Consider the following 56,339-nt stretch of genomic DNA (forward strand, 5'->3'; position numbering starts at 1 on the left):
TGGCGGGCGACAAGGTCAACCGCATCCTGGGCATCGTCAACGGCACCACCAACTTCGTGCTGACGCGCATGGACGAGACCGGTGCCGGCTTCGCCGAGGCGCTCGACGAGGCGACCGCGCTGGGCTACGCCGAGGCCGACCCGACCGCCGACGTCGAGGGCTTCGACGCCGCCGCCAAGGCCGCCATCCTGGCCGGGATCGCCTTCCACACCCGCGTCCGCCTGGACGACGTGCACCGCGAGGGGCTGACCGAGGTCACCGCCGCGGACATAGCCTCCGCGCGGCGCATGGGCTGCACGGTCAAACTGCTGGCCATCTGCGAGCGTTCCGCCGACGGGCGGTCCGTCACCGCTCGCGTCCACCCGGCGATGATCCCGCTCAGCCACCCGCTGGCCTCCGTCCGCGAGGCGTACAACGCGGTCTTCGTCGAGGCCGAGGCCGCCGGGCGGCTGATGTTCTACGGTCCCGGCGCGGGGGGCGCGCCGACCGCGTCCGCGGTCCTGGGCGACCTGGTCGCCGCCTGCCGCAACAAGCTCAGCGGCTCGCGGGGACCGGGGGAGTCCGCCTACGCCCAGCTCCCCGTGAGCCCGATGGGCGAAGTGATCACCCGCTACCACATCAGCCTGGACGTCGCGGACAAACCGGGTGTCCTCGCCCAGTGCGCCACCGTCTTCGCCGAGCACGGAGTCTCCATCGACACCGTGCGCCAGCAGGGCAAGGGCGGCCCCGACGGCGACGCGTCGCTGGTCGTGGTCACCCACCGGGCGCCGGACGCCGCCCTGTCGGCGACCGTCGAGGCGCTGCGCAGACTGGACACCGTACGCGGCGTCGCGAGCATCATGCGGGTCGAAGGGGAATGAGAGAGATGACCACCGCCACCACCAGCCCTCGAATGTCCGGCACCCGCCAGTGGCGGGGCATCATCGAGGAGTACCGCGACCGGCTCCCGGTCACCGACGACACCCCGGTCGTGACCCTCCGCGAGGGCGGTACGCCGCTCGTGCCCGCACAGGTGCTCTCCGAGCGCACCGGCTGCGAGGTCCACCTGAAGGTCGAGGGCGCCAACCCCACCGGCTCCTTCAAGGACCGCGGGATGACGATGGCCATCAGCCGCGCGAAGCAGGAGGGCGCACAGGCGGTCATCTGCGCCTCCACCGGCAACACCTCCGCCTCGGCCGCCGCCTACGCGGTGCGGGCCGGGATGGTGTGCGCCGTCCTGGTGCCGCAGGGGAAGATCGCGCTGGGCAAGATGGGGCAGGCGCTGGTGCACGGTGCCCGCATCCTCCAGGTCGACGGCAACTTCGACGACTGCCTCACGCTGGCGCGCGGGCTGTCGGACAACTACCCGGTGGCGCTGGTCAATTCGGTCAACCCGGTGCGGATCGAGGGCCAGAAGACCGCGGCGTTCGAGGTCGTCGACATGCTCGGCGACGCCCCCGACATCCATGTCCTGCCGGTCGGCAACGCCGGGAACATCACCGCCTACTGGAAGGGCTACCGGGAGTACGCCGACGCGTCCGCCGGCGACGGCGCCCACGCCTCCCGCACGCCGCGGATGTGGGGCTTCCAGGCGTCCGGTTCGGCGCCCATCGTCCGGGGCGAGCCGGTCAAGGACCCGCGCACCATCGCCACCGCCATCCGCATCGGCAACCCGGCCTCCTGGGAGGCCGCCGAGCGGGCCCGCGACGAGTCCGGCGGGCTCATCGACGAGGTGACGGACCGCCAGATCCTGGCCGCCTACCGGCTCCTGGCCGCGCAGGAGGGCGTCTTCGTCGAGCCGGCCTCGGCCGCCTCCGTCGCCGGTCTGCTCAAGGCGGCCGAGGAGGGGAAGGTCGATCCGGGCCAGAGGATCGTCTGCACCGTCACGGGCAACGGCCTGAAGGACCCGAACTGGGCCGTGGAGGGCGCGCCGCAGCCCGTCGTCGTCCCGGTCGACGCGGCGGCCGCGGCCGAGCGCCTGGGACTGGCGTGAGGGACGGGGCGCACGCGGCCCCGGGAATGCGGGCGTGTCCGGTACGGGTACCGGTATAGGGGGGCGCACAGCGGCGCGCGACACGCATCGTGCGCCTCCTGTACGCCCTATGTCGCCACCGAACCGTCCTTCGATAGGCTGGGTACACGTCCCGACCTGGCGTACGGCATGTGCCAGAGGTCAGTGGACCGGTCCGGCTCTCGGCCGCGGTTCCCGCACGGCGCGTGACGCCGTGCGCCTTCGACCCGCACCAGGCAGCATCCGACCAGATTCGATCAAATCTGACCAAATCTGACTGATCCCGACCAACTCCGACCAGCACAGTCACACAAGGAGAGTCATCGAGCGATGGCCGGTCCCGCGTTCCGCGCCGCCGCCGTCCGGGTGCGCACCCCCGCCACCAGCGCCAACCTCGGCCCCGGCTACGACGCCCTCGGCCTGGCCCTGGGCCTGTACGACGACGTCGTGGTCCGCGTCGCCGACTCCGGACTGCACATCGACATCGCCGGCGAGGGCGCCGACACCCTGCCCCGCGACGAGAGCCACCTGCTCGTGCGCTCCATGCGGGCGGCCTTCGACCTGCTGGGCGGCCAGCCGCGGGGCCTGGAGGTCGTCTGCGCCAACCGCATCCCGCACGGCCGCGGCCTGGGCTCCTCCTCGGCCGCCATCTGCGCGGGCATCATGGCCGCCCGCGCGGTGACCACCGGCGGCGCCGAGAAGCTGGACGACATCGCCATGCTGGAGCTGGCGACGGAGATCGAGGGACACCCCGACAACGTCGCGGCCTGCCTGCTGGGCGGCTTCACCCTCGCCTGGACGGACGGCGGGGCCACCCGGGCGATCAGGATGGAGCCGCACCCGTCCGTCGTCCCGGTGGTCTTCGTACCCGACCGGCCGGTGCTCACCGAGACCGCCCGCGGACTGCTGCCCCGCACCGTTCCGCACGTGGACGCCGCCGTGAACGCCGGCCGGGCGGCCCTGCTCGTCGAGGCGCTCACCCGCCGCCCCGACCTGCTGCTCCCGGCCACCGAGGACCGGCTCCACCAGGAGTACCGCGCCCCGGCGATGGAGGAGAGCGTGGACCTGGTGCACCGACTGCGCGCCGACGGGGTGCCCGCGGTCATCTCCGGCGCGGGCCCCACGGTGCTCGCGCTGGTCGAGGACGGCGCGGCCGACAAGGTCGCGCGGCTCGCGGGCGACGGATGGGCGGCCAACCGGCTGACCCTCGACGCCGCGGGCGCCAGCGTGCTGCCGCTGGCCACCACGGGCCAGTGACACGAATGCCGGTCTCGGAGAGGGGGAATGTTTGTTGGGTCCGGTAGTGTTAACCTCAAGTCTGCACTCGCAGCCTCCAGGGACGTCCCGAAGGTGGCGCGGTGCTCTCCGTGATCCCGTGGGTACATTCCCATAAGGGAACACCCCTTCTTCCGGGAGCCTCCTGAACTGCCTGAGCAGCCTGCCGAGCAGTACGAGCTCGCTCCGGAACGGCGTGATTGACGCACGTCATCCCCTCACGCCACCCCCGTATTGATTCCTCCGCCGTACATCCAGGCGGAAACCACCGCCCCGGCCCGGTCGGAAAAAGGACCGCCGCCGGACAGCACAACCGGTCGCCGAGCCAGACAGGCCGACGCCCGCTCCAGGGAAGGACCCTTCGTGAGCGATACCACCGATCTGATGGGCGTGGACACCGCCGAAGCCGCCGCGCCCGCCACGGACGCTCCTGCCGCGCCCGCATCCGGTACCGCCCCCAGGCGTCGCCGCTCCGGCACGGGCCTTGAGGGCATGGTTCTAGCCGAACTGCAGCAGGTCGCCTCCGGCCTCGGCATCAGGGGCACGGCGCGGATGCGCAAGAGCCAGCTCATCGAGACCATCCGGGCCAAGCAGGCCGAGAACGCCGCGAACGCCGGCGGTTCCGGGAACGCGGGCACCGAGGCCCAGGCCGCCCCCGCCGCCGAGACCAAGCCGCGGCGCCGCGCGACCTCCAAGGCGCGCACGGGCGAGAGCACCGAGCCCGCCGGCGACGCCGCGCAGCAGCAGATCGACATCCCCGGCCAGCCGGGCAGCGACGAGCCCGCCGGTGAGCGCCGTCGCCGCGGCAAGGGCGACGCCCGGCCCGCCGAGACCCCGGCCGCCGCGGACGGCGAGGACAGGCCCGCCGAGCAGCGCGGCGACGGCGGCAAGGGCGCCGACGGCAAGCAGGACAAGCAGGAGAACAAGCAGGACAAGGGCGACCGCCAGGCCCAGGGCCAGGCCAAGGGACGCCAGCGCGACCGCCGCAACAAGAACGACGGCGGCGGTGGCGGCCAGCAGAACAACCAGGACGGCGGCAACCGCCAGAACCGCGACAGCCGTGACGGCCGCGACAGCCGTGACAGCCGCGACAGCCGTGACGGCCGCGACGACGACTTCGAGGGCGGGCGCCGCGGACGCCGGGGCCGCTACCGCGACCGCCGCGGACGCCGCGGCCGCGACGACTACGCCGCCGAGCCGCAGATCTCCGAGGACGACGTCCTGATCCCGGTCGCCGGAATCCTGGACATCCTCGACAACTACGCGTTCGTCCGCACCTCCGGCTACCTGCCGGGCCCGAACGACGTGTACGTCTCCCTCGCCCAGGTGCGCAAGAACGGCCTGCGCAAGGGCGACCACATCACCGGTGCGGTCCGCCAGCCGCGCGAGGGCGAGCGGCGCGAGAAGTTCAACGCGCTGGTCCGCCTGGACTCGGTCAACGGCATGTCGCCCGAGAGCGGCAGGAACCGCCCCGAGTTCAACAAGCTGACCCCGCTGTACCCGCAGGAGCGGCTGCGGCTGGAGACCGAGCCGGGGCACCTCACCTCGCGGATCATCGACCTGGTCGCGCCCATCGGCAAGGGCCAGCGCGGTCTGATCGTGGCCCCGCCGAAGGCGGGCAAGACCACGGTCCTGCAGTCGATCGCCAACTCCATCACCCGCAACAACCCCGAGTGCCACCTGATGGTCGTGCTCGTGGACGAGCGGCCGGAGGAGGTCACCGACATGCAGCGGTCGGTCAAGGGCGAGGTCATCTCCTCGACCTTCGACCGCCCCGCCGAGGACCACACCACCATCGCCGAGCTGGCCATCGAGCGGGCCAAGCGGCTGGTGGAGCTCGGCCACGACGTGGTGGTGCTGCTGGACAACATCACCCGCCTGGGCCGCGCGTACAACCTGGCAGCCCCGGCGTCGGGCCGCATCCTGTCCGGTGGTGTCGACTCCACCGCGCTCTACCCGCCGAAGAAGTTCTTCGGCGCCGCGCGGAACATCGAGGACGGCGGCTCCCTGACGATCCTCGCCGCCGCGCTGGTCGAGACCGGCTCGCGGATGGACGAGGTGATCTTCGAGGAGTTCAAGGGCACCGGCAACATGGAGCTCAAGCTCGACCGGAAGCTCGCCGAGAAGCGCATCTTCCCGGCGGTGGACGTCGACGCGTCCGGCACCCGCAAGGAGGAGATCCTGCTGGGCGCCGAGGAGCTGGGCATCGTCTGGAAGCTGCGGCGCGTCCTGCACGCGCTGGACCAGCAGCAGGCCATCGAGCTGCTGCTGGACAAGATGAAGCAGACGAAGTCCAACGCCGAGTTCCTGATGCAGATCCAGAAGACGACCCCGGCGCCGGGCAACGGCGACTGAGCCCGTCCGGGCCCGTCCGGAGGCAATGCGGCGAGGGCCGCCCCACCACGCACGGTGGGGCGGCCCTCGCCGCGCGTACGGGGGCGCGGTCCACCGGAGCCCGGAGGACGCGGACGCGGACGCGGAGTGATCCGGGCCGATGCGGGTACGCCGTCGCGGTGGAGAGGGAGCGCAGATGGCGGACGACGACACCACCGGAGGAGAGGCGCCGGGGGAGGGCCCGGCCCCCCGCGCGCGGCGCCGCACGGCGCTGCACGCCGCCGTCTGGGGCACGGTCGGCGCGCTCGTGCTGGCCGGGGCCGGGCTCGGGCTCGTCTACCTGAGGATCGACGGCAACGTCGCGGGCGTCGACATCGACTCCGCCCTGGGGCCCGACCGGCCCGCGGACGTCCCCGACGGCTCGCTGGACATCCTCCTCCTCGGCTCCGACAGCCGCTCCGGCGACAACCGCCGGTACGGCCGCGACGACGGCACCGCGCGCTCCGACACCGCGATGATCGTGCACGTCAACAAGGCGCACGACCGGGTCAGCGTCGTCTCCATCCCCCGCGACACCCTCGTCGAGCGGCCCGAGTGCGACAAGCCCGGGGGCGGCACGGCGCCCGCCGCGCGGCGCGCGATGTTCAACGAGGCGTACGAGACCGGCGGCCCCGCCTGCGCGGTGAAGACGGTCGAGTCGATGACCGGCATCCGCATGGACCACTACGTCGAGATCGACTTCACCGGCTTCAAGGAGGTGGTCGACCGGCTCGGCGGCGTGCCGGTCACCACCACCGAGCCGATCGACGACGAGGACAGCCACCTGCACCTCCCCGCCGGGCGGCACACCCTGGACGGGGAGCGGGCCCTGGCCCTGGTCCGCACCCGCAAGAGCGTCGGCAACGGCAGCGACCTGGGGCGCATAAGGCTCCAGCACGCGTTCGTGCGGGCGTTCGCCGAGCGGGTGCGGAACGTGGGGGTGTTCTCCGACCCCAAGCGGTTCTACGGCCTCCTCGACACCGCCAGCTCCGCCCTCACCACCGACTCCGCCCTCGCCTCGGCCCCCCGCCTGGCCGGCCTGGCCAAGGCCCTGCGGGACGTCGACCCCCGGGACGTCCGGACGGTCACCCTGCCGGTGCGCTACTCCTCCGCCGACCCCAACCGGGTGGTGCCGGTCAGGAGCCGGGCCGAGCGGATCTGGCGGGCGCTCAGGGCGGACGAGCCCGTTCCGGCGTCCGCGGCGGAGGGGACGGCCGCCGCGGAATAACCTCCGCCGCCCCCTGGTTTGGGGAGGCGCGCCCGGTGATGGCAAACTGGTGCGTCGGTCCCGGTTCACGCGCAGGCAGCGATCCTTCCCGCCCGCCATCGGGCGCGAGGAGCCGGTGCGACCCGGTGCCCTCCCGAAACCTAGGAGATACCTTGAAGCGCGACATCCACCCGGAGTACGTGGAGACCCAGGTGAGCTGCACCTGCGGCAACTCCTTCACCACCCGTAGCACCGTCACCAACGGCACCATCCGCGCGGACGTGTGCTCCGAGTGCCACCCGTTCTACACGGGCAAGCAGAAGATCCTCGACACCGGTGGCCGCGTGGCCCGCTTCGAGGCCCGCTTCGGCAAGAACGCCGGGTCGAGGAACAAGAAGTAGCGACCTCCAACGCCGGTCCTCGGCCGTCCCCCCGGGCGGCCGGGCCGGCGTTTTGCCGTCCCGGCAGGCCACCACCCCACACATAAGGACTTCAACGATGTTCGAGGCGGTCGAGGAACTGATCGGCGAGCACGCCGACCTCGAAAAACAGCTCGCCGACCCCGCCATCCACACGGACCAGGCCCACGCGCGCCGGCTCAACAAGCGGTACGCCGAGCTGACCCCCATCGTGGACACCTACCGGGCCTGGAAGCGCACCGGGGACGACATCGCCACGGCCCGCGAGCTGGCCGCCGACGACCCGGACTTCGCGGCCGAGGTCAGGGAGCTGGAGGCCCAGCGCGAGGAACTGACCGAGCGGCTGCGGCTGCTGCTCGTCCCGCGCGACCCCAGCGACGACAAGGACGTCATCCTGGAGATCAAGGCGGGTGAGGGCGGCGAGGAGTCCGCGCTCTTCGCCGGCGACCTGCTGCGCATGTACCTGCGCTACGCCGAGCGGCGGAACTGGAAGACCGAGATCCTGGAGGCCAACGAGTCCGACCTCGGCGGCTACAAGGACGTCCAGGTCGCCGTGAAGAGCAGGGGCGGCGCCGCGGAGCCCGGCCAGGGCGTCTGGGCCCGGCTGAAGTACGAGGGCGGCGTCCACCGCGTCCAGCGGGTGCCCGCCACCGAGTCCCAGGGCCGCATCCACACCTCCGCGGCCGGCGTCCTCGTCCTCCCCGAGGCCGAGGAGGTCGAGGTCGAGATCAACCCGAACGACCTGCGGATCGACGTCTACCGCTCCTCCGGGCCCGGCGGCCAGTCCGTGAACACCACCGACTCCGCGGTCCGCATCACCCACCTGCCCACCGGCATCGTGGTCTCCTGCCAGAACGAGAAGAGCCAGCTCCAGAACAAGGAGCAGGCGCTGCGCATCCTGCGCGCCCGGCTGCTCGCGGCGGCCCAGGAGGAGGCGGAGCGGGAGGCCTCGGACGCGCGGCGCAGCCAGGTGCGTACCGTGGACAGGTCGGAGCGCATCCGCACCTACAACTACCCGGAGAACCGGATCTCGGACCACCGGGTGGGCTTCAAGGCGTACAACTTGGACCAGGTGCTGGACGGCGACCTGGACGCGGTGATCCAGGCCTGCGTGGACGCCGACGCCGCGGCCAAGCTCGCCGCCGCACAGTAACCGCGCCGCGGGCCGGCAGGCCCGCACAGGCTCGTACGGGACGGGTGGAGGACGAGGAAACGTGAACGTACTGCTCGCCGAGGTGGCCCAGGCCACCCAGCGGCTCGCCGACGCCGGAGTGCCCTCCCCGCGCTTCGACGCGGAGGAGCTGGCGGCGTACGTCCACGGGGTCAGGCGCGGGGAGCTGCACCTGGTCGCGGACGCCGACTTCGACGCCCGCTACTGGGAGGCGGTCGCCCGGCGCGAGGCCCGTGAGCCGCTCCAGCACATCACCGGCCGCGCCTTCTTCCGCTACCTGGAGCTCCAGGTGGGCCCCGGGGTGTTCGTGCCCCGTCCCGAGACCGAGTCCGTCGTCGGCTGGGCGATAGACGCCGTGCGCGCCATGGACGTCGCCGAACCGCTGATCGTCGACCTGTGCACCGGCTCCGGCGCCATCGCCCTGGCGATGGCCCAGGAGGTGCCGCGCTCGCGCGTGCACGCCGTGGAGCTGGACGAGGGGGCGCTGGAGTGGGCCCGCAAGAACGTCGAGGGCTCCCGGGTCGTCCTCCACCACGGCGACGCGCTGACCGCCCTGCCCGAGCTGGACGGCCAGGTCGACCTCGTCATCTCCAACCCCCCCTACATCCCGCTCACCGAGTGGGAGCACGTCGCCCCCGAGGCCCGCGACCACGATCCGCAGGTCGCGCTGTTCTCCGGGGAGGACGGCCTGGACGTCATCCGCGGCATCGAGCGCACCGCGCACCGGCTGCTGCGTCCCGGCGGCCTGGTGGTCGTCGAGCACGCCGACACCCAGGGCGGCCAAGTCCCCTGGATCTTCACCGAGGACCGCGGCTGGGCGGATGCCGCGGACCACCCCGACCTCAACAACCGGCCCCGTTTTGCCACAGCCCGCAGGGAGGTGCCGTAAATGGCACGGCGTTACGACTGCTCCGACGCGACCGACCGCGCGACCGGCCTGCGCGAGGCCGCCTCGGCCGTCCGCCGCGGCGAACTCGTCGTGCTGCCCACGGACACGGTCTACGGCATCGGCGCCGACGCCTTCAGCCAGGAGGCCGTCGCCGATCTGCTGGCGGCCAAGGGGCGCGGGCGCGGCATGCCCTCGCCCGTCCTGATCGGTTCCCCGAACACCCTCCACGGTCTGGTCACCGACTTCTCCGAGCAGGCCTGGGAACTGGTGGACGCCTTCTGGCCGGGGGCGCTCACCCTGGTCGCCCGGCACCAGCCCTCGCTGACCTGGGACCTGGGCGAGACGCAGGGGACCGTCGCCGTCCGGATGCCGCTGCACCCGGTGGCGATCGAGCTGCTGACCGACGTCGGCCCGATGGCGGTGTCGTCCGCCAACCTCACCGGCCACCCGGCCCCGCAGGACTGCGACGCCGCCCAGGAGATGCTGGGCGACTCCGTCGCCGTCTACCTCGACGGCGGCCCCACCCCGGACTCGGTGCCCTCCTCGATCGTCGACGTCACCGGCCCGGTGCCCCGGCTGCTGCGCGCCGGCGCGCTCGGTGTGGAGGAGCTGCGCAAGGTGGTACCCGGCCTCGAGGTCGCCAGTTGACGCCGTCCGAAGGGCGTGGCATACCGGTCTTCCGCATCCTCCACGTCTCCACCGGCAACGTCTGCCGCTCCCCGATCACCGAGCGGCTGACCCGGCACGCCCTGGTGGAACGCCTCGGCGACGAGCGGGCCGGCGGGCTGGTCGTGGAGAGCGCGGGGACGTGGGGCCACGAGGGCGCGCCGATGGAGGAGCACGCGGCGGCGGTGCTGCACGAGTACGGGGCGGACCCGTCCGGCTTCACCGGCCGCGAGCTGCTGGACGAGCACGTCATACGCGCCGACCTGGTGCTGACCGCGACCCGGGACCACCGGGCGCAGGTGATCTCCATGGGGCACTCCGCGGGGCTGCGCACCTTCACGCTCAAGGAGTTCACCCGGCTGGTGCGGGCCATCGACCCCGCCACCCTGCCCGAGCCCGACCCGGACGGCGGCGTGGTCGAGCGGGCCCGCGCCCTGGTGCGGGCCGCCGCGGCGCTGCGCGGCTGGCTGCTGGCGCCCAGCGCGGAGGCCGACGAGGTGTACGACCCCTACGGCGCGCCCATCACGTACTTCCGCAGCGTGGGCGAGGAGATCCACGCGGCCCTCGAACCGGTGGTCACGGCCCTGACGGGCGTTCCGGCGCGCACCTAGGCGGAAGCCCCGGACCGACGGCGGGAGGACGGCCACGGGGGGCGGTGCGCAACCGTTCACCGCGGACCGTTGTCTAAGGTGTGGTGTCTCAGGGGTGAGCCTGGGAAGCCTGCGAGAGTTCTGGGGAATCCGTGCGTGAATACCTGCTGACGCTGTGCGTCACGGCGGCGGTCACCTATCTCCTCACCGGGCCGGTGCGGAAGTTCGCCATCGCGGCGGGCGCGATGCCCGAGATCCGGGCGCGCGACGTGCACCGCGAACCGACGCCGCGGCTCGGCGGCATCGCCATGTTCGGCGGGCTGTGCGCGGGCCTGCTGGTGGCCTCCCAGCTCACCAACGTGGGCGACGTGTTCCGGCTCTCCGACGAGCCCCGCGCGCTGCTGGCCGGCGCCGGGCTCATCTGGCTGCTGGGCGTCCTGGACGACAAGTGGGGCGTGGACGCGCTGGTCAAGCTCGGCGGCCAGATGATCGCCGCGGGCGTGATGGTGTGGCAGGGCCTGACGGTGCTGTGGCTGCCCGTGCCGGGCGTGGGCAACGTCGCGCTGACCCCCCTGCAGGGCACCCTGCTGACGGTCGCGCTGGTCGTCGTCACCATCAACGCGGTCAACTTCGTGGACGGCCTGGACGGCCTGGCCTCCGGCATGGTCTGCATCGCCGCCGTGGCGTTCTTCATGTACGCCTACCGGATCTGGTACGGCTACGGCATCGAGGCCGCCGCGCCCGCGACGCTCTTCGCGGCCGTCCTGATGGGCATGTGCCTGGGCTTCCTGCCGCACAACATGCACCCCGCGCGGATCTTCATGGGCGACTCGGGGTCGATGCTCATCGGGCTGGTGCTGGCCGCCGGGGCGGTGTCCGTCACCGGCCAGGTCGACCCGGACGTCATCACCGACAGCACCGGCTCGGTCAAGACCACGGTCCAGACGATGGTGCCGGTCTACATGCCCGTGCTGCTGCTGCCGCTGTCGGTGCTGGCGGTGCCGATCGCCGACCTGGTGCTGGCGATCGTACGGCGCACCTGGCGGGGCCAGTCGCCGTTCGCGGCCGACCGCGGCCACCTCCACCACCGGCTGCTGGAGATCGGCCACTCGCACAGCCGCGCCGTCCTGATCATGTACTTCTGGTCGGCGCTGATCGCCTTCGGCGCGGTCGCCTTCTCGGTGCGGTCCTCCAGCCTGGTGATCGTGCTGACCATCGTGCTGCTGAGCGCGGTGGGGCTGGTGATCCTGCTGATGCCGCGGTTCACCCCGCGGGTGCCGCGCTGGGCGCAGGCGCTGGTGCCCCCGCGCTACCGGATCCGGCCGGAGCCCGCGGACCGGGACACGGACCAGGGCACGGACCAGGACGCAGGGCCGGAGGGGGCGGAGCGGAGGCCCGGGCCGGCCCCGCGGAAGCCCAGTGGCGCGACCGCGCTGCGGGAGTACGAACGCCTGGCGCGCCACAAGGTCGACAGCCGTTCATAGCAGGTCACCGGGGTGCCGTCAGCACAGCGCCCCGGGAATTACCCCGTGCGTGTGATGGTCGGCACACGAACTAGGTAAAGACCTCATCAAATAGTTTGTGATACCGTTCACGAGAACCCGGTGCCCATCGGAAGAGCCGTAGTGCGGCGGCTCTCACACGGGCGAGGTCCTGGATCCTCGATCGCCGGGGATACGCTCGTCAGCGACGACAAGACGCCCCCGAAATCGGAGCCTCCCCATGCAGTCGAATGACGTTCGCATGCTGCTGAGCTGCGCCGTCCCGACCGCCGCCGCCGGTGTGGTGGCCGCGGGTGTCAGTGGTGCGCTGGCCGGTGGCGAGGGTGCGATCGGCGCGGCTTTCGGGGCGGTCGTCGTCATCCTCTTCATGGGGAGCGGACTCGGCGTGCTCCAGTGGGTCGCCAAGTCCTTCCCCCAACTGTTCCAGGCCATGGGCCTGCTGCTGTACCTGGCACAGATCCTGCTGCTCGCCGTCGTGCTCGCGGTTTTCCAGGACACCACGCTGTTCGACACCACCGCGTTCGGCCTCTCCCTGCTCGCGGCCACTCTGGTGTGGATCGCGGCCCAGGCCCGTGCGCACCTGAAGGCCAAGATCCTGTACGTGGAGCCCGAGTCGTCCCCGGAAGGGAAGCCCACCGTTCAGGGGCCGAAGTCGTGATGTGTAGGGCTGGGATAAAGACGCGTTCGAACTCCTGCTATCGTCCGGTGCCAACTGCGGTAGCGCAGGCGCGGGTGGTTGGATCCGCAGGCTCGTCCACAGGCTCTCCGAAACGGAAGCGGCAGCCGGAGCAGCTCACCAGCCGCCCCCATATCCGCAAGTCCAGTCCAGTGCCGTTCCGTGGCCGTGCGCCGCGCCGACACATCGAGGTTGCCGTACCCATGCGCCATGTTGAAGGAGCTCGCGGTGAGTGCTGACCAGATGCTCGCCTTCGAGACCGACTGCCACATCTTCGAGGGGTGCGGCTTCCCCGCCCCGGGCCTGCACTCGTTCATCTTCGAGCCGATCTTCACCGTTGGCGGATTCGAGTTCAACAAGCCGATCCTGCTGGCCCTTCTCGGCACCGTCGCGATCGTCGGGTTCTTCTGGGCGGCCTTCAACAAGCCCAAGCTGGTGCCGGGCAAGCTGCAGATGATCGGCGAGGCCGGATACGACTTCGTGCGCCGGGGCGTCGTCTACGAGACGCTCGGCAAGCGGGACGGCGAGAAGTACGTCCCCTTCGTCGTCGCCCTCTTCTTCTTCGTCTGGGTGATGAACCTCTGGTCGGTGATCCCGCTGGCCCAGTTCCCGGTGACGTCGATCTTCGCCTTCCCGCTCGGCCTGGCGCTGCTGGTCTACGTCGTCTGGGTCGGCCTCACCTTCAAGAAGCACGGCTTCGTCGGGGCCTTCAAGAACTTCACCGGCTACGACAAGTCGCTCGGCGCCGTGCTGCCGCTGGTCATGGTGATCGAGCTCTTCTCGAACCTCCTCGTGCGCCCCTTCACCCACGCGGTGCGGCTCTTCGCCAACATGTTCGCGGGCCACATGCTGCTGGTGATGTTCAGCATCGCCAGCTGGTACCTGCTGAACGGCATCGGAATCGCCTACGCCGCCGTCTCGTTCGGCATGACCGTGCTGATGGTGGCGTTCGAGCTGTTCATCCAGGCGGTCCAGGCGTACGTGTTCGTCCTGCTGACCTGCACCTACCTCCAGGGCGCGCTCGCCGAGCACCACTGAGCCAGTCCGTCCCCACCCGAGTCGTCAGGCGGCCAACCCCCGCCTGTCCTGTGAAAGAGAAGGAAGAAACCTCATGTCCGTTGCGCAGACGTTTCTGGCCGAAGGCGTTACCGGCAACCTGGGCTCCATCGGCTACGGCCTCGCCGCGATCGGTCCCGGCATCGGTGTCGGCATCGTCTTCGGTAACGGCACCCAGGCCCTGGCCCGTCAGCCCGAGGCCGCCGGTCTGATCCGTGCCAACCAGATCCTCGGCTTCGCCTTCTGTGAGGCGCTGGCCCTCATCGGCATCGTCATGGGCTTCGTCTTCCGCGCCTGAGCCCGGACGCACCAAACCCATTCCCGACGGAAGGCACTGATGTGATCGCCCTGGTACAGGTAGCGGCCGAGGAGGCGCAGAACCCCCTCGTCCCGCCCATCCCGGAGCTCGTCGTCGGTCTGATTGCCTTCGCCATCGTTTTCTTCTTCCTCTGGAAGAAGCTCCTCCCGAACATCAACAAGGTTCTGGAGGAGCGGCGCGAGGCGATCGAGGGCGGCATCGAGAAGGCCGAGGCGGCTCAGCTCGAGGCGCAGCAGACCCTTGAGCAGTACAAGGCCCAGCTCGCTGAGGCCCGCCACGAGGCCGCGCGCCTGCGCCAGGAGGCGCAGGAGCAGGGCGCCGCACTCATCGCCGAGATGCGTGCGGAGGGCCAGCGGCAGCGTGAGGAGATCATCGCCGCCGGACACGCCCAGATCGAGGCCGACCGCCGGCAGGCCGCGCAGGCGCTGCGCCAGGACGTGGGCAAGCTCGCCACCGAACTGGCCGGCAAGCTCGTGGGCGAGTCCCTTGAGGACCACGCCCGGCAGAGCCGTACGATCGACCGCTTCCTCGACGAGCTCGAGGCGAAGGCGGCGGCTTCCGCCGAGTCCTCCGGGGCCGCCCGATGAACGGAGCGAGCCGCGAGGCGCTGGCCGCCGCTCGCGAGCGGCTGGACGCGCTGACGGACTCCACGTCCGTCGACGCGGCCAGGCTCGCCGACGAGCTGGCAGCGGTCACCGCGCTGCTCGACCGCGAGGTGTCGCTGCGTCGGGTCCTGACCGACCCGGCGCAGTCCGGCGAGGCCAAGGCCGAGCTGGTCGGACGCCTGCTGGGCAACCAGGTGGGCGGCGAGACGGTCGACCTGGTCTCCGGCATGGTCCGCTCCCGCTGGTCGCGTTCGCGCGACCTGGTGGACGCGGTCGAGCAGCTCGCCGATGTCGCCGACCTCGTCGCGGCCGAGCGTGACGGCAGCCTGGACGACGTCGAGGACGAGCTGTTCCGGTTCGCCCGGACCGTCGCCTCCTCGCCCGAGCTGCGCTCCGTCCTCGGCGGCAAGGTCGCCGACGACACCCTCAGGACGGCCAGGACCGAGCTGCTGCACCGGCTGCTCGGCGGCAAGGCCCGGCCCGCCACCGAGCGACTGGTCGTCCGCCTGGTGCGCCAGCCGCGCGGTCGTAGTCTTGAAGCAGGCCTGGAGGCCCTCTCCAGGCTGGCAGCGGAGCGCAGGAACCGGTCGGTGGCGGTGGTCACCTCCGCCGTGCCGCTCAGCGACCACCAGAAGCAGCGCCTCGGCGCGGCGCTGGCGAGGCTGTACGGCCGCGAGATGCACCTCAACCTCGACGTGGACCCCGCGGTCCTCGGCGGTGTCAGGGTGCGGATCGGCGACGAGGTCATCGACGGCACCATCGCGGAGCGCCTCGAGGAGGCGACCCGGCGGATGGCGGGCTGACCCGGCGGCCGACGGACGTCATGCCGTAGGCGCACACACCAACTCAAGAAGCAGTACTGGCGGCCCGAGTTGGGCCGTAGCAGACATATACGGGCCCAACAAGGAGAGCAGGGAACCCAGATGGCGGAGCTCACGATCCGGCCGGATGAGATCCGGGATGCGCTGGAGAACTTTGTCCAGTCGTACACGCCGGACGCGGCCTCGCGCGAAGAGGTCGGGACGGTCAGCGTTGCCGGTGACGGCATCGCGAAGGTCGAGGGTCTTCCCTCGACCATGGCGAACGAGCTGCTGAAGTTCGAGGACGGCACCCTCGGCCTCGCCCTCAACCTCGAGGAGCGCGAGATCGGTGCGATCATCCTCGGTGAGTTCAGCGGCATCGAGGAGGGCCAGACGGTGCGCCGCACCGGCGAGGTCCTCTCCGTCGCGGTCGGCGACGGTTACCTCGGCCGTGTCGTCGACCCGCTGGGCAACCCGGTCGACGGCCTCGGCGAGATCCAGACCGAGGGCCGCCGCGCCCTCGAGCTGCAGGCCCCCACGGTCATGCAGCGCAAGTCGGTGCACGAGCCGATGGAGACGGGCTACAAGGCCGTCGACGCGATGACCCCGATCGGCCGCGGCCAGCGCCAGCTGATCATCGGTGACCGCCAGACCGGCAAGACCGCGCTCTGCGTCGACACGATCATCAACCAGCGCGACAACTGGCGCTCGGGCGACCCGAAGAAGCAGGTCCGCTGCATCTACGTCGCCATCGGTCAGAAGGGCTCCACCATCGCCTCCGTGCGCGCCGCGCTGGAGGAGGCCGGTGCCCTGGAGTACACCACCATCGTCGCCGCCCCGGCGTCCGACCCGGCGGGCTTCAAGTACCTGGCCCCCTACACCGGCTCGGCCATCGGTCAGCACTGGATGTACCAGGGCAAGCACGTCCTGATCATCTTCGACGACCTGTCCAAGCAGGCCGACGCCTACCGCGCCGTCTCCCTGCTGCTGCGCCGTCCGCCGGGGCGCGAGGCCTACCCGGGCGACGTCTTCTACCTGCACTCCCGGCTGCTGGAGCGCTGCGCCAAGCTGTCGGACGAGATGGGTGCCGGCTCGATGACGGGTCTGCCGGTCATCGAGACCAAGGCCAACGACGTCTCGGCGTTCATCCCGACCAACGTCATCTCCATCACCGACGGCCAGTGCTTCCTGGAGTCCGACCTGTTCAACGCGGGCCAGCGCCCGGCGCTGAACGTCGGTATCTCCGTCTCCCGCGTCGGTGGCGCCGCCCAGCACAAGGCCATGAAGCAGGTCTCCGGCCGACTGCGCGTGGACCTGGCCCAGTACCGCGAGCTGGAGGCGTTCGCCGCCTTCGGTTCCGACCTGGACGAGGCCTCCAAGGCGGCGCTGGAGCGGGGCAAGCGCATGGTCGAGCTGCTCAAGCAGCCGCAGTACAACCCGTACCCGACCGAGGACCAGGTCGTCTCCATCTGGGCCGGCACCACCGGCAGGATGGACGACGTTCCGGTGGAGGACATCCGGCGGTTCGAGCGCGAGCTGCTGGACACCCTGCACCGCGAGCACAAGGACCTGATGACCGGCATTCGCGAGGGCGGCAAGATGTCCGACGACACGCTCCAGGCGCTGTCGGACGCCATCGCCTCCTTCAAGAAGCAGTTCGAGACCTCGGACGGCAAGCTGCTGGGCGAGGGCTGAGCATGGGCGCTCAGGTCAGGGTCTACAAGCGACGGATCCGTTCCGTCAGCTCGACCAAGAAGATCACCAAGGCGATGGAGATGATCGCCGCCTCGCGCATCGTCAAGGCACAGCGCCAGGTGGCCGCGTCCACTCCGTACGCCAGGGAGCTGACCCGTGCGGTGGCCGCGGTCGCCACCGGTTCCAACACCCGGCACCCGCTGACCACCGAGGCCGAGAACCCGACCCGGGCCGCTGTCCTGCTCATCACCAGCGACCGCGGTCTGGCGGGCGGCTACTCCTCCAACGCCATCAAGGCGGCGGACCGGCTGACCGAGCGGCTGCGGGCGCAGGGCAAGGAGGTCGACACCTACGTCGTCGGCCGCAAGGGCGTGGCGTACTACGGCTTCCGCGACCGGAAGGTCGTCCAGTCCTGGACGGGCTTCACCGACCGGCCGTCGTACTCCGACGCCAAGGCCGTCGCCGGGCCGCTGATCGAGGCGGTCCTGAAGGACACGGCCGAGGGCGGCGTCGACGAGCTGCACATCGTCTTCACGGAGTTCGTGTCGATGATCACGCAGACGCCGGTCGACAAGCGGCTGCTGCCCCTCAGCCTCGACGAGGTGGAGGACCGGGGCGCCGGCGGCCTGGAGACGGCGGAGAAGAAGGAGCCGCAGGTCCTGCCGCTCTACGACTTCGAGCCCTCCTCCGAGGACGTCCTCGACGCCCTGCTGCCGCGGTACGTCGAGAGCCGCATCTACAACGCCCTGCTCCAGTCGTCGGCCTCCGAGCACGCCGCCCGCCGGCGCGCGATGAAGTCGGCGACCGACAACGCCGAGGAGCTCATCAAGTCGCTCACGCGGCTTGCCAACCAGGCCCGCCAGGCCGACATCACCCAGGAAATCAGCGAGATCGTCGGTGGTGCCAGCGCGCTGGCCGACGCTTCTGCGGGGAGTGACTGACAACTATGACCACCACTGTTGAGACGGCCACGGCGACGGGCCGCGTCGCGCGGGTCATCGGCCCGGTCGTCGACGTGGAGTTCCCCGTCGACGCGATGCCGGAGATCTACAACGCGCTGACCGTCGAGGTCGACGACCCGGCCGAGAAGGGCGCCAAGAAGACGCTCACCCTCGAGGTCGCCCAGCACCTGGGTGAGGGCCTGGTCCGCACCATCTCCATGCAGCCCACCGACGGCCTGGTCCGCCAGGCCCCGGTGACCGACACCGGCGAGGGCATCACGGTGCCCGTCGGTGACGTCACCAAGGGCCGGGTGTTCAACACCCTGGGCCAGATCCTCAACGAGCCGGAGGCCGAGGCCGAGGTCACCGAGCGCTGGCCGATCCACCGCAAGGCCCCGGCGTTCGACCAGCTCGAGTCCAAGACCGAGATGTTCGAGACCGGTCTGAAGGTCATCGACCTGCTGACCCCGTACGTCAAGGGCGGCAAGATCGGTCTGTTCGGCGGCGCGGGCGTCGGCAAGACCGTCCTCATCCAGGAAATGATCATGCGTGTGGCGAAGCTGCACGAGGGCGTTTCCGTGTTCGCCGGCGTCGGCGAGCGCACCCGTGAGGGCAACGACCTGATCCAGGAGATGGCCGAGTCCGGCGTTCTCCCGCAGACCGCGCTGGTCTTCGGGCAGATGGACGAGCCCCCGGGGACCCGTCTGCGCGTGGCCCTGGCCGGCCTGACCATGGCGGAGTACTTCCGCGACGTCCAGAAGCAGGACGTGCTGTTCTTCATCGACAACATCTTCCGCTTCACCCAGGCCGGTTCCGAGGTCTCCACGCTGCTGGGCCGCATGCCCTCCGCGGTGGGTTACCAGCCGAACCTGGCGGACGAGATGGGTCTGCTCCAGGAGCGCATCACCTCCACCCGCGGCCACTCGATCACCTCGATGCAGGCGATCTACGTGCCGGCGGACGACCTGACCGACCCCGCCCCGGCGACCACCTTCGCCCACCTGGACGCCACCACCGTTCTGTCGCGTCCGATCTCGGAGAAGGGCATCTACCCGGCGGTGGACCCCCTGGACTCCACCTCCCGGATCCTGGACCCGCGTTACATCTCCAAGGAGCACTACGAGTGCGCCACGCGGGTCAAGGGGATCCTGCAGAAGTACAAGGACCTCCAGGACATCATCGCCATCCTCGGCATCGACGAGCTCGGCGAGGAGGACAAGCTGGTCGTCCACCGCGCCCGCCGCATCGAGCGCTTCCTGTCGCAGAACACCCACGCGGCGAAGCAGTTCACCGGCCTGGACGGATCGGACGTCCCGCTGGACGAGTCGATCGCCGCGTTCAACGCGATCGCGGACGGCGAGTTCGACCACTTCCCGGAGCAGGCGTTCTTCATGTGCGGTGGCCTGGACGACCTCAAGGCCAAGGCCAAGGAGCTGGGCGTCTCCTGACGTCCGCGCCCGCGGACAGGGGGCGGGTCCGCCCGTCCCCTGTCACCGCACCCGGTTATTCTGTGAAAACCCCAGTTTCGAGGAGCCACTGTGGCTGAGCTGCACGTCGAGTTGGTCGCCGCGGACCGTCAGGTCTGGTCGGGCGAGGCCAGCCTGGTCGTCGCGCGCACCTCGTCGGGTGATATCGGCGTCATGCCCGGCCACCAGCCGCTGCTCGGTGTGCTGGAGTCGGGTCCGGTGACGATCCGTACGACCGGCGAGAGCGGGGACGGCACCGTCGTCGCCGCGGTGCACGGCGGCTTCATCTCCTTCGCGGACAACAAGCTGTCGCTGCTCGCGGAGATCGCGGAGCTGTCCGACGAGATCGATGTCCAGCGCGCCGAGAGGGCGCTGGAGAGGGCGAAGGCGGAAGCGGACGCCGCCGCCGAGCGGCGCGCCGAGGTCCGGCTTCGGGCTGTGACGGGCGCGCGCTGAGGCCCGCGCGCATGGACGTACCTCAGCCGCGGATCGCACCGGAGCACCGCTCCGGAGCGGTCCGCGGCTGAGGCGATGATGGCTGCGGTACGGACGTAACGGACGGACGAGGCGAGGAGGTCGGTGAAGATGGTCCTCGCTCTGGTGCTGTTCGGAGCGGTGCTGGCGCTGGTGCTGCTGGGACTGTTCGCCTTCGGGTTGCGACGGCGGCTGATCCAGCGGTCGGGCGGCACCTTCGACTGCAGCCTGCGGTGGAACGCGCCCGAGTTCCCCGAGGGCGCCGAGTCCAGCGGCAAGGGCTGGGTGTACGGCGTCTCCCGCTACAGCGGTGACCACATCGAGTGGTTCCGGGTCTTCTCCTACGCGCCCCGGCCGCGCCGCCTGCTGGAGCGCGAGGCGATCGAGGTGCTGGAGCGCCGCACCCCGCAGGGCGAGGAGGAGCTGGCGCTCCTGTCGGACGCCGTGGTCCTCGCCTGCTCGCACCGGGGCACCAGGGTGGAGCTGGCGATGAGCGAGGACGCGCTGACCGGCTTCCTGGCCTGGCTGGAGGCGGCGCCCCCCGGCCAGCGGGTGAACGTGGCCTAGGCCGTTTCTCTCGGCTCGCGGCGGGCGGCGGGTGATGGCGGACGTTTCCGGGTGGCACTCCGGGGCGATGCGGCCCTGGACCGCCTCCACCGAGAACGATCTGCGGCGTCTGCTCAACGAGTGGGATCCGATCGGCGTCGCCGACGAGGTGCGCGACGAGTACGACTGCATGCTCGCCCCCTTGCTCCGCCTGCTCCATGGCGGCGCCGGCCGAACGGAGATCGGTGAGTTCCTGCGGCACGAGTCGGCGGCTAACTTCGGTCTCGATCCCCCGGGCCTGCGGCCCGATGCGACGGCCGGCCGGATCGTCGCCTGGTGGACGGCTGCCGGCCCGTCCGACGGCACTTGAGAACGGGTGTCCACCGCGCTGAGGGCGCAGGCCGACGGGGCCGTGGACCGGACCGTCCCGGTGTGCTGAAACGATCGTGCGGGCTCACCGGCACGCGGCAGGGGCCCGTGGAAAGGGACTCCTGCCGGCGAACCGGAGGACCGTGCCGCCGGCCGGTCCCGCGGCGGACCGGCCCCGAGGATTCACCTCGCGGCCGACGGCAACCACCGGCCTCCGACCGCCTCGGGCAGTGGCACGGCACCGCCGGGCGCCTCGGGAGGACGGCGACCGTCCCTACGGCCGGTCTGCGCGCCGCGGGCAGTCCCCTCCGGCCTGCCGGGTGATCCGACGGAACGGCCCGGGGCTGCGGGCCCGGTGGGGTCCGGCAGGACGCGAACCGGGGAGACGGCCCGCAGGCCCGTCTCCCCGGTTCTCCGTGCGTGTGGCGGGTGCCGGCCGCTAGCCGTTCAGCCCGTTGTGCATGGCGGTGATCAGCTCACCGTTGGCGGTGTCGCCGCTGAACTCCCAGAAGAAGGCGCCGCCCAGACCCTGCTGCTTGGCGTAGCTCATCTTCCCGGCGATGGTGGCGGGGGTGTCGTAGCTCCACCACTCGTTCCCGCAGTGCGCGTACGCGGTGCCGGCGATGGTGCCGTTGGCCGGGCAGCGGGTCTTGAGGACCTTGTAGTCCTCGATGCCGGACTCGTAGGTGCCGGGCGCGGCGCCGGTGGCGGTGCCGCCGGGCTCCTTCTGGGTCACGCCGGTCCAGCCGCGGCCGTAGAAGCCGATGCCCAGCAGCAGCTTGCTCGCCGGGACTCCCTTGGCCTTGAGCTTCTGGATCGCCGCGTCGGAGTTGAAGCCCTGCTGCGGGATGCCGGAGTAGGACGTCAGCGGCGAGTGCGGGGCGGTGGGGCCCTGGGCGGCCCAGGCGCCGAAGTAGTCGTACGTCATCACGTTGTACCAGTCGAGGTACTGGGCCGCGCCGCCGTAGTCGGCGGCGTCGATCTTGCCGCCGCTGGACCCGTCGGCGGTGATCGCGGCGGTGACGAGCTGGTCGCCGAACTTGGCGCGGAACGCCTGGGCCATGGTCTTCATCACGCCCGGGCCGCTGGTGTCACAGGTCAGACCACAGGCGTTGGGGTACTCCCAGTCCAGGTCGATGCCGTCGAACAGGCCCTTCCAGCGCGGGTCGTTGACGAGCTGGTAGCAGGAGTCGGCGAACGCGGCCGGGTTCTTCATGGCGTCGGGGAAGCCGCCGGACCAGGTCCAGCCGCCGAAGGACCACAGGATCTTGATGTGCGGGTACATCTTCTTCAGCTTCAGGAGCTGGTTGAAGTTGCCACGCAGCGGCTGGTCCCAGGTGTCGGCCTTGCCGTCCACGCTCTGGTCGGCGGTGTAGGCCTTGTCGATGGCGGCGAAGGAGTCGCCGATGGTGCACTTGCCGCCCTGGACGTTGCCGAAGGAGTAGTTGATGTGGGTCAGCTTCTCGGCGGAGCCGGAGGTGACCAGGTTCTTCACGTGGTAGTTGCGGCCGTAGATGCCCCACTCGGTGAAGTAGCCCAGGTTGACGTACTCGCCGCCGGGGTTGCCGCCGTCGCCGCCGGAGGTCTTCACGGTGACGGTGCCGCTGGCCGGGCCGGTCTGGTCAGCGGTGTCGCGGGCCTGCACCGAGTAGGTGTAGGAGGTGCCCGCCGTCAGCCCGGAGTCGGTGTACGTGGTGCCGGTGACGGTGGCGACCTTGGCGCCGTTGCGCAGGACGTCGTAGTTCTTGACGCCCTTGTCGTCGGTCGCGGCGCCCCAGCCCAGCTTGACCGAGGTGTCGGTGATGTCGCTCGCGGTGGGGGTGCCGGGCGCGGTGGGCGGGGTGTCACCGGGGACCTCGCCGCCCGAGCCGTCGCAGGGGCGGCCGTTGAGCGTGCAGTTGCCCGGGCTGCCGCTGCCGGAGCCGTTGAAGCCGAAGCTGACGCTGGCGCCGGGGGCCAGGGTGCCGTTCCAGCTCTTGTTCTTCGCGGTGTAGGTGCCGCCGGAGCCGGTGACGTCGGCGTCCCAGGAGGAGGTGACCGTGGTGCCGGAGGGGAAGTCCCACTTCAGCGTCCAGCCGTTGATGGTGGTGTCGCCGGTGTTCCGGATCGTCCACTTGCCCTCGAAGCCGCTGTCCCAGCCCGAGACCTTGGTGTAGGTCGCGGTGGCCTCCTCGGCGGCCTGGGCCGGGGAGGCCAGGGCCACCATGGCACCGAGGGGCATCAGCAGGGCGGCCGTGAGGGCGAGGGTTTTGCGTCTGACGCGGTGTGCGGTGGTCTTCGTTCTCAAGAGCGCTCCTCGCACAGGGGTCCGGCGGAGCCGGACCGTCGGGGGTTGTCCGCGCCGCTCGTGGAGAGTGCCATGAGCATGGCATGTGCGTGCGGTTGTCCAGGGAGCGTAGAGAGGTCTGGACCACCGGTCAATAGGTCTGTACCAAAGGAGGGATTATGCCCCGACGACTCCCAACTCCTGTGCCAGCACCGCCGCTTGGACCCGGCTGCGCAGCCCCAGCTTCGCCAGGAGCCGGCTGACGTGCGTCTTCACCGTGGCCTCCGCCATCGACAGCCGGCCGGCGATCTCGGCGTTGGACAGCCCCTCGCCCAGGCACGCCAGCACCTCGCGCTCCCGCCGGGTGAGTGCGTCGAGCACCGAGGGGTCGGCGCCGCGCCCGGTCCGCGGGGCGGTGGAGGAACGGGCGAACTCCCGGATCAGCCGCCGCGTCACGGCCGGGGCGATCACGCCCTCGCCGCGGGCCACCGTCCGTACCGCGTCCACCAGCGCCGCCGCCTCGCTGTCCTTGAGCAGGAAGCCCGCCGCGCCCGCGCGCAGCGCCCCGAAGACGTACGAGTCGAGGTCGAAGGTGGTCAGCACCAGCACGTCCGCCAGCCCTTCGGAGACGATCCGCTCCGTGGCCGACACCCCGTCCAGGCGCGGCATGCGCACGTCCATCAGCACCACGTCGGGCCGCAGCCCGCGGGCGAGCCGCACCGCCTCCTCGCCGTCGGCCGCCTCCCCGGCGACCTCGATGTCCGCGGCGCCGCGGAGGATGAGGACGAGTCCGGCGCGTACGGCCGACTGGTCCTCGGCGACGAGCACCCGGATGGTCATGTGCCGGTCCTTCCCCTCGTTCCCTCCCCGCCCTCCCCGGCGAGTTCCTCCCCGACGGGCAGCACCGCCCGCACCTCCCACAGCGCGCGGCCGTCCGCGCCCGTGACCGGGCCGGCCGCGAAGGTGCCGCCCAGCAGTTCCACGCGCTCCCGCATCCCGATCAGCCCGGCGCCCGAGCCCGGCGCGCGCGGGCCGGGCCGCTCGGCGTACGGGCTGGTGGCCCGGACGGTCAGCGGCCCGTCCCCGGATGCGGACAGGGCGACGGTCACCTCGCCGGGGGCGGCGTGCTTGAGGGCGTTGGTCAGCGACTCCTGGACGATGCGGTAGGCCGCCAGCTCCACGGGCGCGGGCAGCGGGCCGCCGGACCGCTCGTCGCGCAGGACGAAGGTGAGGCCGCCGGCCGCGCCGTGCGCCCGGGCGTGGTCCAGCAGCACGTCCAGCCCGTCCAGCTTCGGTGCGGCCGACGGCTCCTCGTCGCCGTCCGCGCCGCGCAGCAGGCCGATCAGACGGCGCATCTCCGCCAGCCCCTGCACGCTGTTCTCGCGGATCACCGCCAGCGCCTTCCGGGACGCCTCGGGGTCGTCCAGCGACTGCGCCGCGGTGGCGTGGATGGCGATGGCGGAGAGGTGGTTGGCCACGACGTCGTGCAGCTCGCGGGCCATCCGCGAGCGTTCGGCCGTGACGGCCTGGACGCGGTCCATCTCCGCCAGCAGCGCGGTCTGCTCGGCCCGCAGCCGTTCGGCCGCGGCGGCGTTGCGGTGGTCGCGGACGATGACGGCGGTCCAGGCCGGCGCGACCGTGACCACCCCGCAGACGACCCCCAACAGCAGCGCCTCGGGGCTGCGGAGGGCGGCCGGTGCCCCGACGGTCACGGCGACGGTCAGCACCACGCTCACCGGCAGCACCGCCCGCGACAGGCGCGGCCGGCCGTAGAGCACGGCCGCGTAGACCACGTCGGTGAACATCATGACCGTCGCCAGCAGCGACCCGGTGAGCGTGTCGCCGGCCAGGGCGGCCACCGCGAGCGGCAGCGCGACGGGCGGCGCGGTGCGGCGCAGCAGCTCGGCCAGGCACATCGCCACCAGCGGCAGCAGCGCCCAGTCGCCCAGCTCACGGGCGACCGGCTGGTTGTTGAACAGCCCCAGCCGCCACAGCACCAGCCCGCCGGCCAGGCCGGCGGCGGCGATCAGCACGTCGTCGCGGTGCGGGCGCGGGAACGGGGGACGAGCGGTCACCCCACCATCCAACACGGCCGGCCGGCGTCCCCGCCTCCGCACCACGGCCGGTGCGCGGGCGGGAGGAGTACATCGAAGGATGCACCCCGGAATCGTCGCGGCAGACGACGTCCGGGCGGCCGGGCGCGACCAGGCTGGAGGCAGCGGATCCGGAGAGCCGAGAACCGGAAAGGAAGCACCCCTGTGGTCGTCACCCTGATCATCGTCTGCGAAGTGGCCTTCTGGGTGCTGCTGGTCGCCGGACTGGGCCTGCGGTACCTGGCGCGGATGCCGCGTCTGGGGGCGGCGGTGCTGCTGTGCGAGCCGCTGCTGGAACTGGTGCTGCTGGTGGCCACCGCGGTCGACCTGCGGGGCGGTGCCGAGGGGGACTGGACCCACGGCCTGGCGGCCGTCTACATCGGCTTCACGGTGGCGTACGGCCACTACATGATCACGTGGGCGGACGGGCACTTCGCCCACCGCTTCGCGGGCGGCCCGCCCCCGGTGAAGCCCCCGAAGTACGGGATGGCGCGGGCCGTCCACGAGTGGAAGATGTGCGGGCGCTCGGTGCTCGCCGCGGTGATCGCCATAGCGTTGCTCCAGGGCGCCGTCTGGTACGTGGACGACCCCGGGCGGAGCCAGGCGCTGGTGGGGTGGCAGGCCCGGATGCTCCTGGTCATCGGCATCAGCCTGGTCATCGCGCTCAGTTACACGGTCTGGCCGAAGAAGGCGCCCGCGGGGAGGGAGCCCGCGGACGCCCGCCGGTAGCCGAGGAGCGGGCAGGCCCCTAGCGGTTCTCGCCGGGGACCCACAGGACGTCGCCGACCTCCTTGTTGGCCGCCCTCGCCAGGATGAACAGCAGGTCCGACAGCCGGTTGAGGTAGGTCGCCGTCAGGCGGTTCATGGTCGCCCCGTGCTCCTCCAGCGCGGCCCACGTCGAGCGCTCGGCGCGGCGGACCACCGTGCACGCCTGGTGGAGCAGGGCCGCGCCCGGGGTGCCGCCCGGGAGGATGAAGCTGCGCAGCTTCTCCAGGTCCGCCAGGAAGCGGTCGCAGTCCGCCTCCAGCCGGTCGATGTAGCTCTGCTCCACCCGCAGCGGCGGGAACTCGGGGTTCTCGACCACCGGCGTGGCGAGGTCCGCACCCACGTCGAACAGGTCGTTCTGCACCCGGGTCAGGACGGCCGTGATCTCCTCGGGCAGGTTGCCCAGGGCGATGGCCACCCCGATCGCGGCATTGGCCTCGTTGGCGTCGGCGTAGGCCGCGATGCGGGAGTCGGTCTTGGCGGTGCGGCTCATGTCGCCGAGGGCGGTGGTGCCGTCGTCCCCGGTGCGCGTGTAGATGCGTGTCAGATTGACCATGAACCGAGCCTAGCTACGCCCCGGCCCTGCGGAAGAGGTGTGTGCCCGCCGTCACGGAGACGGCCGCCAGTGCGGCGGCCACCGCGGCGCCCAGGAGCACCGTGCCGTCGCCGTAGTCGCCGACGTAGGCCGCCCGCACCGCGTCCACCACGTAGCGGAAGGGCACGAGGCGCGAGACGGCGTCCAGCCAGGCGGGCGCCAGCGACATCGGCAGCAGGACGCCGGAGAGCAGCACCGCGGGCAGGTTGACGGCGTTGACGACCGGCGCGAACTCCTGCGGGGTGTCGACCCGCATGGCGAGCGCGTACGACAGCGAGGCCAGCGACAGCGCCAGCAGGCCGGTGAAGAGGAAGCCGACCACCACGCCCGGCACCGGCGCGCGCAGGCCGAAGGCGGTGCCGACCAGGACCAGCAGCAGGGACTGCACCAGCAGCACCAGGACGTCCCGCAGCACGCGCCCCAGCAGCAGGGCGAGCCTGCTGACGGGCGTCACCCGCATCCGCTCGACCACGCCGGTCTGCTTCTCGACCAGGATGCCGAAGCCGGCGAAGGCCGCGCTGAACAGGCCGAGTTGGACGAGGAGTCCGGGGACGAGGACCTGCCAGGAGTCGCCCCGGCCGCCGAGCGGGACGTCCTCCAGCAGGGGGCCGAAGAGGACGAGGAAGAGCAGGGGCTGGAGCAGGCCGAAGACCAGGCCGATCCTCGAGCGCAGGGTCTGCCGCAGATAGCGGCCGAAGACGATGCCGGTGTCGGAGAGCACGCGGGACGGCTCGCGGCCCGCGGCGGTCACGGGGGGCATGGGGGTCATGGGGTGGGGGTCCTCCTCGGTCCTTTTTCGTGTGTGCCGGTTCCCGTGCGCCGCTCAGATCGCGACGGGGGCGTCGTCCCGCGGTGCGGTGTCGCGGCCGGTGATGGCGATGAAGGCCTCCTGCAGGGTGGCGTCGGGCGAGCCCGCGTACTCCTCCTTCAGGTGCCGGGAGGTGCCCTCGGCGACGATCCGCCCCCCGTCCACGACGACGAGGCGGTCGGCGAGCGCGTCGGCCTCGTCCAGGTAGTGCGTGGTGAGGAAGACGGTGGTGCCGTGCTCGTGGCGTATCCGGCGGACCAGGTCCCACAGGTCGGCCCGGCTGCCGGGGTCGAGCCCGGTGGTGGGCTCGTCCAGGAAGAGGACGTCGGGGCGGTGGACGAGGGCCATGGCGATGTCCAGGCGGCGCCGCCGGCCGCCGGAGAGGGCCCCGCACGCGCGGTCGAGCAGCCCGGTCAGGCCCAGCTCGGCGGCCAGTTCCCCGGCGCGGGCCGCGGCCTCGGCCTTCGGCAGCCGGTACAGCCGCCCCTGGGTGGTCAGCTCCTCGCGCACGGAGACCTGGGGGTCCACGCCCCCGGACTGGGCGACGTAGCCGATCCGCCGCCGTACGCCGGCGGGGTCGGTCAGGAGGTCGTGGCCGGCCACGGTGGCGCTGCCGCCGGTCGGGGCGAGGAGCGTGGCGAGCATGCGCAGCGTGGTGGTCTTGCCCGCGCCGTTGGGGCCGAGGAAGCCGAGGATCTCGCCGTGTTCGACGGTCAGGTCGATGCCGCGCACGGCCTCGACCCGGCCGGTCTTCGTCCGGAACGTCCGGCTGAGGGCGGTGGTGTGGATGACGGGTGGCATGGCGCAAGAAAAGCACAGGGACTTAAAACTTGCAATCTCTCCAAGTTTTAAGTTTCCCCAGCGAGGTTACGATGGGTCCATGGCGGGCCTCAGGGAGCGGAAGAAGCAGCAGACCAGGCGGCACATCGCGGACGTGGCGACCGGCCTGTTCCTGGAGCGCGGCTTCGACGCCGTGACGGTGAGCGAGATCGCGGAGGCCGCCGAGGTCTCCGTCAACACGGTCTACAACTACTTCCCGGCCAAGGAGGACCTGTTCTTCGACCGGGAGGAGGAGGTCGTCCAGCGCCCCTCCCGCGTCGTCCGGGAGCGCGCCCCGGGCGAGTCCGCCGCCGAGGCCCTGCTGCGCACGCTCCGCCGGGACGTCACGGAGCGCAGTGCCGACATCGGCATGAACGAGGGCTACGGGCGCTTCCTGCGCGTCCTGCGGCAGTCCCCGGCGCTGCTGGCCCGGGTGCCCCGGATGGACCGGGCGACCGTGGACGCGCTGGCCGCCACCCTCGCGGAGGAGACCGGGGCCGCCCCCGACGACCCCGTTCCCGAACTGGTCGCCGCCCAGCTCGTGATCCTGCAGAGCGTCGTCCACCGGATCGTCGGCCAGGCCGCCCTGACCGGCGGCGCGCCCGAGGAGGTGGCGCGGCAGGCGCTGCGCAAGCTCGACGCGGCCGAGGCCCTGTTGAGCGAGACGGTGCTCAACTACGCCCGGCGGCCCGCCCCGTGACGCCCGCCGGTGTGACGTCCGCCAGGTGAGACGTGACGCGCATCTCTTCCCCGCCCACCGGGCCCCCGCGAGCGCTAAGGTCCGCCTGAGAGCCGCACAGCACAGGAGCAGAAGGGGCAGTCGACGTGGCCAAGAAGCTTGCCGTCATCGGCGCCGGACTCATGGGGTCGGGCATCGCGCAGGTCTCCGCCCAGGCGGGCTGGGACGTGGTGCTGCGCGACATCACCGACGAGGCCCTGACCCGCGGCACGGACGGCATCAAGGCGTCGCTCGACAAGTTCGTCGCCAAGGGGAAGCTGACGGCCGAAGAGGCCGGGGCGGCGCTCGGCCGCATCACCACGACCACCGACCTCGACGCCGCCGCCGACGCGGACATCGTGGTCGAGGCCGTCTTCGAGCGGATCGACGTCAAGCGGGAGATCTTCCGCACGCTCGACGGCCTGGTCGGGGACGGGACGGTGCTGGCCTCCAACACCTCCGCCATTCCGATCACCAAGATCGCCGCGGCGACGGAGCGCCCCGAACGGGTCGTGGGCACGCACTTCTTCTCGCCCGTGCCGATGATGCGGCTGTGCGAGCTGGTGCGCGGACACAAGACGAGCGACGAAACCCTCGCCGCCGCACGGGAGTTCGCCGAGAGCGTGGGCAAGACCTGCATCGTCGTCAACCGTGACGTCGCGGGCTTCGTCACCACGCGGCTGATCTCGGCGCTGGTCGTCGAGGCCGCCAAGCTGTACGAGTCGGGGGTCGCGACCGCCGAGGACATCGACACCGCCTGCAAGCTGGGCTTCGGCCACGCCATGGGCCCGCTGGCCACCGCGGACCTCACCGGCGTGGACATCCTGCTGCACGCCACCGAGAACATCTACACCGAGTCCCAGGACGAGAAGTTCGCCCCGCCGGAGCTGATGCGGCGGATGGTGGACGCGGGCGACATCGGCCGCAAGAGCGGTCAGGGCTTCTACCGGTACTGAACCCGTACGGCACACCTCGGGTCGCCCTCTCGGGTGAATTCGGTATCGGTTCGGGTACGGACGGCAACTCGACCGCCGAAGCGGCAGTCAGTTGTGGTGAGACATACGCAGACAACGGTCACACACGAACCACTTCTTCCGGGGGAGCGGATATGCACATCAGGGGCGACCACGCGGAACTGGTCGTCGGAGGTCGCCTCGACGTCCGCAGCGCGGCGGACGCCCGTACGGTCCTGCACACCGCGGTCGACTCCGGAGAGGGCGACCTCGTGCTGGACCTCGCCGAGCTGGACTCGTGGGACGCGACCGGCCTCGGCGTGATCATGGGCGCGCACCGGCGGGCGGGCCGGTGCGGGCGCCGTCTCGTCCTGCGGGACGTGCCGCCCCAGATGCAGCGGCTGCTGGTGGCCACCCGCCTGCACCGCATCCTGGCCATCGAGGGCGACAACCTCACCGGGGGCGGCACCCTCGCCAAGCCGTGAGCCGGGCCAAGCCGTGACGATTCCGGCAGGGTGCCGCCGGGGGTGTTGCCGACAGTCCCGGACTAGGGTCTAGGGTTCGGATTCCCGCCGCCTACACTGCGCTGCGGACGGCCACCGGACCACGAGCGAAGGCGAGCGTACGGTCGGCCCGGGAGAGCTGAGCTTCAAGTACGCACCGCATCTGGGGGCACCGAACCATGGACCCGACCCACCGGGGACCCGAGGAACAGGACAGTGGGGCCATCACCCGCGCGATCCCGCTCATAGCGGGTGAGTACCTGCTGACGATCAATCCCGTCGACGGCAGTGAGATCGAGCCCTGCCCGCCCGGCGAGCACCCCGGCACGCCCCGGCGGCGCACCGCCGAATCCCGTGCCGAGCGGGAGCGCGCCGCGACGGCGCCGGTTCCCCCGGGGACCTCGCTCCCCGACCTGCCGCTGCTGGAACGCGACGAGGAGCGCGAGCGCCTCGTCCGGCTGCTCCGGCGCGGCCGGTCGGTCCGGCTCACCGGGCCCCGGGGCTCCGGACGCAGCGCCCTGCTGGCCGCCGTCGCCGCCGAGTGCGCCGACCTCGCCCCGGACGGCGTCGTCCGCCTCAGCGGCTGCCAGCGCACGCCCGGCGACCTGCTGTACGAGCTGTTCGCCGCCGTCCACGACGCCCCCCGCCACCGTCCCGGCCACGCCGAGCTGCTGGAGGCGCTGCGCGACGTCGGCGCGGTCGTCCTGCTGGACGACGTCGAGTTCGGCGGCAAGGGCCTGGACTCCCTCCTCGCCGCCACGCCCGAGTGCGCCTTCCTCGTCTCGGCCACGCCCGACACCCCCGCCCCCTCCGCCGACGCCCCCCTGGAGGAGGTCTTCCTCTCCGGCATCAGCCGCACCGCCTGCCGGGAGCTGATGGAGCACATCGCCCGGCGTCCGCTCACCGAGGAGGAGGCGAACTGGGCGTCGGACCTGTGGTTCGAGTCCGAGGGGCTGCCGCTGCGGTTCGTCCAGGCCGGGGCGCTGCTGCGGCAGCGCGACGCGGACGCGGCGGACGGCACGGACGCCGCCGCGCCGCTGCCGGCGCTCACCGAGAGCGCGGCCACCGCACCGCTGCTGGCCGCCGGACTGTCCGAGGTCGCCCGCGAGGTCCTGCGCTTCGCCGTCGCGCTCGGCGGCGTACTGCCGCACCCGTCCCACCTGCCCGCGCTGGTGGACGACCCCCACGCGGACGAGGCCCTGGGCGAACTGCTCGCCTGCGGCCTGGTCACCACCGCCGGAGCGCACTACCGGCTCGCCCCGGGCGTGACCGGACGCCTGGCCGAGGCCGGGTACGAGGAGGGGGCGGACGACCGCGCCCACACCGTCGCCCGGCACTACGCCTGGTGGACCGGCCACCCCTCGGTCACCCCGGAACAGGTGGCGCAGGAGGCCGAGGCGGTGCTCGCGGCCGTCCAGGGCGCCCAGCGCGGCGGCCACCCGAGCGCGGCCGTGCTGCTGGCCCGTACGGCCGCGCCCGTCCTCGCCGCGTCGCTGTACTGGAGCGCCTGGGAGCGGATGCTGCGCGGCGGCCAGGAGGCGGCGCGCACGGCGGGCGAGGTCGCCGAGGAGGCGTACTTCCACCACGACCTGGGCGTGCTGGCCCTGTGCACCGGCAACCTGGACCGGGCCCGCGCCGAACTGGAGGCGTCCATCGGGCTGCGCGGAGTGCTCGCCGACCGCCGGGGCACGGTGGCCGGGCGGCGCGCGCTGGCCCTGGTCGAGGACCGCTCCGCGCTGCGGGCCGGAGACCCGGGCGGTGCCCCGCGGAGCCAGGCCGCCCCGGCCGGGCTCACCAAGCCCCTCGCCGTGTCCCCGCCGAGCGCGGCGGCCGCCCCGAACGCGCCGACCGAGCGGATCGCGCCGGTCGCGCCGACGGAGCGGACCGCGCCCACGGAACGGACCGCGCCGACCCCGGTGCTCGCCCCGTCCGGACCGCAGACCACCGGCGGCACACCGGCGCTGGACAAGCTGCCCCCCGCCCTCACCGTCCCGCCGGTGACGGTGGGCAGCGCGTACGACGAGCCGCACGACACCGGGGCGCTGACCCGGCCGACACCGGTGGTCCGGGACGCGCACGGCCGGGGCGGCGGGAACGGCGGCCCGGGCCGGGGCCCCGGCGGCCCCCGGAAGCTCGCCGCCCTGGGGGCCCGGCGCAACATGCTCGCGGCGGGCGCGGGCGCGCTGCTGGCCGTGGCGGTCGGCGCGGTCGTCACGCTCGGCGTGACCTCGGACGGGGAGGAACCCACCGGCAGCGTGAACCCGTCGGTCTCCTCCCAGGAGGACGAGGGCATCACCGTGGAGAACCCCGAGCCGAGCTCCAGCGACCGGCCGGAGAAGCCGGGACCGAGCAGCGCGCCGGGCACCTCCGGCACGCCGTCCACCTCCGGCACCCCCTCCTCCGGCGCCTCCGGGTCGTCCACCGCCACCTCCGAGGCACCGCGGGCGGACGAGTCGGACGCCTCCGCCGGCGAGGACCCCTCGGGGCCCTCCTCCGGGCCGACCTCCAGGCCCACCACCAGGCCGACCACGCCGGACGAGCCGGAGCCGACGGACACCGGCACCACCGAGCCGGAGCCGACGGACACGGGCACCACCGAGCCGGAGCCGACGGACTCCTCCGGCAGCGGGGGGACCTCCAGCGGCGGGACCACCAACACCGCCAGCGGGCCCGCGTCCGGCAGCGCCGTCCCGAGTGACGGCCAGGTCCAGGGGAGCGGCCCGGCCACCGGGCCGGCGGGCCCGGGGGAGAGCCCGGTCATGTGACACGTCCGCCCCCGGCCGGATCCGCCTGGACGCGGACCCGGCCGGGGGCGGGACGGTGGAACGCCGTGACGGCCCTCAGAACAGCCGCAGCTTGTCGTCCTCGATGCCGCGCAGCGCGTCGTAGTCGAGGACGACGCAGTCGATGCCGCGGTCCGTGGCCAGCACGCGCGCCTGCGGCTTGATCTCCTGGGCCGCGAACACGCCCCGCACCGGCGCCAGATGGGGATCGCGGTTGAGCAGTTCCAGGTAGCGGGTGAGCTGTTCGACGCCGTCGATCTCGCCGCGCCGTTTGATCTCGATCGCGACGGTGTTCCCCTCCGCGTCCCGGCCCAGGATGTCCACCGGTCCGATGGCGGTGGGGTACTCGCGCCGGATCAGCGACCATCCCTCGCCGAGGGTCTCCATTCGGTCAGCGAGCAATTCCTGGAGGTGTGCCTCCACGCCGTCCTTGATCAGGCCCGGATCGACGCCGAGTTCGTGCGAGGAGTCGTGCAGGATCTCCTCCATGGTGATGATGAGCTTCTCACCCGTTTTGTTCACCACCGTCCAGACGGTGACCCCGTCCTCCTCGCTTTCCTTCAGGGTGCATGGCGGAGACATCCAGTTGAGGGGCTTGTAGGCCCTGTCGTCCGCGTGGACCGAGACCGATCCGTCGGCCTTCACCAGGATCAGACGGGGAGCCGACGGGAGGTGGGCGGTGAGCCTTCCGGCGTAGTCCACGGAGCAGCGGGCGATGACGAGACGCATGGTCGGTCACGCTACTGGACACCGGGTGGTGCACGCGATTCGCCCCTGGTTCTCCCCGTTCGACGATGGCTTGTTGTGTGCCCACACGCCTGGTGCCGCCGTACGCGGCGGCATAACGTTGCAGCCGGGGGCGTCGCCGTACGAGATCGTTCGGTTACGCGGCGGGGCCTCTGTCCCGTCCGTGAGATCCCGTTCGTCCGGGATCGCGAGAGGAGTCATCATGTCGCTCGACGTCTCACCGGCCCTCCTGGAACAGGCCGAGCGAGGCGAAGTGGACGAAGCCGCCTTCGTCGACTGCGTCCGTACGTCCCTGCCCTACGCGTGGGACATGATCAGCTCCCTGGTGGCCCGACTCAAGGTGGACGGCGGGGACATCGCCGACAACCAGACGCCGCCGCCGGACGAGCAGGCCCGCGGCCAACTGCTGCGCGCGCTGGCGAGCGACGCGATACGCGGCGCGCTGGAGCGGCACTTCGGGGTGAGACTGGCCTTCCAGAACTGCCACCGGGTGGCGGTCTTCCCGCTGGACGCCTCCGCGGACGAGCGGCTCGCCCGCTTCACCTCCATCCGCGGCCAGCTCCTCAACCAGTCGCCGGAGCTGCGCGACTGCTGACGCCCCACCGCTGACGCCCGTCCACCGTATCCGGCGCACGGTGTTCGGGCCCCGGCCCTACGGCCGGCGGCGGGACGGCCGGCCGGGTCACGGTGTCGTGCCCGGCCCCGTACGCGCCGACGCGCTGTACGGCGCATCCAACGGCGTACGCGCTGCCGCTGCTCGGGGGAGGAGCGGCAGCACCTCGGCGCCCAGCCGCTGGACGTTCAGCTCGGTGCCGACCAGGTCCCCCGAGCCCTCCACCAGAAGGGCGAACCGGCTGATCCCGGTCCGTTCCGCGGTGGCCGCGAGCCGGTCCGCGCACAGCCGGGGCGGGCCGACCGGGTGCAGCGAGCACAGCAGCTCGGTGTAGGCGAGCGGGTCGCGCATCGCGCGGGCCCTGCCGTCCACGGTCGTGTGCGCCTCCAGGCCCTGCCGCAGCCAGCCCGGCATCGCCTTGGTGAGGGTCTCCACGGCCTCCTCGCGGGTGTCGGCCACCTGCGCCACCCCGGCCGACACGTGCCCGGCCGCCGCCACGGCCTCCGGCGCGAGACCCGCCGCCCGCGCCTCGCGCCGCCACAGGGCGACCATCTCCGCCTTCTCCTCGTCCCCGCAGTGCATCCCCAGCAGCATCGGCAGCCCGCGCGCCGCGGCCAGCCGCACGGACGCGGGGGAGGTGCAGGCGACCAGCACGGGCACCGCGCCCGGACCGGAGACGCTCTGGTCCGGGCGCGGTACGACGGGGACCTCGCGGAAGCGGTAGCGCTCGCCGTCCGCGCCGACCCTCGGCTCGCGCAGCCAGCGCAGCAGCAGGTCCAGCGACTCGGGGAAGCCCCGCTCGTACGCCTGGAGACCGCCGCCGAAGACCTCCAGGTCCACCCAGGGGCCGCCGCGTCCGACGCCGAGGGTGAACCGGCCGCCGGTGGTGAGGTGCAGCAGCGCCGCCTGTTCGCCGAGGGCGACCGGATGCACGGTCGGCAGCACGCTCACGGCGGTGCCCACCCCGATGCGCCGGGTGCGCCCCAGCAGCAGCGCGGCCAGGGTGACCGCCGACGGGCAGACGCCGTAGGGCACGAAGTGGTGCTCGGCCACCCACACGGCGTCCAGCCCGGCCCGCTCGGCGGCCTCCGCGGAACGCACGGCGCGGTGGAGCGTCTCGTCCTGCCCCTGCCCCGGGAACTGCGCCGCCAGCACGAAAGCCCCTACGCGCATCGCCCTGCCTCCTCATCGGTACGGGACCGCTCACGGCGCCCCGCGACGGGCTCCCCGGCCGGTCCTCTCTGGTGGTCCGGTGGCAACAACGCCCGACACGTGCCCAGGGCACGGCCTGCCGGGGAGTTTTTCCGATGGTGTAACGAGGACGCGGCGCCGGCCGGCGAGGCGGTGCCCTCCGCACGCCCGGCGGGGACGTGCGTAGGCTGGACGGAGTAGTGACACCGGTCGGGCCGCAGGCCCCGAACCCCCCGTGAGGTGCCCCTTGTCCCCGCGTCGAAACCGCCCGCGCGGCGGTGGCAGCTCCGTCCGCCGCGCCGGCGGGGCGGACGACCGCTACGGCCTGGAGAACACCGAGGAGTGGCGGGGCGAGGAGTGGGTGGTGCGGCAGATCGCCGGGTACGCCGCGGTCAAGCACTACCGCTGCCCCGGCTGCGACCAGGAGATCCCGCCCGGGGTGCCGCACGTGGTGGCCTGGCAGCGCGAGGGCCGGGTGGAGGACCGGCGGCACTGGCACCGGGCGTGCTGGAACGCCAGGGACCGCCGGAGCGCGCGGCTCCAGCGGTCCCGTCAGGCGCCGAGGTACTGACCCGCCGCCGGCGTCCCCGGGGTCCTCGCGGACGCCCCGGGGCGCCGGACGTCAGACGTCGCGGGTGGAGATGCGGGCGTACGCGCCGATCAGCGCGGCCAGGGTGACGGCCGCCAGCAGTCCGAGCAGCGGCCAGCCGGTGTCGCTCGCGTCGCCCTCCATCGACAGGCGGAACAGCGACGACAGCCCGTTGAGCACCGAGTACTCGCGCAGCTTCTCGCCGAACTCCCGCACGCTCTCGCCGAAGAGGAACAGCGAGACGATGAAGGGCAGCAGCACCAGCCCGAGCATGGTGGTGATCGCCCCCGGAGTGCTGCGCAGCAGCGTGCCGACCGCCAGCGACAGCAGCCCGAGCAGCGCCACGTACAGCGCGGCGCCGACCGTGGCCCCCAGCCACTCGCCGGTGGAGGCGACGGCCTCGCCGGCGGCGAGGGTCTCCTCGTTGAACATCTGCGGATCGGTGTACTGCGACAGGGGCTTGCCCTCGACCGCCGCCGCGTGGACGAGCGCGGTCAGCGTGCAGGCGACCAGCGTCATCACGAAGGACAGCAGGAAGAAGACGACGGCCTTGGCGGTGAGCACCCGGGCGCGCTGCGGGCAGGCGGTGAGGGTGGTGCGGATCATGCCGGTGCTGTACTCGGAGGTGATCACCAGCACCCCGAGCGTGATGACGCACAGTTGACCGAGCATCAGCCCGAAGAAGCCGCCCGCGAGCACCGGCGCCCCGGCGTGCTCCTCGCTGCCGATGGCCAGGGCGGTGAGGAGTCCGACGCCGACGACGAGGACGAACATGATGCCGAGCGTCCACATCGTCGACCGCACCGAGCGGATCTTGGTCCACTCCGAGGCGATGGCGTGCCCGAGGTGGGTGCGCACCACGGGGATCGGCGAGGCGTACCCGGGGCCGCCGGCCCGCGGGCCGGCCAGGGGCGCTCCCGGCGGCACGGGGGGTGCGGCGTGGCTCTGCTGAGGAGTGGTCATCGGGCGTCCTCGCTGTCGCGCTTGGTCAGGTCGGCGGGAGCGGCGGCGCCTTCCGGCGCGGCGGCGGGCGCGGGCGCCGCCGCGGGCTGCTGGGGAGGCTGGGGAGGTGCCTGCGGAGGCTGTGCGGCGGGGGGCTGCGGGGAGACCGGGGGCACCGCGTACGGGTTCACCTGGCCGGGGAACGGGCCCGGCGCGTGCCCCGGCACCTGGCCGGGGAACGCGCCCGGCACCGGCGGGGCGTACCCCGCCGCCGGGACGGCGCCCTGCGGCGGCGGCCAGGCACCGGGGACCATCCCGGGCGGGGGCGCCGCGTACCCGGCGGGAGGCTGCGCCAGCAGCCCGGCCCGCTGGTCCTCGGTGGAGCGGTAGTCCACCGCGCCCTGGGTCATGCGCATGTACGCCTCCTCCAGGGAGGCCGAGTGCGGGGAGAGTTCCCACAGCCGTACGTCCGCGGCGTGCGCCAGGTCGCTGATCCGCGGCAGCGGCAGCCCGGTCACCCGCAGCGCGCCGTCCGGTTCCGGCTGGACGTGGCCGCCCGCCTCGGCGAGGGCGGCGGACAGCTTGTCGCGCTGCTCCGGCTCGTCGTCGGGAGTGCGGACCCGCGCGAAGTCCGCCGAGTTGTGCGCGATGAAGTCCTTCACGGACATGTCCGCGAGCAACTGGCCGCGACCGATCACGATCAGGTGGTCGGCCGTCAGGGCCATCTCGCTCATCAGGTGGCTGGAGACGAAGACGGTGCGGCCCTCGGAGGCGAGCTTCCTCATCAGGTTGCGGATCCAGAGGATGCCCTCCGGGTCCAGGCCGTTGACCGGCTCGTCGAACAGCAGCACCTGCGGATCGCCGAGCAGCGCCGCCGCGATGCCCAGCCGCTGGCCCATGCCGAGCGAGAAGCCCTTGGAGCGCTTCTTGGCCACGTCCTGCAGGCCGACGACCCCCAGCACCTCGTCCACGCGCCGCGCGGGGATGCCGGACAACTGGGCCAGGCACAGCAGGTGGTGGTACGCGCTGCGTCCGCCGTGGATCGCCTTGGCGTCCAGCAGGGCCCCCACCTGCCGCGGCGCGTTGGGCAGTTGGCGGTACGGGCGGCCGTTGACGGTGACGTGCCCGGCGCTGGGCGTGTCCAGCCCCAGGATCATCCGCATGGTGGTGGACTTCCCGGAACCGTTCGGCCCCAGGAAACCGGTGACGACCCCCGGCCGCACCTGGAAGGAGAGGTTGTACACGGCCGTCTTGGCGCCGTAGCGCTTCGTCAGGCCGACTGCTTCGATCATGTTCTTCCGCCCCTGCTGTCCCTAGAGGTCCGGGGCGCACCGCCCCCCAATGGAACTAGGAGCGTATCGGGGCGCGTTCGGTTCCCGGCGGTCGGTCCGGGCGGCAGGACGCCGACGCCCCGTGCCACTTGGAGGTGGCACGGGGCGTCGGCCTCACCGTTCGCGGACGGTCCGGCGTACCGCCGTGGGCGGCGCCGCGTCAGCGCGACTGCTGCGCGGGGACGCCGCGGCCCAGCGACTCATCGTCGCTGTCGCTGCTCGACTGCCCGCTCGCCGCGACGGCCGCGCCGGTGAGCGTGGCCAGCATCTCGCGGACGTTGGTGAGCTGGGCGTTGATGCTGTCGCGGCGGTTGGTGAGGGCCGCCAGCTCGCGCTCGGACTCGCTGCGGATGCGGTCGGCCTTGGCGTTGGCGTCGGCCACGATGTCCTCGGCCTGGCGCTGGGCGGTCTCCACCGTCTGGCGGGCGCGGCGCTCGGCGTCGGTGCGCAGCTTCTCGGCCTCCAGGCGGAGCTGCTCGGCGCGGTGCTCGATCTCCGCCAGCCGCTTCTCGGCCTTGGCCTGACGGGAGGCCAGGTCGCGCTCGGACTGCTCGCGCCGCTTGGCCAGGTTGGTCTCGAAGTCGGCGGCGGCCTGCGCTGCCTTGGCCCGGGTGTCCTCGAAGAGGGCGTCGGCCTCCTCGCGCTTGGCCTGGGCGTCCTTCTGCGCCTCGGCCCGCAGCGTCGCGGCGTCGGACTTGGCCTTCTCGACGATCCGGGCACCCTCCTCCTCCGCCTTCGCCTTGCGCTCGGCGGCGTAGGCCTCGGCGTCGTTGCGGACCTGCTGGGCGGCGGACTCGGCCAGTTCGCGGTGCTGCTCGGCGGCCCGGCGGGCCTCCTCGCGCAGGTCCTTGGCCTCCTCCTCGGCGAGCCGGAGGATCTTCTCGACCCGGGCACCCAGACCGGCGTACGACGGCTCGGAGTCGTTGATCTGGGCCTGGGCGTTCTGCGTCTCGAGGTGCAGTTCCTCGATGCGCTTCTCCAGAGACGCGATGCGGGCCAGCGCGCTGTCACGGTCGGCGACGAGCTTCGCGATGCGGTCGTCCACCTGCCCGCGGTCGTAGCCACGCCGCACGAGCTCGAAGCCGAAGGGAGAGGAAGTGTCGCTCATGGGGTTCCTGTCGAGTCAGACGGGGTCGGACGGGAGAGTGATACAGGGAATCCTAGGGGGGAAAGCGGCGTGTCATCGAGAAGATGCCGGTTTGATATGCACAATGTACGCCCGTTCGAGTGGCTCAACTCTTGCTCTGCTTGCTGTTCGCATGTGCCGATCCTGCTCCAACGCCTGCTTTGACAGCGCTCTTTGATCCCCCGTCAGAATTCTTTCCGTTCTTGCCGTCCTTTCCGTTCCTGCTGCTCGCGGCGGGAGCCTCGAACGACTCCAGCGCCTCCAGGACGTCCTGGACGCGGGAGATCTCGGCGTTGATGTCCTCGCGACGGCGGGCCAGCACGTCGAGTTCGCGCCTGCCCTGCTCCAGGGTCCGCTTCGCCTCGGCCTCCGCCTCGGCGCGTACGCGTTCGGCCTCCTTGATGATCGCGGCCTTCTTCTGCTCGGCCTCCTTGAGCAGGCCCTCCGCCTTCTTCACCGCCGCGATGCGGACCTTGCTCGCCTCGGCGTCGGCGTCCGCCATCGTCTGGCGGGCCTTCTCCTGAGCCTCGGCCAACTGGTCGCTGGCCGCCTTCACGAGCTTGTCCACGCGCTCGCCGGCGGACCGCATCGCCTCGGCCGCCTCCCGGCGCGCACGCTCGTGCAGCTCCTCGACCTCGGCCTCGGTCCGGGTCCGCAGCTCCTCGGCGCGCTCCCGTATGGCGTTGGCGTCGCGGCGGGCCTCCTCCAGCATGACGTCGGAGTCCTTGCGGGACTTCTCCACCAGCGTGGTGCTCTCCGCCCGCGCCTCGGCGACCAGCCGCTCGGCCTCCTTGCGGGCGGCGCCGACCATGGCGTCCGCCTGCTCCTCGGCCGCCGCCGCGGTGCGGACGGCCTCCTCCTGGGCCTTGGCGATGAGCTGGTCGGCCTGCTCGGCCGCGTCGCCCAGCCGGCGCGCCGCCGCCTCGCGGGCCTCGTCCCGGACGCGATCGGCCTCGGCACGCGTCCGCTCGGCCTCCTCCTCGGCCGTGGCCCGCACCCGCTCCGCCTCGGCGATCGCCTCCGAAACGGTGCGCTCCGCCAGCGACTTGGCGGCGTCCGTCTCCTCCTGGGCCTCCCGGCGCAGGGTGGCCGCGGCGTGCTCGGCCGCGGACCGCAGGCCGGCGATCTCCTCCTCGGCCTGCTCGTGCATCCCCGCGACCGCGTCGCGCACCTGCTGCGCCTGCTGCTCGGCGGCCGCGACCAGTTCGGCCGCCCGCCGCTCGGCCTCGACGACCAGGCGCTCGGCCTCGGCCTGCGCCTCCTCGACGCGCTTGCGCGCCGCGGCGAGCAGGTCCTCGCTCTGCTCCCGGGCCTGGGCGCGCTCGCGGCCGGCCTCCTCGCGGGCGGCGGCGAGCAGTTCCTCGGCCTCGCGGCGCCGCCGCGCGGCCTCCTCCTGGGCGGCGGCCAGCGCCTCGGCGGCCTCCGCGCCCGTCCGCTCGGCCGCCGCGTTGGCCTCCGCCCGCACCCGGTCGGCCGTCTCCTGGGCCTCGGTGCGGAGCCGCTCGGCCTCGGTCGCGGCCTCGGTGCGCAGCCGTACGGCCACGGCCTCGCCCTCGGCGCGGGCCCGCGAGGCGTCCGAGACGGCCTCGGTGCGGAGCCGCTCGGCCTCCTCCTCGGCCTGCTGCCGCAGGGCGCGCAGCCGCTCCGCCGACTCGGCGCGCAGCCGCTCGGTCTCGGTGATGGCCTCCTCGCGCAGCCGCTCGGCCTCGGCCCTGGCCTCGCGGAGCCGCTCCTCGGCCGCGGCCAGCCGCTGCTCCGCCTCGGCGCGCAGCCGCTCCAGCTCCGCCTCGGCCTCGGCACGGCGGGCGCGGACGGCCTCCTCGGTCTCCTCGCGCAGCCGCTGCCCGGCCCGCTCGGCCTCCTCCCGGGTGCGTTCGGCCTGCTGCTCGGCCGCGGTGCGCAGCTCCTCGGCCTCGGCGCGGGCCCGCTCCAGCGCCTCCTCGGCCTGGCGGCGCAGGGTGGCGGCACGCTCGATCGCCTCGGTGCGGACCCGCTCGCTCTCGGCGGTGGCGGCGTTGCGGGTCTCCTCGGCGTCCGCCTTGGCCTGGCTGAGCAGCTCCTCGGCGCGGCTGGCCGCCTCCTCGATCTGCTGAACGGCCTCACGGCGGGCCTCGCCGCGGATCCGCTCGCCCTCCTCCACGGCCTCGGCGCGCAACTGCTCGGCCTCGCCGCGCAGCCGCCGCGCCTCCTCCTGGAGCTCGACGGTCTTGGCGCGGTACTCCTTGGTGTCGTTCTTGGCGGCGCCCTTGAGCTGCTCGGCGACGTCGTGCGCCTCGGCCCGCAGCCGGTCGGCCTCCGCCTCGGCCTCCGCGCGCAGCCGCTCGGCCTCCTCGGCGGCCGCCTTGGTGGTGGCCTTGGCCTCCTCGGACGCCTTGGTGAGCACCTCCTCGGCCGTACGGGCGGCCTCGGCGAGCTGGGCGGCCGACTCCTCGGCCGACTTGGCCCGGGCGGTCTCCCGGGCCTCGGCGATCAACCGCTCGGCCTCGGCGCGGGCGTCGGCCCGCACCTGCTCGGCCTCGGCCTTGGCGGCCTCCGCGTCCTTGGTGGCCTCGGCGACCATGCGGGCGATCTCGGCCTTGGCGACCCGGGTGCGCTGCTCGTTCTCCGCCTCGGCGTCGGCCAGCCGCTTGGCGGCGGCCTCCCGGGCCTCGGCGAGGACCTTGTCGGCCTCGGCGCGGGACTCGCGCAGCGCCGTCTCGGCCTCCTGCATCCGCTGCTCGGCCTGGCGCACCAGGGCGGTGGCCTCGCGGCGGGCGGCCTCGGACTCGGTGGCGGTGGACGTGCGGAGCCGCTCGGCGTGCTCGGTGGCCTCCTGCGCCTGGGCGGAGGCCGCGTTCAGCAGCCGCTCGGCGTCCGTGCGGGCCCGGCGCAGCAGGGCCTCGGCCTCGGCGCGGGCGGCCTCGGCCTCCGCGGCCAGCCGCTGCCGGGACTGCTCGGTCAGCCGCTGCGCCTCGGCGCGGGCGGCGGCCAGGGTCTGCTCGGCCTCGGCCCGCGCCTCGTCCATCAGCCGGCGGGCCTGCGCCTCGCTGCGGGCGCGGAGCTGCTCGGCCCAGGCCACGTTCTCGTTGACGTGGGACTCGACGGTGGCGCGGCGCTCGTTGAGCTCCTCGTCCAGGCGCTGGCGCCGGGCGACCGCCTCGGCGTGCAGCTCGGCCTCCATCCGGGCCTGCCGCTCGGCGTGCTCCTGGAGGAGTCTCTGGGTCTGGGCGCGGGCCTCGCGCAGTTCGCGCTCGGCGTCGGCGCGCAACTGTTCGGCCTGGATCTGGGCGTTGCGCAGAAGCTGCTCGGCCTGGTGCGACAGGTTGTCGTAACCGGCCGGGCGCGCGGCGAGAGCGCGGCGCGCCTCGTGCAGCTTGGCGCGCAGCACTTCGACCTGGTAGCCGAGGTCGTCGGCGTGGTCGACCGCCTTGTCCCGCTCGTCCTTCAGCCGCTTCATCTCGGCTTCGAGCCGGGATAGGTGGTCGTCAGCCTCGTAGCGGTCGTAACCCCGCACTGCGCGGTCCCATCCGTCCCCTGGTCGTGGTGAAGGTGAACTGACCCTTCGGAAGAAATGGTGTCAGATCATCGGCGGGACTTGGGACGGACCCCAGCCAGCCCGCAGCCCCGGCCGAACGGCCACTCTACCGGCCGGGGAAGCGGACGTCAGTGGTGCGAGGGAGCGGAGGTGACCAGTTCCGTGAGCACGCCGTGGCAGTCCTTGGGGTGCAGGAAGGTGATCCGCGACCCCATCGAACCGGTGCGCGGCTCGTCGTACAGCACGCGGACGCCCTTGGCGCGGATCGCCTCGGAGTCGCCGTCCACGTCGGCGGTGCCGAAGGCGATGTGGTGCACCCCCTCGCCGTTCTTGGCCAGCCACTTGGCGACGGGGGAGTCGTCCCGGATGGGTTCGAGGAGCTGGAGGTAGGACGCGCCGCCGTCGTCCGTGCCGTTGATCCGCAGCATGGCCTCGCGCACCCCCTGTTCCTCGTTCACCTCGGTGTGGAACACCTCGAAGCCGTACGTGGCACGGTAGAACTCGACAGTCTTGTCGAGATCGAAGCAGGCGATCCCGATGTGGTCGATGCGCGTCAGCATGGAGACAGTGCACCTCCTGGCGGTGTGGTTACGCAACGTGCGCACGGTCACACCGACCGACCGGTGACCCGGGGCCGCACCCCTCACTACATTGGCGATAACCCTCGTTAACTTCCCTGCTCCGAAGGGGCCGCACCGTGACCGAAACGACGAACTCCGCGTCCACCACCTCCGTGATCGTCGCGGGTGCCCGTACGCCCATGGGCCGCCTGATGGGCTCGCTGAAGTCCTTCTCCGGCGCCGACCTCGGCGGCATCGCCATCAAGGCCGCCCTGGACCGCGCGGGCATCGGCGGCGACCAGGTCCAGTACGTGATCATGGGGCAGGTGCTCCAGGCCGGGGCGGGGCAGATCCCGGCGCGGCAGGCGGCCGTGAAGGCCGGCATCCCCATGAACGTCCCGGCGCTCACGATCAACAAGGTCTGCCTGTCCGGGCTGGACGCCATCGCGCTGGCCGACCAGCTCATCCGCGCCGGCGAGTTCGACGTGATCGTCGCGGGCGGCCAGGAGTCCATGACCAACGCCCCGCACCTGCTGCCCAAGTCCCGCGAGGGCTTCAAGTACGGCGCGGTGCAGATGCTGGACGCCATGGCGCACGACGGGCTCACCGACTCCTTCGAGGGCATCGCCATGGGCGAGTCCACCGAGAAGCACAACACCCGGCTGGGCATCGGCCGCGCCGAGCAGGACGAGATCGCGGCGCTGTCCCACCAGCGGGCCGCCGCCGCGCAGAAGAACGGCCTGTTCGACGCCGAGATCACCCCGGTGGAGATCCCGCAGCGCAAGGGCGAGGCGGTCCTGTTCACCAAGGACGAGGGCATCCGGCCCGAGACGACGGCGGAGTCCCTGGCCAAGCTGCGTCCGGCCTTCGCCAAGGACGGCACCATCACCGCCGGCTCGTCCTCGCAGATCTCCGACGGCGCCGCCGCGGTGGTCGTGATGAGCCGGGCCAAGGCCGAGGAGCTGGGCCTGGAGTGGATCGCCGAGATCGGCGCCCACGGCAACGTGGCGGGCCCGGACAACTCCCTGCAGTCGCAGCCGTCCAACGCCATCCGGCACGCGCTGAAGAAGGAGGGCCTGGACGTCGGCGACCTCGACCTCATCGAGATCAACGAGGCGTTCGCGGCCGTCGCGGTGCAGTCGATGAAGGACCTCGGCGTTGACCACGAAAAGGTGAACGTCAACGGTGGCGCCATCGCGCTGGGTCACCCGATCGGGATGTCCGGCGCGCGGATCGTGCTCCACCTCGCCCTGGAGCTCAAGCGCCGGGGCGGCGGCGTGGGCGCGGCGGCGCTGTGCGGCGGCGGCGGCCAGGGCGACGCCCTGATCCTGCGGGTGCCGCGGAAGTGACGGCCCGGGCACGGGCCCGGACGTACGCGTCCGGGCCCGTGCGACCGGCGGTACGGCACCGGTGGTACGACAGAGACGGCCGGACAGAGACGGCCGACGGACGGCCGAGGAGCGAGGAGCGCAGCACGCATGGCGGTGGACGTCCCCGGACTGGTGGAGCAGGCACGGCAGGGCAAACCCCGGGCCGTGGCCCGGCTGATCTCGCTGGTTGAGGGGGCCTCCCCGCAACTGCGCGAGGTGATGGCGGCCCTGGCGCCGCTGACCGGCAACGCGTACGTCGTCGGCCTGACCGGCTCGCCGGGAGTGGGGAAGTCCACCTCCACCTCGGCGCTGGTGACCGCGTACCGGAAGGCCGGCAAACGGGTCGGCGTGCTGGCCGTGGACCCCTCCTCGCCGTTCTCCGGCGGGGCGCTGCTGGGCGACCGGGTGCGGATGTCCGAGCACGCCTCCGACCCCGGCGTCTACATCCGCTCCATGGCCACCCGCGGCCACCTGGGCGGGCTGGCCTGGGCCGCCCCGCAGGCCATCCGCGTCCTGGACGCGGCGGGCTGCGACGTGATCCTGGTGGAGACGGTCGGCGTCGGCCAGTCCGAGGTCGAGATCGCCTCGCAGGCCGACACCTCCGTCGTCCTCCTCGCCCCCGGCATGGGCGACGGCATCCAGGCCGCGAAGGCCGGAATCCTGGAGATCGGCGACGTGTACGTGGTCAACAAGGCCGACCGGGACGGTGCCGACGCCACGGCCCGCGAGCTCAACCACATGCTCGGCCTCGGGGAGGCCCGCAAGCCGGGCGACTGGCGCCCGCCGATCGTCAAGACCGTCGCCTCGCGCGGCGAGGGCGTCGACGAGGTCGTCGAGGCGCTGGAGAAGCACCACGCCTGGATGCAGGAGCGCGGAGTGCTCGCCGAGCGCCGCCGGGCGCGCGCGGCCCGCGAGGTGGAGACCATCGCGGTGACCGCGCTGCGCGAGCGGATCGGCGACCTGCACGGCGACCGGCGGCTGGGCGCGCTGGCCGAGCGGATCACGGCGGGGGAGCTCGACCCGTACACGGCGGCCGACGAGCTGGTCGCGGGGCTGACCGGGGAGTGAACCCGGCGCGGGAGGGCGGCCGTCAGTCGTCGCCGCGGCGGTCGTCCGCGTCGCCGTCGCGGTCGTCCCGGTCGTTCCCGCCGTCCGCATCCCCGCGGTCGTCCCTGTCGTCGCGGTCGTCCTGACCGCTCCGGTCGTCCGTGTCGCCGTCCCGGTCCGCGTTCCGGTCCAGGACGGCGGCGCTGACCGCGTCCACCCTGACCTCGTGCCACTTGCCGTCGTCGCCCAGGACGTCGACGTCCCAGACCGCCCGGCCGCCGTCGTCGTCCAGCTCGGCGGACTCCGCGGTCCCCGGCACGGCCTTCAGCGCGGCGTCCACGGCCTTCTGGAGCGTCACCTTCGCGCCGCGCAGCTCCCGGCGGTCGTCGTCGCGACCGTCCCGGTCGTCCCGGTCGTTCCGGTCGTCCCGGTCGTCGGCGCCGGTGCCCGCCCGCAGGGCCGCCGCCGGGGTGCCGGACGGGGCGTCGTCGTCCGCGAGGGCGATGGTGCTTCCTCCGGCGGCCAGGACGGCGGTGGCGACGGCGGCGACGACCAGCTTGTGGTTCATGGCGTTCTCCTCCCGAGCGGGGTTCGCGAGCTGACGGGGACCACCGTCGCAGGACACGGCTGAAGCCTTCCTGAAGCCGCCTGAAGATCTCTTCAGGCGGCTTTTGGCAGGCTGGCCCCATGCGCGTGCTGATCGTGGAGGACGAGAAGCGGCTCGCCCTGTCACTGGCCAGGGGACTGACGGCCGAGGGCTTCGCCGTGGACGTGGTCCACGACGGGACCGAGGGACTGCACCGGGCGACCGAGGGGCCGTACGACCTGATCGTCCTCGACATCATGCTGCCGGGCGTCAACGGCTACCGGATCTGCTCCGCCCTGCGCGCCGCGGGCGACGAGACGCCGATCCTGATGCTGACCGCCAAGGACGGCGAGTACGACGAGGCCGAGGGGCTCGACACCGGGGCCGACGACTACCTGACCAAGCCGTTCTCCTACGTGGTGCTGCTCGCCCGCGTCCGGGCGCTGCTGCGCCGCCGCACCCGCGGCGGGGCGTCCGTGGTGCGGGTGGGCGGGCTGACCGTGGACCCCGGGGCACGGAGGGCGACGCTGGACGGGCGGGACGTCGCGCTGACCGCGAAGGAGTTCGCCGTGCTGGAGTACCTGGCCGTGCGGGCCGGGGAGGTGGTCTCCAAGGCGGAGGTCCTCGACCACGTCTGGGACTTCGCCTACGAGGGCGACGTCAACATCGTCGAGGTCTACGTCAGCGCGCTGCGCCGCAAGCTGGGCGCGGACGTGATCGCCACGGTGCGCGGCGCCGGATACCGGCTGGTGAGGCCCGGTGCGTAGCTCTCCCCTGGCCCGGCTCACCGTCCGCACCCGCGCCGCGCTCGGCGCCACGCTCGTGGTGGCGGTGGCCCTGGTGGCGGCCGGGTTCGCCGTGGTCGCGGTGCTGCGCGGCAGCCTCGCCGAGAACGCCCGGCTGCACGCCGAGACCACCGCCCGCCAGGTCGCCGCCGAAGTCACCGACGTGCGGGCGGACGGGGTGGACGGCGTGGACGGGCTGGAGGACGACGAACCGGTGCAGGTCGTGGACGGCTCCGGGACGGTGCTCGGGGCCAGCCGCCCGCTGCGCGGACGCGGCCCCGTGGCCGGCTTCAACCGGCCGCAGGAGCCGGAGTCCCGGCCGGCCGCCGGCACGCCCTCCCCCAAGGACCGCGACGGCCGGGACGACGACGATGACGACGACGGCGGGCACGACGGCGACGACGGTGACCGGGACGGCGACCCCACCCCCTCGCCCGCCGACGACCCCGTCGAGGTGGACCGCGACAGCGTCGCCGAGACCGTCGCCCTGCCCGTCGACGACGACGGCGAGGTGACCGGTGACCGGTCCCGGGCGGCCGGACGGCAGGACTTCCGCCTGGTCGCCGTGCAGAGCGTCACCCGCGACCGCGTCCCCGTCACCGTCTACGCCGGCGCCTCCCTCACCGAGCAGGAGCAGGCGGTCTCCACCGTCACCCGCTCCATGCTCGCCGGGCTGCCCGTGCTGCTCGCCGTGGTCGGGGGCGTCACCTGGCTGGTCACCCGGAGCGCGCTGCGGCCGGTGGAGGGCATACGGCGGGAGATGGCTGCCATCACGGCCAGCGCCGACCTGTCCCGGCGCGTGCCCGAGCCGCCTTCCGGGGACGAGGTCGCCCGGCTGGCCCGGACCACCAACGAGACCCTGGCCGCGCTGGAGGCGTCCGTCGAGCGGCAGCGCCGCTTCGTCGCCGACGCCTCGCACGAGCTGCGCAGCCCGATCGCCTCCCTGCGCACCCAGCTCGAGGTGGCCGCGGCCCACCCCGGGCTGCTCGACCTGGACGGCGCGGTCCACGACACCGTACGGCTGCAGGCCCTCGCCGCCGACCTGCTGCTGCTGGCCCGGCTGGACGCCGGGGAGCGGCCGGGGCGGACCCGGGTGGCGCTGGACGCGCTGGCGCGCGAGGAGCTGGCGCAGCGCACGGGGGACCGGATCGCCGTGACCCTGGAGGAGGACGGGGACGAGGACGGGGACGGGGCGGAGCGGGGCTCCCCGGTGGAGGTGACGGGCTCGCGCGGCCAGCTCGCCCGGGTGCTCGGCAACCTCCTGGACAACGCCCAGCGCCACGCGGCGTCCCGCATCCGGGTGAGCGTGGGCCGCAGGGACGGCTGGGCGGTGCTGGAGGTCGCCGACGACGGGGCGGGAGTGCCGGAGGCGGAGCGGGAGAGGATCTTCGAGCGGTTCGTACGGCTCGACGACGCGCGCAGCCGGGACGACGGCGGCGCCGGACTGGGCCTGGCCATCGCCCGCGACGTGGCGGTCCGGCACGGCGGCACCCTCGCCGTCGGCCGGGCCCCCGAGGGCGGCGCCCTGTTCACGCTGCGGCTGCCCGCCGCCGACGGCTGAGGGTGTCCGCTCCGGGGCCTCCTAGCCGATCCAGTCCAGGGTGTCCGTGCCGCCCTCGTCCCACCTCAGGCTGACGCTCTCGCCGCCGGAGGACTTGGTGGCGGTACCGCCCAGGTACTCCTCGTCGTCGCCCTGTCCGCACTTGACGGCCACCCGGAAGCCGCGGCTCTGGTTCTCGCCGAAGCCGATGCACAGGCCGTCGCCGCCGGGGTCCACCCAGGAGACCGCGTTCCGCCCCTTCATCTGCCCGCTGTCGACCGTCGCGCCGACGGTCAGGGTCTGGCCGCCCTCGTCGGACTGCCACTGCCCCCGGAAGTCGTCCTCGTCGGCCGGCGGCGGTCCGGCCGGGGCCTCGGAGTCCCCGGGCTCCCCGGACTCGCCGGAGCCGTCGTACTCGTCGAGCGGGTCGTCCGTGGGCTCGGGCTCCGCCGTGGGCTCCCCGGCCGGATCGGAGGCGGAGGTGTCGCTCGGGCCGGGGCTCGCGCCGCCCGCGGCGGGTTCCTTCCCCCCGTCGTCGCCGACCGCGAGGTGGACCCCGCCGCCGATGAGCGCGAGCAGCACCGCGGCGCCGCCGATGACGGCGGCCACCTTGCCCTTCGCACCGGCAGTACCGGCACCCGCGCCGCCCGGCGGCTCCGGGGGCGGCCAGGCGCCGTACGGCCCGGCTGCCCGTACGGCTGGTGGGGCTGCTGCGGCGGGTACGCGTAGCCCGGCTGCCCGCCCGCCGGGTACGCCGGCGGGCCGCCGTGGGGCGGCGCCTGCGGCGGTACGGGCGGGGGCGGGGGAGGCGTGCCCGGGTACTGCTGGGGGAGCGGACCGCCCGGGTACTGCGGGGGACCGAAGCCGTCGTGCGGGGGCGGGCCGGGAGGCCGGCTCATCGGTGGTCACCTCTCCGCGCGGACCCGGCGGCGGACGGCCTCCCCCGCCCGTCCGGTGCCGCGTTCCCCCGGAAAAGGCCCTGTCCGGCCCGGACCCACCGCGTCTCGTCCGTCACGGCAGTGGAGCGGGTTCCCCCCATCATTCCCCACCGGCCCCCGCGCCGCGCGGGGTTCGCGGCCGTCAGGCGCGCCCGCGCAGTGACCGCAGGTGCTCGGCGACCGGGGTCAGCGCGTCGTGCAGCCCGTTCAGCGCCTCCGGCGGGAGCAGGTCGATGAAGTGCCGTCGCACCGAGGCGACGTGGTGCGGCGCGACCTCGCGCATGGTGTTCCAGCCGTGCTCGGTGAGCACCGCGAACAGCCCGCGCTTGTCGGACTCGCAGTTCTCACGGCGCACCAGGCCGGCCTTCTCCATGCGGGTGATCTGGTGGGAGAGACGGCTCTTGGACTGGAGGGTGGCGGCGGCCAGGTCGCTCATCCGCATCCGGTGGTCGTCCGACTCGGAGAGGTTGACCAGGATCTCGTAGTCGTTGATGGTCAGTCCGAACGGCTGGAGGTCCCGCTCCAGCTGGTGCATGAGAAGCCTGTTGACGTCGAGATGGACGCGCCAGGCGCGCTGTTCCCCCTCGCTCAGCCAGCGGGGATCCTTGTCGGTCTCCATGGAGCGGACTCTACCCGGCGGTATGGGGCCGTTCCCCCCGAGAACCTCTTACCTCGGGTAACTGGAGGATCACAGTCCGAAGCGCCGCTGGATGTTCCCGAACTGCCCCGGAAGCTGCGGGAGCTGCCCGCCGCCGTGTCCGCCACCGCCGCCGTGCCCGCCGCCGGGGACGCCGGGCTGCCGCGGCGGCGCCGCACCGGTGTCCCGCTCCTCCATCAGCACCTCGGTGGACTGGATCAGCACCGTGCCCGCCCCGGTGAAGTCGAACTGGTGCTCCTCGCCGGAGGTGCCGCCGAGTCCGGTCATCGCCCGCAGTCCACCGAGGACCCCCCGCATGTACTGGTGGTCGTAGTGGTGGCAGGGCGAGGGGCAGTCCGCCCAGCCGACCAGCGCCTGCGGATCCACCCGGACCGGCGGCTCCACGAAGTGCACCCGGCCGTTGGAGGCCGCGACGAACTTCCCCGTCCCGAGCAGGGTGACGAAGCCCGGGATGATCGACTGCTTCAGCGACAGGCTCGGCTCGAAGGCCAGCAGGTTGCCCGAGCGGATGGTGAGGTTGCCGTCCTCCAGGTCGTAGGAGTTCACGTCGAACGCCCGGTCGGCGAGCAGCATCTTGCCCCGGCCCTCGGCGACGACCCAGTCCGAGGCGTGCAGCGGGGAGTGGAAGCTGGCGGCGACCAGCCGGTCCAGGGGGCCGTGGCCGATGCCGTTGAAGCCGATCTGCCCGTAGTAGGCGATCATCTTCCCCTTCTGCAGGAACCACTGGCCCTGCAGGTCCACGCAGAACGTGTAGGGGTTGACGTTGTCGTTCGACGGCAGCGTGTGGGGGTCGTGGACGACCGGACCGTTCACAGCTTCTCCTCGCTCGCCTGGACGAACACCGCCCCCTGGCCGGACAGCTCCAGTTGGAACGCCTCGCCCGAGCCGCGGCCCACCATGTCCCGCCAGCCCAGCGCCGTGGAGAGCTTGTTCGTCACGTTCCCGTGGTGGGCGACGTACGCCTGCGGGTCCACGTGGACGGGGCGGCCCGGCGCGATCGGGAGCCGGACGACCCCGCCGTGCGCCATCACGGCCACCGAGCCGTGCCCCTTGAGCGTCGTGGTGAACAGGCCCTGCCCGGTCACCTGGCCGCGGACCATGCCCATGATCCCGCCCTGGGCGCCCATGAACATCGTCCCCTGCTCCAGCGTCCCGTCGAAGGCGAGCAGCCGGTCGGCCTCCACGTAGAGGGTGTCGCCGGTCAGCTCGATGACCTCCACGTGGTGGCCGCCGTGCCCGAACAGCACCGTGCCGTCGCCCTCGACCGTCATCAGCGGCGCCGCCTCGCCCGCCAGCCGCCGCCCGATCATCGAACCGATGCCGCCCTGACCGCCCTGCATGTTGGGGGTGAAGGTGACCTCGCCCCGGTACGCGATCATCGCGCCGCGCTGGCTGAACAACCGTTGGCCGGGCACCACCCGGGCCTCGGCCATCTTGGGGTTGATCTCCCGGAACGGCATTTAGGCCACGCCCCTTCCGTTCGCTTCTCCGCCCGCGCGTGCGTCGCTCGTGGTGTCGGTCGTGTGAGCTTCTCCGCCCGCGCGGCGCGGAGGTGCGGGTGTCGTGGTCGTGTGCGGCCTGGTGGCCGCGCGTGCGCCGCTCACAGGGCACCGCCGATCGTGGTGCGCTCACTGGGCTGCACGTAGACCAGGCCGTCGCCCTCGAAGCGGATCTGGAAGGCCTCGCCCGAGCCCTCGCCCACCAGGGTCCGGAAGGTCACGCCCGTCTGGAAGTGCTGCTGGAGGTTCCCGGTGTGCGCCACGTACGCCCCGGGGTCCACCTGGAGCGGGAACTGCGGGGTGACGCGCAGCACCACCGCCGGACCGTCCGACGTCAGCGCCGCGGTGCCGGTGCCCTCGACGGTGGTGGTGAACAGCCCGTTGCCCTGCGAGGCGCCGCGCAGCCCGGTGAAGGTGGTCCCGGTGCGCAGGGAGCCGTCGACGCACAGCAGGTTGCTCGCCTCCACGTGGAGCTTCTCGCCGTTCAGCGTCACCAGGCTGATGTCGCCGGCGCGGTCGGCGAAGTAGCAGGTGCCCTGTCCCTTCACCTCCATGAGTTCCATCTGCTCGCCGGTGAGGCGGCGCGTGACCATGCCGCGCAGCCCCTCGCCGCCGCCGGAGAGCTTCTTGAAGGCCATCCGGCCGTCGTAGGCGACCATCGAGCCGTTCTTGGCCCTGACCGTGTCGCCGGCCAGGTCGACGGCGAGCATCTTCCCGCTCTGGAGTCGGAACTGAGCCACGGGGCGAATCTACCCGGACGCGGACGGCCGACGGGAGGCTGTCACAATGACAGAGCTTGTGCATCCCTTCACAAAGGATCTCCCGTGGACCTCAAGACTGCTTCAGCGCTGCGCCGCCTCCGGCTGATCTCCGTCCCGGAGGCCGTCTCCTTCCTGGTGCTGCTGGTGTGCTCCGTGCTCAAGCGGACGACCGAGTTCAACGCCGTGCCGGTGATGGGCGCCGTCCACGGCGTCCTCTTCGTGCTCTACGTCCTGTTCTGGCTGGACGCCTGGAACCGCGCCAAGTGGCCGCTGGGGCGCGCCGCGCTCTACTTCCTGTGCGCGGTGCTCCCGGCCGGTGGCTTCTACGCCGACAGGCGGCTGCGCCGTGAGGCCGAGGCGAGCGTGATCGCCGCCCGTGCCCGCGCCGAGCAGGCCAAGCAGGCCGCCGAGCGGCCCCGGACGGGGACGGTGGACGCGTGATCGTCGCCTTCTCGGTCACCCCCCTCGGCGTCGGCGAGGACGTGGGGGAGTACGTCGCCGAGGCCGTGCGCGTGGTCCGCGAGTCCGGCCTGCCCAACCGCACGGACGCGATGTTCACCTCCGTCGAGGGCGAGTGGGAGGAGTGCATGGAGGTCGTACGGCGGGCGGTGGCCGCCGTCGAGGCCCGGGCGCCGCGCGTCTCGCTCGTCCTCAAGGCCGACATCCGCCCCGGCGTCACGGACGGACTGACCTCCAAGGTCGAGACCGTCGAGCGCTACCTGGCCTGACCGCCGCCGTACGCGCCTCGCCGTACGCGCCTGCCGCACGCTCCCGCGCACGGGCGCCCGCTCCGCGGCGCCCGTGCCCGCGGACCCCGGGCGCCGCCCGGGAGATGAGACGGTGCTGACCACGATGTGACCAGCGGATAAGGTCGGAGACGTGCCGAAGCCGCTCAGCCTGTCGTTCGATCCGATCGCCCGCGCCGACGAACTGTGGAAGCAGCGATGGGGCTCCGTGCCCGCCATGGCCGCGATCACCTCGATCATGCGCGCCCAGCAGATCCTGCTCGCCGAGGTCGACGCGGTCCTCAGGCCCTACGGCCTGACCTTCGCCCGCTACGAGGCGCTGGTGCTGCTCACCTTCTCCAAGGCGGGCGAGCTGCCGATGTCGAAGATCGGTGAGCGGCTGATGGTCCACCCGACCTCCGTGACCAACACCGTCGACCGCCTGATGAAGGCCGGCCTGGTCGCCAAGCGTCCCAACCCCAACGACGGCCGCGGCACCCTCGCCTCCATCACCGACAAGGGCCGCGAGGTCTGCGAGGCCGCCACCCGCGACCTGATGGCCATGGACTTCGGGCTCGGGGTGTACGACGCCGAGGAGTGCGGCGAGATCTTCGCGCTGCTGCGCCCGCTGCGCGTGGCGGCCGGGGACTTCACCGAGGGGTGAGGCGAGGCGCCCGGAAGGGGCCGTCTACGCTCGTGGGCATGAAGAAGAGCGTGCTGACCCGCTACCGGGTGATGGCCTACGTCACGGGTGTCCTCCTGATCCTGCTGACCCTGGGCATGATCGGCAAGTACCTGCTGGAGGTGGACGGCGCCGAGACCTTCACCAGCGTCGTCGGCATCGCCCACGGCTGGCTCTACGTGCTGTACCTGGTCTTCGCCTTCGACCTGGGCTACAAGGCGAAGCTGCCGGTCCCCAGGCTCCTGTGGGTGCTGCTCGCGGGCACGATCCCGACGGCCGCCTTCTTCGTCGAGCGCAGGCTGTCGCGCGAGGTCGAGCCGCTGGTCACGGACGGCACCGCCCCGGCCAGCGCCTGAGCGTCCCGCCCGCCCGCTCTTCCGCACCCCTCCCCTCCTTCTTCTGCCTCCCGCTCCCGGCCCTCCGCGGGGCGTTCGGCCGCCCGTGTGCGCCACGTCGCACCGGGCGGCTTTCCATCGACAATTACTTGGACGTCCTAGTAAATTTGTTCCATGGACGCTGACGCCATCGCAGAGGGCCGCCGCCGCTGGCAGGCCCGGTACGACGCCGCGCGCAAGCGGGACGCGGACTTCACCACGCTCTCCGGTGACCCCGTCGAGCCGGTCTACGGCCCCGCCCCCGGTGACACCGTCGAGGGATTCGAGCGGATCGGCTGGCCCGGTGAGTACCCCTTCACCCGCGGTCTGTACCCCACCGGCTACCGCGGCCGGACGTGGACCATCCGCCAGTTCGCCGGCTTCGGCAACGCCGAGCAGACGAACGAGCGGTACAAGATGATCCTGAAGGCGGGCGGCGGCGGGCTGTCCGTCGCCTTCGACATGCCGACCCTGATGGGCCGCGACTCCGACGACCCGCGCTCGCTGGGCGAGGTCGGCCACTGCGGCGTCGCGATCGACTCGGCCGCCGACATGGAGGTCCTCTTCCGCGACATCCCGCTCGGCGACGTCACCACCTCGATGACGATCAGCGGCCCGGCCGTGCCGGTGTTCTGCATGTACCTGGTGGCCGCCGAACGCCAGGGCGTGGACACCTCCGTGCTCAACGGCACGCTCCAGACGGACATCTTCAAGGAGTACATCGCGCAGAAGGAGTGGCTCTTCGAACCGGAGCCGCACCTGCGCCTGATCGGCGACCTGATGGAGTACTGCGCGCACAACATCCCGGCGTACAAGCCGCTGTCGGTCTCCGGCTACCACATCCGCGAGGCCGGCGCCACGGCCGCGCAGGAGCTGGCGTACACCCTCGCCGACGGCTTCGGCTACGTGGAGCTGGGGCTCTCGCGCGGCCTGGACGTGGACGTCTTCGCCCCGGGCCTGTCGTTCTTCTTCGACGCGCACATCGACTTCTTCGAGGAGATCGCCAAGTTCCGGGCGGCACGGCGGATCTGGGCGCGCTGGATGCGGGACGTCTACGGCGCCAGGACCGAGAAGGCGCAGTGGCTGCGCTTCCACACCCAGACCGCGGGCGTCTCGCTGACCGCCCAGCAGCCGTACAACAACGTGGTGCGCACCGCAGTGGAGGCGCTGGCCGCGGTGCTCGGCGGCACCAACTCCCTGCACACCAACGCCCTGGACGAGACCCTCGCCCTGCCCAGCGAGCAGGCGGCGGAGATCGCGCTCCGCACCCAGCAGGTGCTGATGGAGGAGACGGGCGTGGCCAACGTGGCCGACCCGCTGGGCGGTTCGTGGTACGTCGAGGCGCTGACCGACCGGATCGAGGCGGACGCCGAGAAGATCTTCGACCAGATCAGGGAGCGGGGCCGCCGCGCGGTGCCGGACGGCAACC

At 72.6% G+C, this 56,339-nt stretch carries 57 protein-coding genes (1 of these 57 running past the window's edge); 38 read left to right on the forward strand and 19 right to left on the reverse strand.

The window, feature by feature from the left end:
• From VE546_RS07825 to VE546_RS07930, 22 genes are all read left to right on the forward strand, one after another.
• A partial coding sequence (locus tag VE546_RS07825; protein ID WP_324920005.1) for a homoserine dehydrogenase occupies positions 1–860 on the forward strand: 860 nt, incomplete at its 5' end.
• Between the two features lie 32 nt (positions 861–892).
• Positions 893–1,972, forward strand: coding sequence for a threonine synthase (gene thrC / locus VE546_RS07830; protein ID WP_414720428.1), 1,080 nt, complete (start codon positions 893–895; stop codon positions 1,970–1,972).
• A gap of 348 nt (positions 1,973–2,320) precedes the next feature.
• Positions 2,321–3,247, forward strand: coding sequence for a homoserine kinase (gene thrB / locus VE546_RS07835; RefSeq protein WP_324920010.1), 927 nt, complete (start codon positions 2,321–2,323; stop codon positions 3,245–3,247).
• 381 nt (positions 3,248–3,628) lie between these two features.
• Complete coding sequence (gene rho, locus VE546_RS07840; RefSeq protein ID WP_324920012.1) at positions 3,629–5,620, forward strand: transcription termination factor Rho; 1,992 nt, start codon at positions 3,629–3,631, stop codon at positions 5,618–5,620.
• A 175-nt stretch (positions 5,621–5,795) separates the two neighbouring features.
• A complete protein-coding gene (locus VE546_RS07845) occupies positions 5,796–6,866 on the forward strand; it encodes an LCP family protein (RefSeq protein ID WP_324920014.1) in 1,071 nt (356 codons plus the stop codon).
• Positions 6,867–7,018: 152 nt separating this feature from the next.
• Complete coding sequence (gene rpmE, locus VE546_RS07850) at positions 7,019–7,246, forward strand: 50S ribosomal protein L31 (RefSeq protein WP_324920016.1); 228 nt, start codon at positions 7,019–7,021, stop codon at positions 7,244–7,246.
• 97 nt (positions 7,247–7,343) lie between these two features.
• A complete protein-coding gene (gene prfA, locus VE546_RS07855; protein ID WP_324920018.1) occupies positions 7,344–8,417 on the forward strand; it encodes a peptide chain release factor 1 in 1,074 nt (357 codons plus the stop codon).
• A gap of 61 nt (positions 8,418–8,478) precedes the next feature.
• Positions 8,479–9,324, forward strand: a complete 846-nt coding sequence (prmC, locus tag VE546_RS07860; RefSeq protein ID WP_324920020.1) for a peptide chain release factor N(5)-glutamine methyltransferase — start codon at positions 8,479–8,481, stop codon at positions 9,322–9,324.
• Positions 9,325–9,972: an L-threonylcarbamoyladenylate synthase gene (locus VE546_RS07865; RefSeq protein ID WP_324920022.1), complete on the forward strand. Its 648-nt coding sequence runs from the start codon at positions 9,325–9,327 to the stop codon at positions 9,970–9,972. It abuts the gene before it with no gap.
• On the forward strand, positions 9,969–10,601 hold the full coding sequence (locus VE546_RS07870) for a protein-tyrosine-phosphatase (protein WP_324920024.1): 633 nt from the start codon (positions 9,969–9,971) through the stop codon (positions 10,599–10,601). The genes VE546_RS07865 and VE546_RS07870 overlap by 4 nt, the downstream gene beginning before the upstream one ends.
• 131 nt (positions 10,602–10,732) lie before the next feature.
• Positions 10,733–12,064, forward strand: coding sequence for an MraY family glycosyltransferase (locus tag VE546_RS07875; protein ID WP_324920025.1), 1,332 nt, complete (start codon positions 10,733–10,735; stop codon positions 12,062–12,064).
• Positions 12,065–12,302: 238 nt separating this feature from the next.
• On the forward strand, positions 12,303–12,740 hold the full coding sequence (locus VE546_RS07880) for a hypothetical protein (protein ID WP_324920027.1): 438 nt from the start codon (positions 12,303–12,305) through the stop codon (positions 12,738–12,740).
• Positions 12,741–12,968: 228 nt separating this feature from the next.
• Positions 12,969–13,796, forward strand: a complete 828-nt coding sequence (gene atpB / locus VE546_RS07885) for a F0F1 ATP synthase subunit A (protein WP_324920029.1) — start codon at positions 12,969–12,971, stop codon at positions 13,794–13,796.
• 73 nt (positions 13,797–13,869) lie between these two features.
• Entirely contained in the window at positions 13,870–14,112 is a 243-nt protein-coding gene (gene atpE / locus VE546_RS07890; RefSeq protein WP_324920032.1) for an ATP synthase F0 subunit C, read from the forward strand.
• Between the two features lie 41 nt (positions 14,113–14,153).
• Complete coding sequence (locus VE546_RS07895) at positions 14,154–14,720, forward strand: F0F1 ATP synthase subunit B (protein ID WP_324920034.1); 567 nt, start codon at positions 14,154–14,156, stop codon at positions 14,718–14,720.
• Positions 14,717–15,541, forward strand: a complete 825-nt coding sequence (locus VE546_RS07900; protein WP_324920036.1) for a F0F1 ATP synthase subunit delta — start codon at positions 14,717–14,719, stop codon at positions 15,539–15,541. Before VE546_RS07895 ends, VE546_RS07900 begins: the two co-directional genes overlap by 4 nt.
• Positions 15,542–15,661: 120 nt before the next feature.
• The gene (gene atpA / locus VE546_RS07905) at positions 15,662–17,233 is read left to right on the forward strand and encodes a F0F1 ATP synthase subunit alpha (RefSeq protein ID WP_324920038.1); all 1,572 of its coding nucleotides are present in this window, start codon (positions 15,662–15,664) and stop codon (positions 17,231–17,233) included.
• 2 nt (positions 17,234–17,235) lie between these two features.
• Positions 17,236–18,174 carry a F0F1 ATP synthase subunit gamma gene (locus VE546_RS07910; RefSeq protein ID WP_324920040.1) on the forward strand — a complete coding sequence of 313 codons (939 nt, stop codon included), beginning with the start codon at positions 17,236–17,238 and terminating at the stop codon, positions 18,172–18,174.
• A 5-nt stretch (positions 18,175–18,179) separates the two neighbouring features.
• A complete protein-coding gene (gene atpD, locus VE546_RS07915) occupies positions 18,180–19,622 on the forward strand; it encodes a F0F1 ATP synthase subunit beta (RefSeq protein ID WP_324920041.1) in 1,443 nt (480 codons plus the stop codon).
• A gap of 90 nt (positions 19,623–19,712) precedes the next feature.
• Complete coding sequence (locus VE546_RS07920) at positions 19,713–20,096, forward strand: F0F1 ATP synthase subunit epsilon (RefSeq protein WP_324920043.1); 384 nt, start codon at positions 19,713–19,715, stop codon at positions 20,094–20,096.
• A gap of 129 nt (positions 20,097–20,225) precedes the next feature.
• Positions 20,226–20,681, forward strand: coding sequence for a DUF2550 domain-containing protein (locus tag VE546_RS07925; protein ID WP_324920046.1), 456 nt, complete (start codon positions 20,226–20,228; stop codon positions 20,679–20,681).
• 67 nt (positions 20,682–20,748) lie between these two features.
• The gene (locus VE546_RS07930) at positions 20,749–21,030 is read left to right on the forward strand and encodes a hypothetical protein (protein ID WP_324920047.1); all 282 of its coding nucleotides are present in this window, start codon (positions 20,749–20,751) and stop codon (positions 21,028–21,030) included.
• 438 nt (positions 21,031–21,468) lie between these two features.
• Here the strand turns inward: VE546_RS07930 and VE546_RS07935 are convergent, their stop codons facing one another.
• The 3 genes from VE546_RS07935 to VE546_RS07945 all read right to left on the reverse strand — a co-directional run bounded on the left by VE546_RS07935 (position 21,469) and on the right by VE546_RS07945 (position 25,370).
• Positions 21,469–23,250 (reverse strand): glycoside hydrolase family 18 chitinase, encoded by a 1,782-nt coding sequence (locus VE546_RS07935; RefSeq protein WP_324920241.1) that lies wholly within the window; start codon positions 23,248–23,250, stop codon positions 21,469–21,471.
• Between the two features lie 222 nt (positions 23,251–23,472).
• Complete coding sequence (locus VE546_RS07940; RefSeq protein ID WP_324920049.1) at positions 23,473–24,135, reverse strand: response regulator transcription factor; 663 nt, start codon at positions 24,133–24,135, stop codon at positions 23,473–23,475.
• Entirely contained in the window at positions 24,132–25,370 is a 1,239-nt protein-coding gene (locus tag VE546_RS07945; RefSeq protein ID WP_324920051.1) for a sensor histidine kinase, read from the reverse strand. The genes VE546_RS07940 and VE546_RS07945 overlap by 4 nt, the downstream gene beginning before the upstream one ends.
• A gap of 183 nt (positions 25,371–25,553) precedes the next feature.
• Between VE546_RS07945 and VE546_RS07950 the strand changes: the two genes are divergently transcribed.
• Positions 25,554–26,117, forward strand: coding sequence for a hypothetical protein (locus VE546_RS07950; RefSeq protein ID WP_324920054.1), 564 nt, complete (start codon positions 25,554–25,556; stop codon positions 26,115–26,117).
• A gap of 19 nt (positions 26,118–26,136) precedes the next feature.
• On the opposite strand, the gene VE546_RS07955 is transcribed toward VE546_RS07950, so the two are convergent.
• The 3 genes from VE546_RS07955 to VE546_RS07965 all read right to left on the reverse strand — a co-directional run bounded on the left by VE546_RS07955 (position 26,137) and on the right by VE546_RS07965 (position 28,357).
• A complete protein-coding gene (locus VE546_RS07955; RefSeq protein ID WP_324920056.1) occupies positions 26,137–26,709 on the reverse strand; it encodes a cob(I)yrinic acid a,c-diamide adenosyltransferase in 573 nt (190 codons plus the stop codon).
• Between the two features lie 13 nt (positions 26,710–26,722).
• Positions 26,723–27,508 carry an ABC transporter permease gene (locus tag VE546_RS07960; protein WP_324920243.1) on the reverse strand — a complete coding sequence of 262 codons (786 nt, stop codon included), beginning with the start codon at positions 27,506–27,508 and terminating at the stop codon, positions 26,723–26,725.
• A gap of 63 nt (positions 27,509–27,571) precedes the next feature.
• Positions 27,572–28,357, reverse strand: a complete 786-nt coding sequence (locus VE546_RS07965; RefSeq protein WP_324920058.1) for an ABC transporter ATP-binding protein — start codon at positions 28,355–28,357, stop codon at positions 27,572–27,574.
• Between the two features lie 79 nt (positions 28,358–28,436).
• Here VE546_RS07965 and VE546_RS07970 point away from each other — a divergent pair, with 79 nt between their 5' ends.
• The 4 genes from VE546_RS07970 to VE546_RS07985 all read left to right on the forward strand — a co-directional run bounded on the left by VE546_RS07970 (position 28,437) and on the right by VE546_RS07985 (position 33,314).
• The gene (locus VE546_RS07970; protein ID WP_324920060.1) at positions 28,437–29,075 is read left to right on the forward strand and encodes a TetR/AcrR family transcriptional regulator; all 639 of its coding nucleotides are present in this window, start codon (positions 28,437–28,439) and stop codon (positions 29,073–29,075) included.
• Positions 29,076–29,200: 125 nt separating this feature from the next.
• Positions 29,201–30,049 carry a 3-hydroxyacyl-CoA dehydrogenase family protein gene (locus VE546_RS07975; protein ID WP_324920062.1) on the forward strand — a complete coding sequence of 283 codons (849 nt, stop codon included), beginning with the start codon at positions 29,201–29,203 and terminating at the stop codon, positions 30,047–30,049.
• 152 nt (positions 30,050–30,201) lie between these two features.
• Positions 30,202–30,531, forward strand: a complete 330-nt coding sequence (locus tag VE546_RS07980) for an STAS domain-containing protein (protein ID WP_324920064.1) — start codon at positions 30,202–30,204, stop codon at positions 30,529–30,531.
• A gap of 197 nt (positions 30,532–30,728) precedes the next feature.
• Entirely contained in the window at positions 30,729–33,314 is a 2,586-nt protein-coding gene (locus tag VE546_RS07985; protein ID WP_324920066.1) for an ATP-binding protein, read from the forward strand.
• A 75-nt stretch (positions 33,315–33,389) separates the two neighbouring features.
• Here the strand turns inward: VE546_RS07985 and nucS are convergent, their stop codons facing one another.
• On the reverse strand, positions 33,390–34,061 hold the full coding sequence (gene nucS, locus VE546_RS07990) for an endonuclease NucS (RefSeq protein ID WP_324920068.1): 672 nt from the start codon (positions 34,059–34,061) through the stop codon (positions 33,390–33,392).
• 220 nt (positions 34,062–34,281) lie between these two features.
• Between nucS and VE546_RS07995 the strand changes: the two genes are divergently transcribed.
• Entirely contained in the window at positions 34,282–34,674 is a 393-nt protein-coding gene (locus VE546_RS07995) for an SCO5389 family protein (protein WP_324920070.1), read from the forward strand.
• An 87-nt stretch (positions 34,675–34,761) separates the two neighbouring features.
• On the opposite strand, the gene VE546_RS08000 is transcribed toward VE546_RS07995, so the two are convergent.
• A complete protein-coding gene (locus tag VE546_RS08000; protein ID WP_324920073.1) occupies positions 34,762–35,865 on the reverse strand; it encodes an LLM class flavin-dependent oxidoreductase in 1,104 nt (367 codons plus the stop codon).
• 265 nt (positions 35,866–36,130) lie between these two features.
• On the opposite strand from VE546_RS08000, the gene VE546_RS08005 reads away from it, so the two are divergent.
• Positions 36,131–36,454, forward strand: coding sequence for an ATP/GTP-binding protein (locus VE546_RS08005; RefSeq protein ID WP_324920074.1), 324 nt, complete (start codon positions 36,131–36,133; stop codon positions 36,452–36,454).
• A gap of 51 nt (positions 36,455–36,505) precedes the next feature.
• On the opposite strand, the gene VE546_RS08010 is transcribed toward VE546_RS08005, so the two are convergent.
• From VE546_RS08010 to mce, 5 genes are all read right to left on the reverse strand, one after another.
• Entirely contained in the window at positions 36,506–37,435 is a 930-nt protein-coding gene (locus VE546_RS08010) for an ABC transporter permease (protein ID WP_324920077.1), read from the reverse strand.
• Complete coding sequence (locus VE546_RS08015) at positions 37,432–38,706, reverse strand: ABC transporter ATP-binding protein (RefSeq protein ID WP_324920079.1); 1,275 nt, start codon at positions 38,704–38,706, stop codon at positions 37,432–37,434. The genes VE546_RS08010 and VE546_RS08015 overlap by 4 nt, the downstream gene beginning before the upstream one ends.
• Before the next feature lie 199 nt (positions 38,707–38,905).
• On the reverse strand, positions 38,906–39,853 hold the full coding sequence (locus VE546_RS08020; protein WP_324920080.1) for a cellulose-binding protein: 948 nt from the start codon (positions 39,851–39,853) through the stop codon (positions 38,906–38,908).
• 124 nt (positions 39,854–39,977) lie between these two features.
• Complete coding sequence (scy, locus tag VE546_RS08025) at positions 39,978–43,364, reverse strand: polarized growth protein Scy (RefSeq protein ID WP_324920082.1); 3,387 nt, start codon at positions 43,362–43,364, stop codon at positions 39,978–39,980.
• A 149-nt stretch (positions 43,365–43,513) separates the two neighbouring features.
• Entirely contained in the window at positions 43,514–43,945 is a 432-nt protein-coding gene (gene mce / locus VE546_RS08030) for a methylmalonyl-CoA epimerase (RefSeq protein ID WP_324920084.1), read from the reverse strand.
• A 137-nt stretch (positions 43,946–44,082) separates the two neighbouring features.
• Between mce and VE546_RS08035 the strand changes: the two genes are divergently transcribed.
• Entirely contained in the window at positions 44,083–45,294 is a 1,212-nt protein-coding gene (locus VE546_RS08035; protein WP_324920086.1) for an acetyl-CoA C-acetyltransferase, read from the forward strand.
• A 129-nt stretch (positions 45,295–45,423) separates the two neighbouring features.
• On the forward strand, positions 45,424–46,383 hold the full coding sequence (meaB, locus tag VE546_RS08040; protein WP_324920088.1) for a methylmalonyl Co-A mutase-associated GTPase MeaB: 960 nt from the start codon (positions 45,424–45,426) through the stop codon (positions 46,381–46,383).
• A 22-nt stretch (positions 46,384–46,405) separates the two neighbouring features.
• Here the strand turns inward: meaB and VE546_RS08045 are convergent, their stop codons facing one another.
• Complete coding sequence (locus tag VE546_RS08045) at positions 46,406–46,930, reverse strand: PepSY domain-containing protein (protein WP_324920090.1); 525 nt, start codon at positions 46,928–46,930, stop codon at positions 46,406–46,408.
• 119 nt (positions 46,931–47,049) lie between these two features.
• Between VE546_RS08045 and VE546_RS08050 the strand changes: the two genes are divergently transcribed.
• Both VE546_RS08050 and VE546_RS08055 read left to right on the forward strand, forming a co-directional pair.
• Positions 47,050–47,715 (forward strand): response regulator transcription factor, encoded by a 666-nt coding sequence (locus VE546_RS08050; RefSeq protein WP_324920092.1) that lies wholly within the window; start codon positions 47,050–47,052, stop codon positions 47,713–47,715.
• Positions 47,708–49,294 carry a HAMP domain-containing sensor histidine kinase gene (locus VE546_RS08055; RefSeq protein ID WP_324920094.1) on the forward strand — a complete coding sequence of 529 codons (1,587 nt, stop codon included), beginning with the start codon at positions 47,708–47,710 and terminating at the stop codon, positions 49,292–49,294. Before VE546_RS08050 ends, VE546_RS08055 begins: the two co-directional genes overlap by 8 nt.
• Before the next feature lie 21 nt (positions 49,295–49,315).
• Here VE546_RS08055 and VE546_RS08060 read toward each other — a convergent pair whose 3' ends face one another.
• The 5 genes from VE546_RS08060 to VE546_RS08080 all read right to left on the reverse strand — a co-directional run bounded on the left by VE546_RS08060 (position 49,316) and on the right by VE546_RS08080 (position 53,078).
• Positions 49,316–49,882, reverse strand: coding sequence for a hypothetical protein (locus VE546_RS08060; RefSeq protein WP_324920096.1), 567 nt, complete (start codon positions 49,880–49,882; stop codon positions 49,316–49,318).
• Between the two features lie 471 nt (positions 49,883–50,353).
• Positions 50,354–50,830, reverse strand: coding sequence for a MarR family winged helix-turn-helix transcriptional regulator (locus tag VE546_RS08065; protein WP_324920098.1), 477 nt, complete (start codon positions 50,828–50,830; stop codon positions 50,354–50,356).
• Between the two features lie 69 nt (positions 50,831–50,899).
• Positions 50,900–51,682, reverse strand: coding sequence for an AIM24 family protein (locus tag VE546_RS08070; RefSeq protein ID WP_324920100.1), 783 nt, complete (start codon positions 51,680–51,682; stop codon positions 50,900–50,902).
• Positions 51,679–52,329 (reverse strand): AIM24 family protein, encoded by a 651-nt coding sequence (locus VE546_RS08075; RefSeq protein WP_324920102.1) that lies wholly within the window; start codon positions 52,327–52,329, stop codon positions 51,679–51,681. Before VE546_RS08075 ends, VE546_RS08070 begins: the two co-directional genes overlap by 4 nt.
• A 140-nt stretch (positions 52,330–52,469) precedes the next feature.
• Complete coding sequence (locus VE546_RS08080; protein WP_324920244.1) at positions 52,470–53,078, reverse strand: AIM24 family protein; 609 nt, start codon at positions 53,076–53,078, stop codon at positions 52,470–52,472.
• 114 nt (positions 53,079–53,192) lie between these two features.
• Between VE546_RS08080 and VE546_RS08085 the strand changes: the two genes are divergently transcribed.
• From VE546_RS08085 to VE546_RS08105, 5 genes are all read left to right on the forward strand, one after another.
• Positions 53,193–53,570, forward strand: coding sequence for a DUF3817 domain-containing protein (locus VE546_RS08085; protein WP_324920104.1), 378 nt, complete (start codon positions 53,193–53,195; stop codon positions 53,568–53,570).
• Complete coding sequence (locus VE546_RS08090; protein WP_324920106.1) at positions 53,567–53,857, forward strand: MTH1187 family thiamine-binding protein; 291 nt, start codon at positions 53,567–53,569, stop codon at positions 53,855–53,857. The genes VE546_RS08085 and VE546_RS08090 overlap by 4 nt, the downstream gene beginning before the upstream one ends.
• A gap of 151 nt (positions 53,858–54,008) precedes the next feature.
• Entirely contained in the window at positions 54,009–54,518 is a 510-nt protein-coding gene (locus VE546_RS08095; protein ID WP_324920108.1) for a MarR family transcriptional regulator, read from the forward strand.
• Positions 54,519–54,556: 38 nt separating this feature from the next.
• A complete protein-coding gene (locus VE546_RS08100) occupies positions 54,557–54,892 on the forward strand; it encodes a DUF3817 domain-containing protein (protein WP_324920110.1) in 336 nt (111 codons plus the stop codon).
• Positions 54,893–55,045: 153 nt separating this feature from the next.
• Positions 55,046–56,339 carry the 5' portion of a methylmalonyl-CoA mutase family protein gene (locus VE546_RS08105; protein WP_324920113.1) on the forward strand. 407 nt of this gene lie beyond the right edge of the window, so the window shows 1,294 of its 1,701 coding nt (coding positions 1–1,294); it begins with the start codon at positions 55,046–55,048; the stop codon falls past the right edge of the window.

Origin of the sequence: Streptomyces sp. (genome assembly GCF_035644915.1) — a bacterium.
In the GTDB taxonomy this organism is placed as follows: domain Bacteria; phylum Actinomycetota; class Actinomycetes; order Streptomycetales; family Streptomycetaceae; genus Streptomyces.

What these genes read in the sequence shown, in the direction of transcription:
- thrC (WP_414720428.1), top strand. Translation starts at nt 893, where the DNA reads ATGTCCGGCACCCGCCAGTGGCGGGGCATCATCGAGGAGTACCGCGAC.
- thrB (WP_324920010.1), top strand. Translation starts at nt 2,321, where the DNA reads ATGGCCGGTCCCGCGTTCCGCGCCGCCGCCGTCCGGGTGCGCACCCCC.
- VE546_RS07845 (WP_324920014.1), top strand. Translation starts at nt 5,796, where the DNA reads ATGGCGGACGACGACACCACCGGAGGAGAGGCGCCGGGGGAGGGCCCG.
- prfA (WP_324920018.1), top strand. Translation starts at nt 7,344, where the DNA reads ATGTTCGAGGCGGTCGAGGAACTGATCGGCGAGCACGCCGACCTCGAA.
- VE546_RS07865 (WP_324920022.1), top strand. Translation starts at nt 9,325, where the DNA reads ATGGCACGGCGTTACGACTGCTCCGACGCGACCGACCGCGCGACCGGC.
- VE546_RS07880 (WP_324920027.1), top strand. Translation starts at nt 12,303, where the DNA reads ATGCAGTCGAATGACGTTCGCATGCTGCTGAGCTGCGCCGTCCCGACC.
- atpB (WP_324920029.1), top strand. Translation starts at nt 12,969, where the DNA reads ATGTTGAAGGAGCTCGCGGTGAGTGCTGACCAGATGCTCGCCTTCGAG.
- atpE (WP_324920032.1), top strand. Translation starts at nt 13,870, where the DNA reads ATGTCCGTTGCGCAGACGTTTCTGGCCGAAGGCGTTACCGGCAACCTG.
- VE546_RS07900 (WP_324920036.1), top strand. Translation starts at nt 14,717, where the DNA reads ATGAACGGAGCGAGCCGCGAGGCGCTGGCCGCCGCTCGCGAGCGGCTG.
- atpA (WP_324920038.1), top strand. Translation starts at nt 15,662, where the DNA reads ATGGCGGAGCTCACGATCCGGCCGGATGAGATCCGGGATGCGCTGGAG.
- VE546_RS07910 (WP_324920040.1), top strand. Translation starts at nt 17,236, where the DNA reads ATGGGCGCTCAGGTCAGGGTCTACAAGCGACGGATCCGTTCCGTCAGC.
- atpD (WP_324920041.1), top strand. Translation starts at nt 18,180, where the DNA reads ATGACCACCACTGTTGAGACGGCCACGGCGACGGGCCGCGTCGCGCGG.
- VE546_RS07925 (WP_324920046.1), top strand. Translation starts at nt 20,226, where the DNA reads ATGGTCCTCGCTCTGGTGCTGTTCGGAGCGGTGCTGGCGCTGGTGCTG.
- VE546_RS07930 (WP_324920047.1), top strand. Translation starts at nt 20,749, where the DNA reads ATGCGGCCCTGGACCGCCTCCACCGAGAACGATCTGCGGCGTCTGCTC.
- VE546_RS07935 (WP_324920241.1), bottom strand. Translation starts at nt 23,250, where the DNA reads ATGCCCCTCGGTGCCATGGTGGCCCTGGCCTCCCCGGCCCAGGCCGCC.
- VE546_RS07940 (WP_324920049.1), bottom strand. Translation starts at nt 24,135, where the DNA reads ATGACCATCCGGGTGCTCGTCGCCGAGGACCAGTCGGCCGTACGCGCC.
- VE546_RS07955 (WP_324920056.1), bottom strand. Translation starts at nt 26,709, where the DNA reads ATGGTCAATCTGACACGCATCTACACGCGCACCGGGGACGACGGCACC.
- VE546_RS07960 (WP_324920243.1), bottom strand. Translation starts at nt 27,508, where the DNA reads ATGCCCCCCGTGACCGCCGCGGGCCGCGAGCCGTCCCGCGTGCTCTCC.
- VE546_RS07965 (WP_324920058.1), bottom strand. Translation starts at nt 28,357, where the DNA reads ATGCCACCCGTCATCCACACCACCGCCCTCAGCCGGACGTTCCGGACG.
- VE546_RS07970 (WP_324920060.1), top strand. Translation starts at nt 28,437, where the DNA reads ATGGCGGGCCTCAGGGAGCGGAAGAAGCAGCAGACCAGGCGGCACATC.
- VE546_RS07980 (WP_324920064.1), top strand. Translation starts at nt 30,202, where the DNA reads ATGCACATCAGGGGCGACCACGCGGAACTGGTCGTCGGAGGTCGCCTC.
- VE546_RS07985 (WP_324920066.1), top strand. Translation starts at nt 30,729, where the DNA reads ATGGACCCGACCCACCGGGGACCCGAGGAACAGGACAGTGGGGCCATC.
- nucS (WP_324920068.1), bottom strand. Translation starts at nt 34,061, where the DNA reads ATGCGTCTCGTCATCGCCCGCTGCTCCGTGGACTACGCCGGAAGGCTC.
- VE546_RS07995 (WP_324920070.1), top strand. Translation starts at nt 34,282, where the DNA reads ATGTCGCTCGACGTCTCACCGGCCCTCCTGGAACAGGCCGAGCGAGGC.
- VE546_RS08000 (WP_324920073.1), bottom strand. Translation starts at nt 35,865, where the DNA reads ATGCGCGTAGGGGCTTTCGTGCTGGCGGCGCAGTTCCCGGGGCAGGGG.
- VE546_RS08010 (WP_324920077.1), bottom strand. Translation starts at nt 37,435, where the DNA reads ATGACCACTCCTCAGCAGAGCCACGCCGCACCCCCCGTGCCGCCGGGA.
- VE546_RS08015 (WP_324920079.1), bottom strand. Translation starts at nt 38,706, where the DNA reads ATGATCGAAGCAGTCGGCCTGACGAAGCGCTACGGCGCCAAGACGGCC.
- VE546_RS08020 (WP_324920080.1), bottom strand. Translation starts at nt 39,853, where the DNA reads ATGAGCGACACTTCCTCTCCCTTCGGCTTCGAGCTCGTGCGGCGTGGC.
- mce (WP_324920084.1), bottom strand. Translation starts at nt 43,945, where the DNA reads ATGCTGACGCGCATCGACCACATCGGGATCGCCTGCTTCGATCTCGAC.
- meaB (WP_324920088.1), top strand. Translation starts at nt 45,424, where the DNA reads ATGGCGGTGGACGTCCCCGGACTGGTGGAGCAGGCACGGCAGGGCAAA.
- VE546_RS08045 (WP_324920090.1), bottom strand. Translation starts at nt 46,930, where the DNA reads ATGAACCACAAGCTGGTCGTCGCCGCCGTCGCCACCGCCGTCCTGGCC.
- VE546_RS08050 (WP_324920092.1), top strand. Translation starts at nt 47,050, where the DNA reads ATGCGCGTGCTGATCGTGGAGGACGAGAAGCGGCTCGCCCTGTCACTG.
- VE546_RS08065 (WP_324920098.1), bottom strand. Translation starts at nt 50,830, where the DNA reads ATGGAGACCGACAAGGATCCCCGCTGGCTGAGCGAGGGGGAACAGCGC.
- VE546_RS08075 (WP_324920102.1), bottom strand. Translation starts at nt 52,329, where the DNA reads ATGCCGTTCCGGGAGATCAACCCCAAGATGGCCGAGGCCCGGGTGGTG.
- VE546_RS08080 (WP_324920244.1), bottom strand. Translation starts at nt 53,078, where the DNA reads ATGCTCGCCGTCGACCTGGCCGGCGACACGGTCAGGGCCAAGAACGGC.
- VE546_RS08100 (WP_324920110.1), top strand. Translation starts at nt 54,557, where the DNA reads ATGAAGAAGAGCGTGCTGACCCGCTACCGGGTGATGGCCTACGTCACG.